This is a genomic window from Pseudonocardia sp. ICBG1293 (assembly GCF_020131355.1).
Classification (GTDB): domain Bacteria; phylum Actinomycetota; class Actinomycetes; order Mycobacteriales; family Pseudonocardiaceae; genus Pseudonocardia.
On record NZ_JAHLEL010000038.1, the window covers coordinates 566692 to 622119 of the forward strand.

General features: G+C 74.3%; 61 protein-coding genes, 2 tRNA genes and 3 pseudogenes (2 of these 66 cut by a window edge). 33 read left to right on the top strand and 33 right to left on the bottom strand.

All coding sequences use genetic code 11. The features are described 5' to 3' along the window. On the top strand, nt 1–406 hold the 3' portion of the coding sequence (locus KPF47_RS16435) for a DUF2017 domain-containing protein (protein WP_224389639.1). It extends 146 nt beyond the left edge of the window; the window shows 406 of its 552 coding nt (coding positions 147–552); the start codon falls outside the window, past its left edge; it ends in the stop codon at nt 404–406. A 21-nt stretch (nt 407–427) separates the two neighbouring features. Here the strand turns inward: KPF47_RS16435 and KPF47_RS40980 are convergent. Beyond that, a pseudogene (locus KPF47_RS40980) lies at nt 428–2122 on the bottom strand (bifunctional UDP-sugar hydrolase/5'-nucleotidase). Between the two features lie 133 nt (nt 2123–2255). Between KPF47_RS40980 and KPF47_RS40160 the strand changes: the two are divergent. The 10 genes from KPF47_RS40160 to KPF47_RS16495 all read left to right on the top strand — a co-directional run bounded on the left by KPF47_RS40160 (nt 2256) and on the right by KPF47_RS16495 (nt 8787). Then, nucleotides 2256–2750 carry a Mov34/MPN/PAD-1 family protein gene (locus KPF47_RS40160; protein WP_224389642.1) on the top strand — a complete coding sequence of 165 codons (495 nt, stop codon included), beginning with the start codon at nt 2256–2258 and terminating at the stop codon, nt 2748–2750. Between the two features lie 113 nt (nt 2751–2863). Then, entirely contained in the window at nt 2864–3139 is a 276-nt protein-coding gene (locus KPF47_RS16455; protein ID WP_224389939.1) for a MoaD/ThiS family protein, read from the top strand. Nucleotides 3140–3201: 62 nt separating this feature from the next. Next, complete coding sequence (locus tag KPF47_RS16460) at nt 3202–4149, top strand: PLP-dependent cysteine synthase family protein (protein WP_224389643.1); 948 nt, start codon at nt 3202–3204, stop codon at nt 4147–4149. Between the two features lie 48 nt (nt 4150–4197). Further along, on the top strand, nt 4198–4794 hold the full coding sequence (locus KPF47_RS16465) for a rhomboid family intramembrane serine protease (protein WP_224389644.1): 597 nt from the start codon (nt 4198–4200) through the stop codon (nt 4792–4794). Nucleotides 4795–4797: 3 nt separating this feature from the next. Beyond that, nucleotides 4798–5628: a glutamate racemase gene (gene murI, locus KPF47_RS16470; protein WP_224389645.1), complete on the top strand. Its 831-nt coding sequence runs from the start codon at nt 4798–4800 to the stop codon at nt 5626–5628. Nucleotides 5629–5748: 120 nt separating this feature from the next. After that, the gene (locus tag KPF47_RS16475) at nt 5749–6123 is read left to right on the top strand and encodes a hypothetical protein (RefSeq protein WP_224389646.1); all 375 of its coding nucleotides are present in this window, start codon (nt 5749–5751) and stop codon (nt 6121–6123) included. After that, a complete protein-coding gene (locus KPF47_RS16480) occupies nt 6116–6532 on the top strand; it encodes a hypothetical protein (protein WP_224389647.1) in 417 nt (138 codons plus the stop codon). The genes KPF47_RS16475 and KPF47_RS16480 overlap by 8 nt, the downstream gene beginning before the upstream one ends. A gap of 8 nt (nt 6533–6540) precedes the next feature. Then, entirely contained in the window at nt 6541–7326 is a 786-nt protein-coding gene (locus KPF47_RS16485) for an MBL fold metallo-hydrolase (protein WP_224389648.1), read from the top strand. Between the two features lie 22 nt (nt 7327–7348). Further along, on the top strand, nt 7349–8146 hold the full coding sequence (gene rph / locus KPF47_RS16490; RefSeq protein WP_224389649.1) for a ribonuclease PH: 798 nt from the start codon (nt 7349–7351) through the stop codon (nt 8144–8146). After that, a complete protein-coding gene (locus KPF47_RS16495; RefSeq protein WP_224389650.1) occupies nt 8143–8787 on the top strand; it encodes a non-canonical purine NTP pyrophosphatase in 645 nt (214 codons plus the stop codon). Before rph ends, KPF47_RS16495 begins: the two co-directional genes overlap by 4 nt. 4 nt (nt 8788–8791) lie before the next feature. Here KPF47_RS16495 and KPF47_RS16500 read toward each other — a convergent pair whose 3' ends face one another. Further along, nucleotides 8792–9190 (bottom strand): carboxymuconolactone decarboxylase family protein, encoded by a 399-nt coding sequence (locus KPF47_RS16500; RefSeq protein ID WP_224389651.1) that lies wholly within the window; start codon nt 9188–9190, stop codon nt 8792–8794. A gap of 75 nt (nt 9191–9265) precedes the next feature. Between KPF47_RS16500 and KPF47_RS16505 the strand changes: the two genes are divergently transcribed. Further along, nucleotides 9266–9973 carry a TVP38/TMEM64 family protein gene (locus KPF47_RS16505; protein ID WP_224389652.1) on the top strand — a complete coding sequence of 236 codons (708 nt, stop codon included), beginning with the start codon at nt 9266–9268 and terminating at the stop codon, nt 9971–9973. Between the two features lie 18 nt (nt 9974–9991). On the opposite strand, the gene KPF47_RS16510 is transcribed toward KPF47_RS16505, so the two are convergent. The 5 genes from KPF47_RS16510 to KPF47_RS16530 form a co-directional block, all read right to left on the bottom strand. Beyond that, nucleotides 9992–10064, bottom strand: a tRNA-Leu gene (locus tag KPF47_RS16510). Next, nucleotides 10055–10705, bottom strand: a complete 651-nt coding sequence (locus KPF47_RS16515; RefSeq protein WP_224389653.1) for an HNH endonuclease — start codon at nt 10703–10705, stop codon at nt 10055–10057. Before KPF47_RS16515 ends, KPF47_RS16510 begins: the two co-directional genes overlap by 10 nt. 35 nt (nt 10706–10740) lie before the next feature. Next, nucleotides 10741–11208, bottom strand: coding sequence for a thioredoxin-dependent thiol peroxidase (bcp, locus tag KPF47_RS16520; protein WP_224389654.1), 468 nt, complete (start codon nt 11206–11208; stop codon nt 10741–10743). 87 nt (nt 11209–11295) lie between these two features. After that, nucleotides 11296–11688: an HNH endonuclease gene (locus KPF47_RS16525; protein WP_224389655.1), complete on the bottom strand. Its 393-nt coding sequence runs from the start codon at nt 11686–11688 to the stop codon at nt 11296–11298. Between the two features lie 7 nt (nt 11689–11695). Next, nucleotides 11696–12760, bottom strand: coding sequence for a spore photoproduct lyase family protein (locus tag KPF47_RS16530; protein ID WP_224389656.1), 1065 nt, complete (start codon nt 12758–12760; stop codon nt 11696–11698). 188 nt (nt 12761–12948) lie between these two features. On the opposite strand from KPF47_RS16530, the gene KPF47_RS16535 reads away from it, so the two are divergent. Beyond that, the gene (locus KPF47_RS16535; protein ID WP_374108853.1) at nt 12949–13203 is read left to right on the top strand and encodes a DUF3618 domain-containing protein; all 255 of its coding nucleotides are present in this window, start codon (nt 12949–12951) and stop codon (nt 13201–13203) included. A gap of 64 nt (nt 13204–13267) precedes the next feature. Here the strand turns inward: KPF47_RS16535 and KPF47_RS16540 are convergent, their stop codons facing one another. The 6 genes and pseudogenes from KPF47_RS16540 to KPF47_RS38815 all read right to left on the bottom strand — a co-directional run bounded on the left by KPF47_RS16540 (nt 13268) and on the right by KPF47_RS38815 (nt 17090). Then, nucleotides 13268–14488 carry an NAD(P)/FAD-dependent oxidoreductase gene (locus KPF47_RS16540; RefSeq protein WP_224389657.1) on the bottom strand — a complete coding sequence of 407 codons (1221 nt, stop codon included), beginning with the start codon at nt 14486–14488 and terminating at the stop codon, nt 13268–13270. Between the two features lie 88 nt (nt 14489–14576). Continuing rightward, nucleotides 14577–15353, bottom strand: a complete 777-nt coding sequence (locus KPF47_RS16545; protein ID WP_224389658.1) for a SigB/SigF/SigG family RNA polymerase sigma factor — start codon at nt 15351–15353, stop codon at nt 14577–14579. A gap of 1 nt (nt 15354) precedes the next feature. Next, nucleotides 15355–15786 carry an ATP-binding protein gene (locus KPF47_RS16550; protein ID WP_224389659.1) on the bottom strand — a complete coding sequence of 144 codons (432 nt, stop codon included), beginning with the start codon at nt 15784–15786 and terminating at the stop codon, nt 15355–15357. Between the two features lie 81 nt (nt 15787–15867). Further along, complete coding sequence (locus KPF47_RS16555; protein WP_224389660.1) at nt 15868–16296, bottom strand: STAS domain-containing protein; 429 nt, start codon at nt 16294–16296, stop codon at nt 15868–15870. A gap of 228 nt (nt 16297–16524) precedes the next feature. Then, nucleotides 16525–17016, bottom strand: a pseudogene (locus tag KPF47_RS16560) (transposase); the annotation flags it as partial. After that, nucleotides 16965–17090 (bottom strand): hypothetical protein, encoded by a 126-nt coding sequence (locus KPF47_RS38815; RefSeq protein WP_255659675.1) that lies wholly within the window; start codon nt 17088–17090, stop codon nt 16965–16967. The gene KPF47_RS38815 and the pseudogene KPF47_RS16560, both read right to left, overlap by 52 nt. A gap of 238 nt (nt 17091–17328) precedes the next feature. On the opposite strand from KPF47_RS38815, the gene KPF47_RS16565 reads away from it, so the two are divergent. Together KPF47_RS16565 and KPF47_RS16570 are read left to right on the top strand one after the other, a co-directional pair. Further along, a complete protein-coding gene (locus KPF47_RS16565) occupies nt 17329–18753 on the top strand; it encodes an NF041680 family putative transposase (protein ID WP_224386384.1) in 1425 nt (474 codons plus the stop codon). Nucleotides 18754–18829: 76 nt separating this feature from the next. Then, complete coding sequence (locus KPF47_RS16570; protein ID WP_224386178.1) at nt 18830–19423, top strand: plasmid pRiA4b ORF-3 family protein; 594 nt, start codon at nt 18830–18832, stop codon at nt 19421–19423. Nucleotides 19424–19454: 31 nt separating this feature from the next. Here the strand turns inward: KPF47_RS16570 and KPF47_RS16575 are convergent, their stop codons facing one another. After that, nucleotides 19455–20300 (bottom strand): IS5 family transposase, encoded by an 846-nt coding sequence (locus KPF47_RS16575; RefSeq protein WP_224386179.1) that lies wholly within the window; start codon nt 20298–20300, stop codon nt 19455–19457. Nucleotides 20301–20436: 136 nt separating this feature from the next. On the opposite strand from KPF47_RS16575, the gene KPF47_RS16580 reads away from it, so the two are divergent. The 3 genes from KPF47_RS16580 (at nt 20437) to KPF47_RS16590 (ending at nt 23978) form a co-directional block, all read left to right on the top strand. Next, nucleotides 20437–20607, top strand: a complete 171-nt coding sequence (locus KPF47_RS16580) for a hypothetical protein (protein WP_224388985.1) — start codon at nt 20437–20439, stop codon at nt 20605–20607. A gap of 80 nt (nt 20608–20687) precedes the next feature. Then, the gene (locus tag KPF47_RS16585) at nt 20688–22928 is read left to right on the top strand and encodes a SpoIIE family protein phosphatase (RefSeq protein WP_224389661.1); all 2241 of its coding nucleotides are present in this window, start codon (nt 20688–20690) and stop codon (nt 22926–22928) included. A 612-nt stretch (nt 22929–23540) separates the two neighbouring features. Further along, a complete protein-coding gene (locus tag KPF47_RS16590; protein WP_224389662.1) occupies nt 23541–23978 on the top strand; it encodes a hypothetical protein in 438 nt (145 codons plus the stop codon). A 109-nt stretch (nt 23979–24087) separates the two neighbouring features. On the opposite strand, the gene KPF47_RS16595 is transcribed toward KPF47_RS16590, so the two are convergent. The 5 genes from KPF47_RS16595 to KPF47_RS16615 all read right to left on the bottom strand — a co-directional run bounded on the left by KPF47_RS16595 (nt 24088) and on the right by KPF47_RS16615 (nt 29229). Continuing rightward, nucleotides 24088–24414 carry a WhiB family transcriptional regulator gene (locus KPF47_RS16595; protein ID WP_224389663.1) on the bottom strand — a complete coding sequence of 109 codons (327 nt, stop codon included), beginning with the start codon at nt 24412–24414 and terminating at the stop codon, nt 24088–24090. Between the two features lie 259 nt (nt 24415–24673). Beyond that, complete coding sequence (locus tag KPF47_RS16600) at nt 24674–25087, bottom strand: STAS domain-containing protein (RefSeq protein ID WP_224389664.1); 414 nt, start codon at nt 25085–25087, stop codon at nt 24674–24676. A gap of 48 nt (nt 25088–25135) precedes the next feature. Beyond that, entirely contained in the window at nt 25136–26956 is a 1821-nt protein-coding gene (locus KPF47_RS16605) for a selenocysteine-specific translation elongation factor (protein ID WP_224389665.1), read from the bottom strand. Between the two features lie 3 nt (nt 26957–26959). Further along, entirely contained in the window at nt 26960–28291 is a 1332-nt protein-coding gene (gene selA / locus KPF47_RS16610; protein WP_224389666.1) for an L-seryl-tRNA(Sec) selenium transferase, read from the bottom strand. A 62-nt stretch (nt 28292–28353) separates the two neighbouring features. Continuing rightward, nucleotides 28354–29229 (bottom strand): hypothetical protein, encoded by an 876-nt coding sequence (locus KPF47_RS16615; RefSeq protein WP_224389667.1) that lies wholly within the window; start codon nt 29227–29229, stop codon nt 28354–28356. 172 nt (nt 29230–29401) lie between these two features. Between KPF47_RS16615 and selD the strand changes: the two genes are divergently transcribed. Beyond that, nucleotides 29402–30436 (top strand): selenide, water dikinase SelD, encoded by a 1035-nt coding sequence (selD, locus tag KPF47_RS16620; protein WP_224389668.1) that lies wholly within the window; start codon nt 29402–29404, stop codon nt 30434–30436. Between the two features lie 75 nt (nt 30437–30511). Continuing rightward, nucleotides 30512–31558 carry a PLP-dependent cysteine synthase family protein gene (locus KPF47_RS16625; RefSeq protein ID WP_224389941.1) on the top strand — a complete coding sequence of 349 codons (1047 nt, stop codon included), beginning with the start codon at nt 30512–30514 and terminating at the stop codon, nt 31556–31558. Nucleotides 31559–31575: 17 nt separating this feature from the next. Here the strand turns inward: KPF47_RS16625 and KPF47_RS16630 are convergent, their stop codons facing one another. The 3 genes from KPF47_RS16630 to KPF47_RS16640 all read right to left on the bottom strand — a co-directional run bounded on the left by KPF47_RS16630 (nt 31576) and on the right by KPF47_RS16640 (nt 33364). Beyond that, nucleotides 31576–32829 carry an amidase family protein gene (locus KPF47_RS16630; RefSeq protein ID WP_224389669.1) on the bottom strand — a complete coding sequence of 418 codons (1254 nt, stop codon included), beginning with the start codon at nt 32827–32829 and terminating at the stop codon, nt 31576–31578. A gap of 43 nt (nt 32830–32872) precedes the next feature. Further along, nucleotides 32873–32965: transfer RNA gene (locus tag KPF47_RS16635), tRNA-Sec, on the bottom strand. 6 nt (nt 32966–32971) lie between these two features. Next, entirely contained in the window at nt 32972–33364 is a 393-nt protein-coding gene (locus KPF47_RS16640; protein WP_224389670.1) for an STAS domain-containing protein, read from the bottom strand. A gap of 254 nt (nt 33365–33618) precedes the next feature. Between KPF47_RS16640 and KPF47_RS16645 the strand changes: the two genes are divergently transcribed. Continuing rightward, complete coding sequence (locus tag KPF47_RS16645; protein WP_224389671.1) at nt 33619–34095, top strand: thioesterase family protein; 477 nt, start codon at nt 33619–33621, stop codon at nt 34093–34095. 24 nt (nt 34096–34119) lie between these two features. Here KPF47_RS16645 and KPF47_RS16650 read toward each other — a convergent pair whose 3' ends face one another. Continuing rightward, nucleotides 34120–35523, bottom strand: coding sequence for a glycosyltransferase family 2 protein (locus KPF47_RS16650; RefSeq protein ID WP_224389672.1), 1404 nt, complete (start codon nt 35521–35523; stop codon nt 34120–34122). Nucleotides 35524–35930: 407 nt separating this feature from the next. On the opposite strand from KPF47_RS16650, the gene KPF47_RS16655 reads away from it, so the two are divergent. Beyond that, nucleotides 35931–37223 (top strand): competence/damage-inducible protein A, encoded by a 1293-nt coding sequence (locus KPF47_RS16655; protein ID WP_224389673.1) that lies wholly within the window; start codon nt 35931–35933, stop codon nt 37221–37223. A 51-nt stretch (nt 37224–37274) separates the two neighbouring features. Here the strand turns inward: KPF47_RS16655 and KPF47_RS16660 are convergent, their stop codons facing one another. The 3 genes from KPF47_RS16660 to sodN all read right to left on the bottom strand — a co-directional run bounded on the left by KPF47_RS16660 (nt 37275) and on the right by sodN (nt 39300). Next, complete coding sequence (locus KPF47_RS16660; RefSeq protein ID WP_224389674.1) at nt 37275–37874, bottom strand: superoxide dismutase; 600 nt, start codon at nt 37872–37874, stop codon at nt 37275–37277. Nucleotides 37875–38146: 272 nt separating this feature from the next. Further along, a complete protein-coding gene (locus KPF47_RS16665) occupies nt 38147–38701 on the bottom strand; it encodes a DUF1697 domain-containing protein (RefSeq protein ID WP_224389675.1) in 555 nt (184 codons plus the stop codon). 191 nt (nt 38702–38892) lie between these two features. Next, nucleotides 38893–39300 carry a superoxide dismutase, Ni gene (gene sodN, locus KPF47_RS16670; protein WP_224389676.1) on the bottom strand — a complete coding sequence of 136 codons (408 nt, stop codon included), beginning with the start codon at nt 39298–39300 and terminating at the stop codon, nt 38893–38895. On the opposite strand from sodN, the gene KPF47_RS16675 reads away from it, so the two are divergent. Next, a complete protein-coding gene (locus tag KPF47_RS16675; RefSeq protein WP_224389677.1) occupies nt 39253–39720 on the top strand; it encodes a S26 family signal peptidase in 468 nt (155 codons plus the stop codon). The two genes, sodN and KPF47_RS16675, sit on opposite strands and share 48 nt — an antisense overlap. A gap of 50 nt (nt 39721–39770) precedes the next feature. Next, complete coding sequence (locus KPF47_RS16680; protein WP_224389678.1) at nt 39771–41000, top strand: FIST N-terminal domain-containing protein; 1230 nt, start codon at nt 39771–39773, stop codon at nt 40998–41000. Nucleotides 41001–41005: 5 nt separating this feature from the next. Here the strand turns inward: KPF47_RS16680 and KPF47_RS16685 are convergent, their stop codons facing one another. Both KPF47_RS16685 and KPF47_RS16690 read right to left on the bottom strand, forming a co-directional pair. Next, on the bottom strand, nt 41006–42133 hold the full coding sequence (locus KPF47_RS16685) for an epoxide hydrolase family protein (protein ID WP_224389679.1): 1128 nt from the start codon (nt 42131–42133) through the stop codon (nt 41006–41008). 56 nt (nt 42134–42189) lie between these two features. Then, nucleotides 42190–42948 (bottom strand): IclR family transcriptional regulator, encoded by a 759-nt coding sequence (locus tag KPF47_RS16690; protein ID WP_224389680.1) that lies wholly within the window; start codon nt 42946–42948, stop codon nt 42190–42192. Nucleotides 42949–43017: 69 nt separating this feature from the next. On the opposite strand from KPF47_RS16690, the gene KPF47_RS16695 reads away from it, so the two are divergent. Together KPF47_RS16695 and KPF47_RS16700 are read left to right on the top strand one after the other, a co-directional pair. Beyond that, nucleotides 43018–44241 carry a 4-hydroxybenzoate 3-monooxygenase gene (locus tag KPF47_RS16695; protein ID WP_224389681.1) on the top strand — a complete coding sequence of 408 codons (1224 nt, stop codon included), beginning with the start codon at nt 43018–43020 and terminating at the stop codon, nt 44239–44241. Nucleotides 44242–44288: 47 nt separating this feature from the next. Beyond that, nucleotides 44289–45228 (top strand): annotated as a pseudogene (locus tag KPF47_RS16700) (IS5 family transposase). Nucleotides 45229–45319: 91 nt separating this feature from the next. Here KPF47_RS16700 and KPF47_RS16705 read toward each other — a convergent pair. Then, a complete protein-coding gene (locus KPF47_RS16705; RefSeq protein ID WP_224386276.1) occupies nt 45320–46162 on the bottom strand; it encodes an IS5 family transposase in 843 nt (280 codons plus the stop codon). Nucleotides 46163–46322: 160 nt separating this feature from the next. On the opposite strand from KPF47_RS16705, the gene pcaH reads away from it, so the two are divergent. The 4 genes from pcaH to KPF47_RS16725 all read left to right on the top strand — a co-directional run bounded on the left by pcaH (nt 46323) and on the right by KPF47_RS16725 (nt 49480). Further along, nucleotides 46323–47021: a protocatechuate 3,4-dioxygenase subunit beta gene (gene pcaH / locus KPF47_RS16710; RefSeq protein WP_224389682.1), complete on the top strand. Its 699-nt coding sequence runs from the start codon at nt 46323–46325 to the stop codon at nt 47019–47021. Then, a complete protein-coding gene (gene pcaG, locus KPF47_RS16715) occupies nt 47018–47572 on the top strand; it encodes a protocatechuate 3,4-dioxygenase subunit alpha (RefSeq protein WP_224389683.1) in 555 nt (184 codons plus the stop codon). Before pcaH ends, pcaG begins: the two co-directional genes overlap by 4 nt. A 130-nt stretch (nt 47573–47702) precedes the next feature. Then, the gene (locus tag KPF47_RS16720) at nt 47703–48281 is read left to right on the top strand and encodes a GtrA family protein (RefSeq protein ID WP_224389684.1); all 579 of its coding nucleotides are present in this window, start codon (nt 47703–47705) and stop codon (nt 48279–48281) included. Then, the gene (locus KPF47_RS16725; RefSeq protein ID WP_224389685.1) at nt 48245–49480 is read left to right on the top strand and encodes an alpha/beta fold hydrolase; all 1236 of its coding nucleotides are present in this window, start codon (nt 48245–48247) and stop codon (nt 49478–49480) included. The genes KPF47_RS16720 and KPF47_RS16725 overlap by 37 nt, the downstream gene beginning before the upstream one ends. Nucleotides 49481–49494: 14 nt before the next feature. Here KPF47_RS16725 and KPF47_RS40165 read toward each other — a convergent pair whose 3' ends face one another. The 3 genes from KPF47_RS40165 to KPF47_RS16735 all read right to left on the bottom strand — a co-directional run bounded on the left by KPF47_RS40165 (nt 49495) and on the right by KPF47_RS16735 (nt 52069). After that, nucleotides 49495–50331, bottom strand: a complete 837-nt coding sequence (locus tag KPF47_RS40165) for a methyltransferase domain-containing protein (RefSeq protein WP_308015408.1) — start codon at nt 50329–50331, stop codon at nt 49495–49497. Then, nucleotides 50328–51179, bottom strand: a complete 852-nt coding sequence (locus KPF47_RS40170) for a class I SAM-dependent methyltransferase (protein ID WP_308015409.1) — start codon at nt 51177–51179, stop codon at nt 50328–50330. Before KPF47_RS40170 ends, KPF47_RS40165 begins: the two co-directional genes overlap by 4 nt. Before the next feature lie 341 nt (nt 51180–51520). Further along, nucleotides 51521–52069, bottom strand: a complete 549-nt coding sequence (locus KPF47_RS16735) for an acetyl-CoA hydrolase/transferase C-terminal domain-containing protein (protein WP_224389686.1) — start codon at nt 52067–52069, stop codon at nt 51521–51523. Nucleotides 52070–52284: 215 nt separating this feature from the next. On the opposite strand from KPF47_RS16735, the gene KPF47_RS16740 reads away from it, so the two are divergent. The 3 genes from KPF47_RS16740 (at nt 52285) to KPF47_RS16750 (ending at nt 55040) form a co-directional block, all read left to right on the top strand. Then, on the top strand, nt 52285–52638 hold the full coding sequence (locus KPF47_RS16740; protein WP_224389687.1) for a hypothetical protein: 354 nt from the start codon (nt 52285–52287) through the stop codon (nt 52636–52638). A 123-nt stretch (nt 52639–52761) separates the two neighbouring features. Continuing rightward, complete coding sequence (locus tag KPF47_RS16745; RefSeq protein WP_224389688.1) at nt 52762–53751, top strand: glutathione S-transferase family protein; 990 nt, start codon at nt 52762–52764, stop codon at nt 53749–53751. 101 nt (nt 53752–53852) lie between these two features. Beyond that, nucleotides 53853–55040 carry a glycoside hydrolase family 3 N-terminal domain-containing protein gene (locus KPF47_RS16750; RefSeq protein ID WP_374108861.1) on the top strand — a complete coding sequence of 396 codons (1188 nt, stop codon included), beginning with the start codon at nt 53853–53855 and terminating at the stop codon, nt 55038–55040. A 7-nt stretch (nt 55041–55047) separates the two neighbouring features. On the opposite strand, the gene KPF47_RS16755 is transcribed toward KPF47_RS16750, so the two are convergent. Next, nucleotides 55048–55428, bottom strand: the 3' end of a protein-coding gene (locus tag KPF47_RS16755) for an epoxide hydrolase family protein (protein WP_224389690.1). Its footprint extends 729 nt past the window's final position; only the last 381 of its 1110 coding nucleotides appear in the window; its start codon lies beyond the right edge, outside the window; the stop codon is at nt 55048–55050.

The following is a 55428-nucleotide window of genomic DNA, read 5'->3' on the forward strand; positions in this document are numbered from 1 at the left end:
GCTCGCCGAGCTCACCGGCATCCGCACCGGCCCGACGTCGCGGCCCACCGACCGGGTCCTGGCCCGGCTGCTGCCGGACTTCACGACCGAGGACTCGGACCTCGCAGGCGGGATGCGCTCGCTGCACGAGCCGGCACTGATCGAGGCCAAGGACACCGCGGCGGCGACCGTGCTGGACGCCCTGCCCGAGGCGGGCGGGCGGCTCGAGCTCACCGAGGCCCAGGTCGACGCCTGGCTGACCGCCCTGAACGACGTACGGCTGGCCCTCGGGACCGCCCTCGACGTCGACGAGCAGATGCCCGAGCAGCTCCCCGACGACGACCCGCGGGCCCAGCACCTGGGCGTCTACCACTGGCTGACCTACGTGCAGGACTCCCTGGTCCGGGTCCGCGTCCGGGGGCTCTGACCCGCCCGGCCGCCGATCCGGTCAGCGCCGCACGACGCGGTCGGTCGACGGCGGGGCCAGGCCCGGGTTCGCTCCCAGGTAGGCCACGAACGCGTCCAGGTCCACCGGGCCGCCGACCAGCTCGGTCCCCGCGGTGAAGGTGTCGAACCCGTCGCCGCCGGCGGCCAGGAAGTTGTTCGTGGCGACCCGGTAGCGGCCGTCGTCGACGACCGGGGCACCGCCGACGGAGATGTCGCCGACCCGGTTCCCGGCCACCGTGTAGCGCAGGTTCGAGGAGCTCTGGAGCACCGTCGGACCGTCGTCGACGGTGAACTGCTGGTCGAGCACCGCACGCAGCTGGGCACCGGTGAGCGTCATGGTCTGCAGGATGTTGCCGAACGGCTGCACGGTGTAGGCCTGCCCGTAGGTGACCCGCCCGTCCGCGTCCGGCACCAGGTCGGCGCGCACCCCGCCGGGGTTGGTCAGCGCGAGCTGGGCGCCGTCGCCGCGCGAGGCCGCCAGCTGGGCGTCGGCGATCACCGTGCCGAGCGGGGACAGGCCCGACGGCGCGGGTGCGCGCAGCAGCGGGCCGGCCAGGGTGCCGACCGGGCGCTCGGCCAGCGGTCGCGACTGCGCGACCGCGCGGTCCACGATCGGTGCGACCGCCGGGTCGGGGGCGACGTCGCGGGTGACCACGACGTTGCGGGCGGTGCCGGTCGCGGCGCGGTCCACGTCGCCGTCGCCGGTCAGGGCGAGGTCGACCACCGACAGCAGCCTGCCGAACGACAGGCCCTGCACGAACGGCCGCGGGTTCCCGGCCGGGTCGGTCGCCGAGCACGAGTACTGCTGGTGGGTGTGCGCGGAGAACACCGCGTCGACGTCGGCGGACACCGCGGCCGCGATCCGTGACCCCGGCCCGCCCGGCTCCACCGCGCAGGCGTCGGGTCCGCCGTCGCCTGTCGCCTCGTCCCCCTGGTGCAGCAGCAGCAGCAGCACCTGCGCCCGCACGCCCTATGCGGTCAGCTCCCGCGACGCCGCGTCGACCGCGGCGACCTCGTCACCGATCTCCAGGCCGCGGATGCCGTCGGGGGAGACCACGTCGGCCAGCTCGGACAGGGTCGCCCCGATGACGCCGATCCGGGCGCCACCGGCCTCGACGACCGTCGACGCCGCGAGCGCAGGCCGCCCGGAGCCGTCGGTCACGTTCGCGGACAGGAACGGGAAGGCGGCCCCGTCGTAGGCCGGGGTGAAGCCGCACCCGTCGACCGGGTGGCAGCCGCCGTCCTGCAGCCGTCGCAGCTCGGCGATGCCCTCGTCGAACTCGTGGTTGCCGGCGGCGGACGCGGCGACGCCGATCCGCTCCAGCACCTCGACGGTCGGCTCGTCGTGGAACAGCGCCGACGCCAGCGGGGAGGCGCCGACGTTGTCTCCGGTGGAGAGCACCACGCTCGCCGGGGCCTGCGCCCGCAGCGCCGCGACGTGCGCGGCCAGGAACTCGACGCCGCCGGCCTCGACCTCGGCACCGGCGTCGTCGGTCACCCGGCCCGAGGAGCCCGTGGGCGGCTCCAGGTTGCCGTGCAGGTCGTTGAGGGCGATGAGCCGCACCGTGCCGGCGCCGGGCGCGCCCGGGTCCGGGCGGGCCGCGAGCGTCACCGCCTCGACGGTGACCCCCACCGCCAGGACGACGACGAGCACGGCGGCGAGGACGAACCCGACACGGCGACCGGAGGAGGGCACGGGGGCAGTATGGCCGCAGCCGTGCCCGGACGCCCGTGGCCGGGGTCACAGACCGGGGTGTCGGCCGTGTGAACCTCGGGGTACGCCCCGGCGGGTGTTCGGCCCCGCGGGCGGGGCCGCGTATCCTCGCGGCGTGCTCGCCCTCCGGTCCGACCTCGTCGATGCAGTCGTCGCGCATGCCCGCCGGGACTTCCCGGTCGAGTCGTGCGGGCAGCTCGTCGGCCCCGAGGCCGGTGAGCACCCCGAGCGCTACGTGCCGATGACGAACGCCGACGAGGTGGCCAGCGACTTCGCCTTCTCCCCGGCCGAGGACATCCGCCTGGAGCGCGAGCTCGACGTGGCCGGTGAGCGCCGCATGCTCGTCGTCCACTCGCACACCCGGCTGCCGCGCCGGCCGGTGGCGCACACCGGCCTGCCCGAGGCCTACCCGTCGCCCAAGGACGTCGCCCAGATGGAGTGGACCCCCGACCAGCACTGGCTGATCGTGGGTCTCGCCGCGGCCGACGCCGAGCCCGAGGTGCGCTCCTACCACCTCGTCGACGGCGAGGTCGTGGAGGACGAGCTGGCGGTCGTGGAGTCCTACATGTTCTCCCACACCGGCTCCGACGACGTGCCCGACCGGGCCTGAACGACCCTCTCGCGCACCCGCGCCGGAGGTCGCGCGGGAATGTCGCCGTACTCCGGCTGCGTTGCCGCGTGCAGGATCCACGCCAGAGCGACCCACCAGGAGTGATCAACGAGATGGCCGTCTCCGTCTCCATCCCCACCATCCTTCGCACGCACACCGGCGGTGAGAAGACCGTCGAGGCGAAGGGCGACACCGTCTCGGCGGTCATCGACGACCTGGAGTCGCGGCACAGCGGCATCAAGGACCGTCTGATCACCGACGGCAAGCTGCACCGCTTCGTCAACATCTACGTCGACGACGAGGACATCCGCTTCGCCGGTGGCCTGGAGGCCCCCGTCAAGGAGTCCTCCACGTTCACGATCCTCCCGGCCGTGGCCGGCGGTCGCTGAGCCCCACCGGACCTCGGCACCGGGCGGCGTCCCCGCCCGGTGCCGTCGTGTGAGGAGAACGCGTGCGTTACGACTCGTTGCTCGACGCCGTCGGCGACACCCCGCTGGTCGGGCTCCCGTCCCTGTCGCCGTCGGAGGACGTGCGGCTCTGGGCGAAGCTGGAGGACCGCAACCCCACCGGCTCGATCAAGGACCGGCCAGCGCTGGCCATGATCACCGACGCCGAGAAGCAGGGGCTGCTGACGCCCGGCTGCACGATCCTGGAGCCCACCTCGGGCAACACCGGGATCTCGCTGGCGATGGCCGCGAGGCTCAAGGGCTACGAGATCATCTGTGTGATGCCGGAGAACACCTCCGAGGAGCGTCGCCAGCTGCTGGCGATGTACGGGGCGCAGATCATCTCCTCGCCGGCGGCCGGCGGGTCGAACCAGGCCGTCGCCGTCGCCAAGCAGCTCGCGTCCGAGCACCCGGACTGGGTGATGCTCTACCAGTACGGCAACCCGGCCAACACCGACGCGCACTACCGCGGCACCGGCCCGGAGATCCTGCGGGACCTGCCGTCGATCACCCACTTCGTCGCCGGGCTCGGCACCACCGGCACCCTCGTCGGCGCCGGGCGCTACCTGCGCGAGCAGAAGCCGGACGTGCAGGTCGTCGCCGCCGAGCCCCGCTACGGCGAGCTCGTCTACGGCCTGCGCAACCTGTCCGAGGGCTTCGTCCCCGAGCTCTACGACGAGACCGTGCTGACCGGCCGGTTCTCGGTCGGCTCCTACGACGCGCTGCGCCGCACCCGCCAGCTGGTCGAGCAGGAGGGCATCTTCGCCGGGATCTCCTCCGGCGCCATCCTGCACGCCGCGCTCGGCGTCGCGAACAAGGCGCTGGAGGCCGGGCAGCGCGCCGACGTCGTGATGATCGTCTGCGACGGCGGCTGGAAGTACCTGTCCACCGGGGCCTACTCCGGTGACCTGGGCAGCGCCGCGCAGGGCATCGACGGGCACCTCTGGGCCTGACCGGGCGAACCGGGCATAACGGGCGGCCGTGCCGGTACCGTGGGTGACATGACCGCACTCCCGGACGGCCGTCCCGCCCGTGTGCTGCCGCCGGCGCCGGTGCGCGCCGCGGTGATCATGCTGGCGTTCACCGCCGCGCTCTACGTGATCGAGGCGATCGACCAGGCCTCGGGCGGGATGGTCGACGCCGCCGCGGCGATCTACCCCCGGCAGACCGACGGGCTGTCCGGGATCCTCGCCGCCCCGTTGCTGCACGGCGACTACGCCCACCTCGCCGCGAACAGCGTGCCGTTCCTGGTCTTCGGGTTCCTCGCGATGTCCGGCGGCCCGGTCCAGTGGTTCGCGGTCACCGCCACGATCTGGCTGGTCAGCGGTTTCGGTGTGTGGCTCACCTCGCCGGCCCCGGTCCTCGGCGCCTCCGGCATCGTGTTCGGCTGGTTCCTGTTCCTGCTCACCCGCGGCTTCTACGCCCGCAACGGCAGGCAGATCCTGCTCGCGCTCGTGCTGTTCCTGTTCTACGGCTCGATCCTCTGGGGCGTGCTGCCCTCCGACCCGAGCGTGTCCTGGCAGGGCCACCTGTTCGGCGCGATCGGCGGCGTCGTCGCCGCCTACTGGGTGGCGAAGGCCGACCGCCTACCCTCCTAGGGTGTGAGCGACGCACCCGGGATCGACGCCCCGATCGGCCTCTTCGACTCCGGGGTCGGCGGGCTCACCGTCGCCCGCTCGGTGATCGACCTGCTGCCCGCCGAGCAGATCGTCTACGTCGGTGACACCGCGCACAGCCCCTACGGGCCGCGCTCGCTGGCCGACATCCGGCGCCTGGCACTCGGCATCGGCGACGAGCTCGTCGACTCGGGGGTCAAGGCGCTGGTCATCGCCTGCAACTCCGCCTCGGCCGCCTGCCTCGCCGACTTCCGCGAGCGCTACCCGGTGCCCGTCGTCGAGGTCGTCCGCCCGGCCGTGCGCCGTGCCGTCGCCACCACCCGCAACGGCCGGATCGGCGTCATCGGCACCGCCGCCACGATCGCCTCGGGCGCCTACGCCGACGCCTTCGACGCCGCCCCCGACACCGAGATCACCTCCGTGGCCTGCCCCCGGTTCGTCGACTTCGTCGAGCGTGGCACCACCAGCGGCCGGCAGGTCCTCGGCGTCGCCCAGGGGTACCTGGAGCCGCTGCAGCGGGCCGGGGTCGACACCGTCGTCCTCGGCTGTACCCACTACCCCCTGCTGTCCGGGGTGCTGGAGATCGTCCTCGGCCCGGACGTGACGCTGGTGTCCTCCGCCGACGAGACCGCCCGCACCCTGGTCCGGACCCTGCACGCGCACGAGCTGCTGCGCGACGCCACCGCCCCACCCGCACCGCACCGCTTCCTCGCCACCGGGGACCCGGAGCCCTTCGCCCGCCTGGGCCGCCGATTCCTGGGCCCCGAGATCGGCTCGGTCGTGGGCCGCGCGGGCGCCGCGCTCCCGTCCGCCTGACCGTCACACCCCTCTCCCCGGACCCACACCCGCCGCGGCAGGTGTGGGTACCGGCGGACAGGTGTGGTGGCGAGCCGGGTCCCCGCGGCGTGCGGGGGCGGCGGGGGTAGCGTTCCCGGTGTGATCGGAACGCTCGTCCTGGTGATCACCGTGGCGCTCTCGGCCACCGCGCTGTTCGGGCTGGTCACGACCGCGCTGAACCGGCCCCCGAGCCGGGTGCACACCGTCGCCGTCGGGATCTGTGTGGCACTCGTCGCCGTGCAGGCGGCGATCGCCGCCTACCAGGTGGTGCTCGGCGGGGTCACCCTCCCCGAGCAGACGACCTTCCTCATCTACCTGGCCGTCGCGATCTGCGTCCCGGTCATCGCGCTGCAGTTCGCCACCGCCGAACCGAGCCGCTGGGGCGGCGCCGTGATCGCCGTCGGTGCGATCGGGACGCTCGTCGCCGTGCTGCGGCTGCAGGGGCTGTGGATCCCGGGGGTGCCCGGTGCCTGAGCCGCACACCCCCGGGTCCCGCGCCACCGCGACCGGCCCCGGCCGCATCCTCATCGCCGTCTACGGGGTCTTCGCGCTCTCGGCGTCGGCGCGGGCGGGTGTGCAGATCGCCGAACGTTTCGGCGAGGCCCCGCTGGCGTACTCGCTGTCCGCGCTCGCCGGCTTCGTCTACATCCTCGCCACCGTCGGCCTGGCGGGCACCGGCCCCGGCTTCCGGCGCCTCGCCCTGTCCGCGGTGGTGTTCGAGCTCGTCGGTGTGCTCGCCGTCGGCGCGTTCACCACGTTCGTCCCCGCCGACTTCCCGCGGGAGACGGTCTGGTCGCACTTCGGCGCCGGTTACGGCTTCGTGCCGCTCGTGCTGCCGTTCGTCGGGCTCTGGTGGCTGCGGCGTACCTCACGAACGGGTTAGGGTCGCGCATGCGGCTGATCGTTCTCGGGTGCTCCGGCAGCGGACCCGGACCCGAGTCCCCGGCGTCGGGCTACCTGGTCGAGGCCGGCGCGACCCGGTTCACCCTCGATCTCGGCAACGGCACCCTCGGCGCCCTGCAACGCCACGCCGACCCGTTCGCCCTCGACGCCGCGGTGTTCAGCCACCTGCATCCCGACCACTGCTCGGACTTCCCGTCGCTGGTGGTGCACCGGCGCTACCACCCCCGGCCCCCGTTCGACGCGACCGCGCGCAAGCTCGCCGTGCACGCCCCGGCCGGCGCACACACCCGCTTCGCCCGCGCCGACGCCGTCACCGAGGACGACTACGCCCGCACCGACCTCACCGACGTCTTCTCCTTCCACGACCTCGTGGCAGGAGAGCCGTTCACCGTCGGCACCGGGGACGACGCCGTCACCGTCACCGCCCACGAGGTCGTGCACGTCTGCCCCGCCTACGCACTGCGCGTCGAGCACCGCGGCCGGGTCCTGACCTACTCCGGGGACACGGCTGCCTGCCCGGGGCTCGTCGAGGCCGCCCGCGACGCCGACCTGCTGCTCTGCGAGGCCAGCTGGCCGCACGCCGAGGCCGGACCGCCCGGGGTGCACCTGTCCGGGCGGGAGGCGGGCGAGCACGCCGCGGCCGCCGGCGCGCGACGCCTGGTCGTCACCCACGTCCCGGCCTGGTTCGACCGCGAGTCCGTGGGCGCCGAGGCGAAGGCGGCCTTCGGGGGCACCGTCGAGCTCGCCCGGCCCGACGCGGTGTTCGAGGTCTGAACCGGCTTCCTACGATGGCCGGGTGACACGAACAGAGGGCAGGGCCGACGGCCGGACCGACGACGAGATGCGGCCGGTGACCATCACCCGGGGCTTCCAGAAGCACCCCGCGGGATCGGTGCTGGTGGAGTTCGGTGACACGAAGGTGCTGTGCGCCGCCAGCGTCACCGACGGGGTACCGCGCTGGCGCAAGGGATCCGGCCTCGGCTGGGTCACCGCCGAGTACGCGATGCTGCCCTCGGCCACCGACACCCGGTCCTCGCGGGAGTCGGTGAAGGGCAGGATCGGCGGCCGTACCCACGAGATCTCCCGGCTGATCGGCCGGTCCCTGCGCGCCTGCATCGACCTGCGTGCGCTCGGCGAGAACACCATCGCGATCGACTGCGACGTGCTGCAGGCCGACGGCGGCACCCGCACCGCGGCCATCACCGGCGCCTACGTCGCCCTGTGCGACGCGGTCACCTGGCTCGGCGAGCAGGGGAAGCTGTCGGACCCGAAGCCGATCTCCTGCCAGGTCGCCGCGGTGTCGGTCGGTGTCGTGGACGGCCGGGTCCGGCTCGACCTGCCCTACGAGGAGGACTCGCGGGCCGAGGTCGACACGAACGTCGTCGCCACCGAGACCGGCACCCTGATCGAGGTCCAGGGCACCGGCGAGGGCGCCACCTTCTCCCGCTCCACCCTCGACGCCATGCTCGACTCCGCACTCGCCGGGATCGCCGAGCTGGCCCGGCTCCAGGTCGAGGTGCTCGCCGCACCGCACCCGAAGATCGCCGCGCAGGCCGCCGAGGCCTCGGACACCGCGGGGGAGGGCGGCGCGTGAGGATCCTGCTCGCCACCCGCAACGCCAAGAAGCTCGTCGAGCTGCGCCGCATCACCGAGGCGGCGGGCCTGTCCGGTGTCGAGATCGTCGGCCTCGCCGACGTCCCCGGGTTCCCGGAGGCCCCGGAGGTCGGCGCGACGTTCGCGGCGAACGCACTGGCCAAGGCCCGCGACGCGGCCGCCGCGACCGGGCTGCCCGCGGTCGCCGACGACTCCGGCATCACCGTCGACGCCCTCAACGGCATGCCGGGCATCTTCTCCGCCCGCTGGTCCGGCCGCCACGGCGACGACGAGGCGAACCTGCAGCTGCTGCTCGGGCAGACCGCCGACGTCCCCGACGAACGCCGCGGCGCCGCGTTCGTCTGCGCCGCCGCGCTCGTCACCCCGGACGCGGCCGCCGCCCCCGGGTTCGACGCCGAGGGCGAGCTGCCCGGGCGCACCGTCGTGCACGGCACCTGGCGCGGCACCCTGCTGCGCGCCCCCCGCGGCGGGAACGGCTTCGGCTACGACCCGATCTTCGCCCCGGAGGGCGACACCCGGTCCTCGGCCGAGCTGTCGGCAGCGGAGAAGGACGCCGCCTCGCACCGCGGGATCGCGCTGCGGGCACTCGTCGGGCACCTGCAGGCGCTCGCGGGCGCCTGAGGGCCTACTCGGGGGCGGGCTCGGCCAGGACGCGCTGCGCGATCCGGAACGCCGAGTTCGCCGCCGGGACCCCGCAGTAGATCGCGGTCTGCAGCACGATCTCGACGATCTCGCCGTCGGTCACGCCGTTGCGCCGTGCCGCCCGCACGTGCATCTCGAACTCCTCCCAGTGCCCGTGCGCGATCAGCGCCGTCAGCGTCACCGCCGAACGCATCCGCCGCTCCAGCCCGGGCCGGGTCCAGATCTCGTTCCACGCGTAGCGGGTGATCAGCTTCTGGAAGTCCGCGGTGGTGCCGTCGACGCGCGCCAGCGCCGCGGCGACGTAGTCCTCGCCGAGCACCTCACGGCGCACGGCCAGACCGTCGGCGTCCAGCTCGGCGGGGTCGATACCCGAATCGCTCATGACCGGCAGCCTCCCACGCCGACCGGCGGGCGCGGGGCGGCCCACCGGGTGGGCGGGCTGGGGCCCGGTGCCGTCGTGGACCTCGGTACCGTGATCCACGTGCGGTGGTGGCGGTTTCTGCTGGGCTGCCTCGGGCTGGTGCTCGCGGCCGCCGTCGTCGTACTCGTGGCCCGGTCGCTCGGCCTGTCCGCGGTCCCCCGCTTCGGCGAGCTGCGCCGTGCCGTGGAGTCCGCCGGGCTGTGGGGACCGGTCGTGTTCGTGTTGCTCCAGGTCGCGCTGAACGTCCCGCCGTTCCCGCGCACCGTGTTCACCGTCTCCGCCGGGGTGCTGTTCGGCGCCGTCGGCGGGGCGGCGCTCACCCTGTTCGCGACGGCACTCTCCGCGGTCGTCGCGTTCGCGCTCGTGCGAGCCACCGGCGGCAGCCTCGTGGCCCGCTACGCCGGGCACCCCCGCGCGGTGTGGGTACGGCGGCGCCTCGACCACCACGGCGTGCTCGCCGTGACCTCGTTGCGGCTCATCCCGATGGTGCCGTTCGCGGTGCTCAACTACCTGTCCGGGCTGTCCCAGGTGCGGTTCTGGCCCTACCTGGTCGGGACGGTGATCGGCTCGGCGCCCAGCACGATCGCCGTCGTCGCCCTCGGCGACGCGGTCACCGGGCACGTGCCGCCGGCACTGCTGCTCGTCTCCGCGGTGTGCGCGGTGGTGGGGCTGGGCGGAGTGCTCCTGGCCGCACGCAGGCCGCTGCCGGACGAGCCGGGGAGCACCGCGCCGCCCACCGGATGAGGCGGGCGGCGCGCCACGTGCCGGCGGCGGGATTCGAACCCGCACTTGCGGCCACCTAAAGACCGTGCCTCTGCCGTTGGGCTACGCCGGCCGTTCCTTGCGGACACACCACGTGGAGGTCTGAGCGTGGCAGTTCGGGCACAGGATACGGAGGTTCTCCAGCCGGTTGTCGGTGTGGTCACCGTTGACGTGGTCCAGATGCAACGGCAGCGGCTGCGCCCGCCAGTCGTGGATGCCGCAGATCTCGCACCGGGCCTGCTTCAGCCCGGCGGCGATCAGGCGCTTGCGCAGGTGGCCCGTACTGCGCATCGGTGAGTCGCGGACCAGTACCTCGGCCAGCGGCCGCGGCGACCGGGTCGCCTCCGCCCGCCCGCGGGACCACCCCTGCCCGCGGAAATGACCGGTGTCCAGACCCAGACGCCGGATGTGGCCGTTCACCAGCCGGTGCATGCCACCGCTCGGCGCGTAGCCCAGCCGCCGCAGCACGGCCGCGACCGACTCCGACGTGCGTACCGCCGCGGCCAGCTCGTCGTCGGTCCAGTGCCGGCGCCGCCGCGAGGCGTCCGGGCCGGGCAGGTGAGCGCCGTGCGCCCCGACCCGCGCGATGTGCGCGCGCAACCAGTCGTAGCGTCCGGGACGCAGGCCGAGCGCCCGGCACACCTCGGCCAGGGTGCGCGCCGCCGCCACCGCCTCGACCAGCTGCTCGTCGGTCCACCGGCGGGCGCGGGGCACGGCCGCTCACCCCGCGCCCACCGGCCGGAGTCGCATCAGACCTTCCAGTCCTTGCGCAGCTTCGCCACGTGCCCGGTCGCCCGCACGTTGTACTGCGCGTCCAGGATCGTGCCGTCCTCGCCGACCAGGAACGTCGAACGGATCACCCCGGTGACGGTCTTGCCGTACATCTTCTTCTCCCCGAACGCGCCCCACGCGGTCAGCACCTCGCGGTCCGGGTCGGACAGCAGCGGGAAGGTGAGGCCCTCCGCGTCGCGGAACGTCGCGAGCTTCGCGGGCTTGTCCGGGGAGATGCCGAGCACGTCGATGCCCTGGCCGTTCAGCTCGGCCAGGTTGTCGCGGAAGTCGCAGGCCTCCTTCGTGCAGCCCGGGGTGCTCGCGGCCGGGTAGAAGTAGACGACGACCTTGCGGCCGCGGTGGTCGGCCAGCGAGACCGGGTTGCCGTCGGCGTCGTCGAGGGTGAAGTCCGGGGCGGGGTCGCCCGCCTGCAGTCGGGTGCTCATGACGATGAGCGTGCCACCCGCCGGCCCGCCGCCGACGCCGAGTCCGCGGCCTGTGGACGGACGACCCGGTCGTGGACGGATCCCGGGTCAGGGCTCGCGGGCGAGACGCTCCAGCCGGCGCAGCTGCCCGTCGAGGTAGGGCCGGGCGCGCCGCCGTCCGCCGCGCTCGGCGATCGTCGCGGCCAGCGAGCGCAGGGTGCCCAGCACCGCGGGCAGGTCGGGGTCCCAGCCTCGCCTGCGGCACTCGGCGAGCCAGTCGGCGGGGCTCGCGTGCCCGCGGGCGCGGTTGCAGCGCCCGCAGGCGACGACCTCGTTCTCCAGCCACGACGGCCCGCCCTTCACCTTCGGGACGAGGTGGTCGGTGGTGGCGCGGACCGGCCCGGTGCAGTCGCGCCGGCACCACACGCAGTGCCCGCCGTCGCGGAGCGCGGCCTGCTCCAGGCGTCGGGCACGCCCGGGCTGGGCGGGGGAGGGGGCCACGACGCGCTCAGAACGCGTAGCGGATGCGCAGCCAGGGCGCGTGCCGCTCGACGAGCCCGCGCAGCTCCCGCACCCCGCGGGCCTTGACCGCGTCGCGGTACCGGACGTTCCACATGCCGTTGCCGCTGCGCTTGCCCTGCTGCAGCGCGGGCCGCCACAGCACCTCCTCGGCGCGCGGGTGCCAGCCGAGGTTCACCTCGTGCAGCCCCTCGTTGTGGGTCAGCAGGATCACCTCGGCCGCGGCCTGCGCACGGAACGCGGGGCCGGTGACGTCGCCGATCCGGGTCAGGAGCTCGGCCCAGTCGGCCTGCCAGCCCTCGCGCAGCACCACCGGGGACAGGTTGAGGTGCACCTCGTAGCCGGCGGCCACGAAGTCGTCGATCGCGGCGATCCGCCGGGCGACGGGTGTCGTGCGCACGTCGAGCAGCCTGCTGTCGCGTTCGGGCATCAGGGAGAACCGGATGCGGGTGCCGCCGCGCGGGTCGAGACCGAGCAGGTCCCGGTTGACGTACTTCGTCGCGAAGCTGGCCCGCGCGCCGGGCAGGTCCCGGAAGCAGCCGACCAGGTCGGCGACGTTGTCCGAGAGCAGCGCGTCGACCGCGACGTCGGAGTTCTCCCCGATGTCGTAGACCCAGTCGGTCGGGTGCACCTGGTTCGGCTCGGGCTTGGGTCCCTGGCGCCGTACGTGCCCGCGCAGGTAGCGGACGATCCGGTCGATGTTGGTGAACACGGTGACCGGGTTCGCGTAGCCCTTCTGCCGGGGCACGTAGCAGTAGGCGCAGGCCAGTGCGCATCCGTTCGCCGTGGAGGGCGCGATGAAGTCCGCGGAGCGGCCGTTCGGGCGGGCCGAGAGCGACTTCTTCTCGCCGAGCACGAGGTTCTCGGTCTTCACCCGGACCCAGCGGTCGACGTTGCCCGCGTTGCCGTGCAGCGCCTCGATGTTCCAGTGCGAGGCGACCTCGACGATCTCGGCGTCGGGGAAGGACAGTGCCACCTGCTGTCCGCGTGGCGAGGCCAGCGCGTCCGGTTCGGCCCAGATCCGGCGGATGTCGAACAACCGTTCCGCACTCACCGGCCCAGCCTCGCAGGATCGCGGGGGTAGCGCCCGTCGACCACTCGCCGCACCCCGATCCGGCGGCGCGCCGTGGGCGGGCGCGCGGAGCGGGCCGTCCGGTGGCTACGGTGTGTGCCACGTCGTTCGCGGTACCCGGACATCGGCGTCCGGGCCCCTCGGGCGCGAGCAACAGGAGTCCCGGGCGCGTGCGCGTACCGGCCGAGTCGGAGGTGGACGTGGTGGCCCGCGACCCCGAGAACATCCAGCGTGAGATCGAGAAGACCCGGGACGCGCTGGCCGAGAGTCTGGACGCCCTGGCGGACCGGGCGAACCCGAAGAACCTGATCGAGGGAGGCAAGGAGCAGCTCGCGGAGCGGCTCGCCGACCCCAAGATCAAGTACTCGCTGATCGCGGTGGGCGCGCTTGTCGGGCTGGTCCTGGTCCGCTCGATCTTCCGCTAGGTCCGTACCCGTCGGGCCCGGCCGGTGTCGCCACCGTCCGGGCCCGACGTCGGTCCGGGGCCGTTCAGGCCAGCTCGTCGCGCAGCGCCAGCGCCGCCGCGCGGTCGGCGCCCTCGGCCAGCGGGCGGCGGTAGCGGGCGACGAGCCGGGCGGCACCGAACCCGGCGACGGCGACGAGCTCGTCGCCGCGCAGGTACCCGAGCACCGTGCCCTTCACCGGGCCGCCGTCGAGACCCGCGCCGTGCAGCGGCAACAGCGCGTCCGCGCGGTCCGGCCGTCCGACGAGCTGGATCTTCATCCCGAACTGGTCGGACCAGAAGAACGGCACGGCGGCCGGGGGCGGCTCGGTGCCGGTGATGTCCGCGGCGACCACGGCGGCCTGGTCGCTCGCCGAGGTCCAGTGCTCCAGCCGGGTGCGTCCGCCGGTGCCGGGGTCGGTCCAGGCGGCGGCGTCACCGGCCGCCCACACCCCGGGCAGCCCGTCGACCCGGCCGCGGTGGTCGCAGGGGATGCCGTCGGAGACGTCGACGCCGGTGGCCTCCAGCCAGCCCAGGTCCAGCATCCCGCCGACGCCGACGACGATCTCGTCGGCGGTCACCGTCGACCCGTCGGAGAGGGTGGCGCCCGCGTCGGTCAGCTCCGACACCGAGACCCCGGTGCGCAGGTCCACTCCGGCCCCGGTCATCAGGGTGGCCACCACCGCGCCGGCCCGCTCGCCGAGCAGCCGGGCCATCGGCACGGAGCCGGTCTCGACCACGGTCACCGCGAGGCCCCGCTCGCGGGCGGTGCTCGCGACCTCGGCCCCGATGAACCCGGCACCCACCACGAGCAGCGACGACGCCGACGCGAGCGCGTCGCGCAGCTGCTCGGACTCGTCGACGGCGCGGAGCAGGTGGGCGGACCCGGGCTGGTCGTCGAGCATCCGGGAGGTGACCCCCACGGCGAGGACGACGGCGTCGGCGTGCAGCACGGTGCCGTCGTCGAGCTCGACCTCGGAGCCGTCGGCCGGGTCGTCGCCGCCGCGCCGCAGGGCGACCGCGGAGCGCCCGAGATGGGTCCGCACGCCCAGCTCGTCGAGGTCCTCGGCGGTACAGAGATCCACCTTCGTGCGCTCCCACTGCCCGGCCAGGAACTGCTTGGACAGCGGCGGACGGTCGTAGGGGAGGTGCTCCTCGGCCCCCACCAGGCTGATCCGGCCCTCGTAACCGTCCCGGCGCAGGTTCTCCACCGTGCGCAGCCCGGCCAGTCCGGCGCCGACCACCAGCACGTGTTCCGGCACGCTCATCTCCTACCTCCCCGCTCCGGGCCCGGGCGGTGCGCCGGTCCCGGCCCCGATCTTCGCGGACGGGCGACGACGCCGCGCGGCCCGGGCGTCAGAAGGTGCGGTCCTCCGGGTCGAGCCGGTTGCGCAGCCGCGACAGCGTCTGGGCGAGCAGCCGGGAGACGTGCATCTGGGAGATGCCGACCTCCTGGGCGATCTGGGTCTGGGTGCGGTTGCCGAAGAACCGCAGCATGACGATCGTCCGCTCGCGGGGCGCGAGCTCGGCGAGCAGCGGACGCAGCGACTCGCGGTAGTCGACGCGGTCGAGCTCGGCGTCGGCGTCGCCGACCAGCTCGCCCACGGTGGCGCTGCCGTCCTCCGAGGACAGCATCTCGTCGAGCGAGGAGCTGCGGTAGGCCTCGGCGGCCTCCAGCCCCTCCAGGACCTCGCCGACGGGCAGGTCGAGGTGCTCGGCGAGCTCGGACGGACGGGGCGCGCGGCCCAGGGTCTGGGACAGCTCGGACACCGCGCCGTTGATCGACACGTGCATGTCCTTGAGCCGCCGCGGCACCCGCATCGACCAGCTCTGGTCCCGGAAGTGCCGGCGCACCTCACCGGAGATGGTGGGCACCGCGAAGGAGAAGAACTCGCCGCCCTTCTCCGGGTCGAACCGGTCGATGGCGTTGATCAGGCCGACCGTCGCGACCTGGACCAGGTCGTCGAGCGGCTCGCCGCGGTGGTTGAACCGGCGGGCGATGTGCTGGGCGACGGGCAGGTAGCCGGTGACCAGCTGCTCGCGCAGCCGCTCGCGTCGGGGGTCGCCGTCGCCGAGGGCTGCGTACTGCTCGAGCAGCGGGGTGAGGTGGGCGTACTGGGGGTCCACCGTCACGTCACAGTCCGTGACCTGCGCGCTTGTGCAGCCGGATGGTGAGGGCCGGGCGGCCGCCGTCCTCCTCACCGGTCTCGACGGCGACGTGGTCGGCCAGCGTCTGCAGGACGCGCCAGCCGAAGCTGTCGGTGGGCAGCTGGGTACCCGCGGCGGTCTCGACCAGGGCGGCGACCTCGATCCGCTCGTCGGAGACGGCGAAGGTGCACCGCAGCGGCGACCCGGGGGCGGCCACCGCGACCAGGGTCGCGCACGCCTCGTCGACGGCCATCCGCAGGTCGGAGACCGCGTCCAGGTCGAAGTCCGCGCGTGCGGCGAGGTCGGAGGCCACCGCACGGACCGTGGGGATCAGTGCGGGGCGCGCCGCGACCCTGATCTCGACGGTGTTGTCGGTGCCGGCGTCCTGCGCCGTGCCTGCCACGTCCTCCTGGGCCACGCTGACGAGTCCTTTCGTGCGACGGGGTGTCGGGCCGGATCATGTCGCCTCCGGCCGGGGTGTGCAGGACCGGGTGCCCGCTCAGGCGCCGGGAATGCCGTCCTGGTCGGGGAGGACGGTGAACAGCTGGGCAGAGCCGGTGACCTCGAGCGGCCGGAGCACGGCCCGGTTGGTGGCGACGACGAACAGCCGCCGTCCGTCCCGGGCCGCCCGCCGGGCGGTGTGGATGAGGACGCCGAGCCCGCTGGAGGCGAGGAACGACACCCCCTCCAGGTCGACGGCGAGGTCACGACCGTCACCGTCGGCGTCGAGACCCAGCAGCTCGTCGAGGGCCGTCTCGAGGCGCGGTGCGGTCAGGGTGTCGACCTCGCCGCGCACGGTGAGCACGGTGAGGCCGGTGCGGGGTGAGGAGAAGCCGACGCCGAGGTGGGCGGAGTCGGTGCCGTCCAGCTCGGCGTCCCCGTCCCCCCGGGACGGTTGTGCCGGCGCGGATCCGGGCAGGGTGATCACCTCCGTGTCGGGCGCCGGGCGGCGCGGAAGCGGTGTGGAGCACCGCCGGGCTCTCGACGGGGCAGGTGCCTTCTCACGCCGCACGACGCACCGGTGTCGCGGCGGGGCCGTCCTGGCCCGCGCCGGTCCGGTCCACCTACGACAGGAGACCGGGCCCGACGATACCGGCCGGGCTCGGCGGGCCGGGCACGGCGCCTGCCCTTAGAGGTCGCGCGGATTGGTTGGTGATCATGGACGTCGTGCAGGTCGGGCGTTCCAGCGGTGTGTGGTCCAGGCCTGCCGAATCAAGCTACGGAGTGTGACGATCGTGTCGGCGAGGTCGAAGAACGCGTCGACGACGATTTCTCGTCGTTCGTAGCAGCGCTGCAGCCGGTTGAAGCTGTTGTGCCAAGCGTTGGTCCGCTCGACGTGCCAGCGGCGGGTGGCCTGGATCGGCGCTTTCTCACCCTTGTGCGCGATCTCGCCGTGCAGGCCTCGTTCGGCCAGCGTGTCGCGGGTCTTGCCGGAGTCATAGCCGGCGTCGAGGTGCACGGTGATGTCGTCGGGCAGCGGGCCGAGAGCATCGAGGCGGTCGAGGGTGGGGCCCAGTAGCGGGGAGTCGTGCCGGTTGGCTCCGGCCAGGACTCGGCCCAGCGGGATGCCGTATCCCTCGACGAGCACCGAACGTTTCATACCCTGTTTGCGCCGGTCCACCGGCGACGGACCGGCGACCTCGCCGCCGCCGGCACCACCTCGGTCAGGACGATCTCCAACTCGAAAATCTTCGTCTTCTCAGACACACGAGGCGCGACCATCAGCCGATGCTGCCAGCCCCGCCGTCACCGGCAGAACCGGGCCCACCACTTCTGAAACGACGTCTTAGCTTGATCTTTAACCTTCCGGAGCTGCTGCTGGGAGGTTGATGTAGTTCGGGCGGCGTGTCGGCGGGACATGGGTACGGCCACCGCTTGATCATCTTCGGGTTCCTTCCACAGAACATCGAAGACGAAAGCGGTGGCCGTGGTGGTCAGTGTGGCTTCTGCCGGGCCAGTGGTGCTCGGTGACACTCCGGTCGGGCGGGGTGATCTTGCCGGGTTTCGGCAGGAGTTCTACGCGTCGTTGACTGCGCGAGCGGATGCGCTGTTCGAGCTCACCGACGCCGTGTTGTGCGCGGACGGCCCGGTTCGCTCGCTACCGGAGCTGACCTTGGTGGCTGAGCACCGTCGCGGGCACGGCGCGATGTACGACGCGTTGGCCTGTGGCAGGATCTCCGCCCGGAGGCTGCGCCGGGTGCTGGCCGGTCTCCCGTTGCCCCGTGCCGTCGACGGTCGGATCGTGCTCGCCGTGGATGTCAGCCCGTGGCTGCGCCCGGACGCTACGACCAGCGATCAGCGGCTGTTCTGCCATGTCTACGGACGCGGAAAGGGCAACGCGCAGCTGATCCCGGGCTGGCCATACTCGTTCGTCGCCGCCCTGGAGACGGGCCGGACGTCGTGGACGGCGGTCCTGGACGCGGTTCGACTCGGCCCGGCCGACGACGCCACCGCGGTGACCGCCACCCAGCTACGCGCGGTCATCGAGCGACTGACCAGCGCCGGGCACTGGCGCCCCGGGGACCCGGACATCGTGATCGTCACCGACACCGGATACGACATCACCCGCCTCGCCTACGTACTGGCCGATCTGCCCGTCGAGCTGGTCGGACGACTGCGCTCGGACCGGGTCCTGCGCCTGCCCAAGCCGCCACGGCTGCCCGGCACGACCGGGCGCCCACCCAAGCACGGCCCGGAGATCGCCTTGAACCGGCCCGCCACCTGGATCGAACCGGTGCACACCACGACGACCAAGACCACCCGCTACGGCACTGCCGTCGCGACCAGCTGGGACCGGGTCCACCCCCGGCTGACCCGGCGCACGTGCTGGATCGACCACGCCGGCGAACTGCCGATCATCGAGGGCACCCTGCTCCGGCTGCAGGTCGACCACCTACCCGGCGACCGCGACCCGAAGCCCGTGTGGCTATGGAGCTCCGCCACCGACGCGAGCGCCGCCGACGTGGACCGCTGGTGGCAGGCGTTCCTCCGCAGATTCGATCTCGAGCACACATTCCGCCTGCTCAAGCAGACCCTCGGCTGGACAACCCCGAAGCTGCGCACCCCCGAAGCCGCCGACCGCTGGACCTGGCTGATCATCGCCTCCCACACCCAACTCCGCCTGGCCCGACCACTGGCCGCCGACCTACGCCGCCCCTGGGAACGACCCGCCGCCCCCACCCGGCTCACCCCGGCCCGGGTTCGCCGCGCCTTTCGGAACATCCGCGCGCGGACCGTCCTCCCGGCCAGTGCACCGAAACCCAGCCGACCCGGTCCCGGCCGCCCACCCGGCTCCCGCAACCGGCACACCCCGACCAGCCACGACGTCGGGAAAACGGTCAAACGCGACCGCACCATCACCGCGCGACGACAACACACAGGTTAAAAACCAAGCTTAGACGTCGTTTCAGAAGTGGTGGGCCCGGTTCTGCCGGTGACGGCGGGGCTGGCAGCATCGGCTGATGGTCGCGCCTCGTGTGTCTGAGAAGACGAAGATTTTCGAGTTGGAGATCGTCCTGACCGAGGTGGTGCCGGCGGTCCGGCGTCGGGTGCAGGTGCCGGGCGAGGTCGACTTGGCGGTGTTACACGAGGTGGTGCAGTCAGTGATGGGCTGGACGAACTCTCATTTGCACGAGTTCGAGATCGTCGGGCGCCGCTACGGGATCCCAGACCCGGACTGGCCCGGACAGGATGTCGCCGACGAGACGAAAGAGAAGCTGTTTCGGCTGGTCAAGGCTGGTGACCGGTTCGGTTACGTCTACGACTTCGGTGACAACTGGGCCCACGAGATCACCGTCGAGGCGGTCGCGGCCGTCGAGCCGGGAGTGTGCTATCCGCGATGCGTCGCCGGGCAGGGGGCGTGCCCGCCCGAGGACGTCGGCGGGATCGGGGGGTATGAGGACTTCCAGGCCGTGCTCGCCGACCCTGACCATCCCGACCGCGCCGAGCGCCTGGAGTGGGCGGGCGGGCCGTTCGACCCGCACCGCTTCGACCCTGACGAGGCCGACCGGGCCTTGGAGTGGCTGGCCTGGCGGCCGCTGGCCCCGACCTCGTAGGCGAGTGCCTCAGCGAGGGCTGGGTCGACCATCACTTCGGCTTCGGCTTCGGCTTGGTGAGGCGGCGGTGGCAGATCAGGGCGCAGGCCAGCGATAACAGCGCGGTGATCGTGGATTCGGCGCGGTCGTAGCGCAGCGCGAGGCGGCGGAAGTCCAGCAGCCAGGACATGGTGCGCTCGACGACCCAGCGGACCCGCCCGAGCCGGGTGGAGTCCTCGATCCCGCGCCGGGCGATCCGCACCCCGATCCCACGCCCACTCAGGTAGCGGCGGCAGCGGGGATAGTCGTAGCCCTTGTCGGCGTGCACCTTGTCCGGCCGACGTCGCGGACGCCCCGGCTGTCCCGCCCGTTCGCGGACGCCGGGGTTGGTGTCCAGCAGCGGGGCGAGCATCCGACTGTCGTGGGTGTTCGCCCCGGTGACCAGCGCATGCAGCGGGAGCCCGCCTCGGTCGCAGAGCACGTGGTACTTGCTGCCCGCCTTCCCGCGATCGGTCGGCGAGGGCCCGGTGGCCTCGCCGCGGCGCTTGGCCCGCACGCTCACGCTGTCCACCGCCGCCCGCGACCAGTCCAGCAGGCCCTGCTGGGCGAGGCGGTCGAGCATCACCCGGTGCAGCTGGGCCCAGACCCCGGCCTGCTGCCACTGCCGTAGCCGCCGCCAGCAGGTCACTCCGGACCCACAGCCGAGCTCGGCGGGCAGCGCGTTCCAGCTGATCCCGGTCTTGAGCACGAACACGATCCCGGCCAGAGCGGCCCGATCCGGCACCCGCGGACGGCCTGTCCGTCCCCGCTTGTGCTTGCGCGGCTTGGGCAGCAGCGGCTCCACCAGCGCCCACAGCTCGTCGCTCACCAATCGCTCGACACAAGATCGCCGCGCCACGACCGGACATGATCAGCTACCAGCGCCGATCCACACAGGACCGACACGCCGACTTCTGAAACGACCTCTAAGAGGTCATTTCAGAACGAGGTCGACGTGTCTGTTGTAGACGACAAGCGGCTATCTGACCTGCCGTTTGATCTGTCGTCGAGGGGTCAATGGAAACTCGACAAGTCGTTCTGAAACGACCTCTAAGAGGTCATTTCAGAACGAGGTCGACGTGTCTGTTGTAGACGACAAGCGGCTATCTGACCTGCCGTTTGATCTGTCGTCGAGGGGTCAATGGAAACTCGACAAGTCGTTCTGAAACGACCTCTTAGGCTCGCGCGGGCGACGCGGTATTCCGATCCCGGCCCCGACGCCCCGGCCGGCCCGCCCGGCGACGCGGTGGACCGGGCCGTCGACCAGGCGGTCGCGACCTCGGTGGAGTCCTTCGGCGAGCAGCCGAGCACCCCCGCGATGCCGCACGTGCGGGGCGACGCCCAGGTGGCCGTGCTCATGATCGACATCGCCGAGCGCCGGATCGTCTACGCCAACACCACCGCGTTGGAGCTGCCCGGTGACCACCCGCTGCAGCTGCCGATCGGGGTCCGCGAGTGGAGCGACGCCGCGCGCCTGACCGACCTCGACGGCCGGCCCTACAGCGACGAGGGGTCGCCACTGGCCCGGATCGCCTCCGGGGAGGCGGTGTCCGGCGAGCCGGTGGCGCTGCACGGGCCGGGCCTGATGCCCGACCGCGACGGCGTGCCGGTACCGGGGGAGGGCGCGACGGCCAGCAGCACGCTGGTCTGGGTCACCGGGTTCGCGCTGGCCGACCCGGCCGCCCAGGGGCGGGGCACCTTCGCCCAGGCCTCGACCACCGGCCCCGGCCGGGCGCTGGCCGTGCTGCTGCCGCTCTCGGACTCCGAGGCGGGCCACGGCGGGGACCGCGACCGGATGGGGTTCCTGCGCGATCGCGCCGTGCTGGCCACCGAGATGTCGTTCACGATCTCCGACCCCCAGCTCGAGGACGACCCGCTGGCCTGGGTGAACCCCTCGTTCGAACGGCTGACCGGGTACCCGCTGGACGAGGTCGTCGGCCGGAACTGCAGGTTCCTGCAGGGCCCCAACACCGACCGGTCGTCGGTCCGCCGGGTGCGCGAGGCGCTGCGGGAACGGCGGGCGATCACCGAGGTGCTGCTCAACTACCGCCGCGACGGCACCGCGTTCTGGAACCAGGTGTCCATCTCGCCGGTGCACGACGGCGACGGCGAGCTCGTCAACTTCGTCGGCGTGCAGAGCGACGTGACCGAGCGGGTCGTCGTCGAGCAGGAACGGCGGGCGGCACTGGCCGACGCCGAGGCGGCCCGGGCTCAGCTGCGGCTGCTCGCCGAGGCGACCACCCAGATGACCTCGGCGCTCGACGTCGCCGACGCCTGCCGCCGCTTCTCCCGGATCGTGGTCCCGGAGCTGGCCGACCTGTGCACGGTGGACCTGCTCGACGCCCCCGACGGGGCCACCCGCGAGCGGATGGCCGTCGCCGCCCGGGACGCCGACGACGAGGCGCTGCTGTCCCGGTCCGGTCCGCTCGGCACGAGCCCGATCGAGCAGCAGGCCGAGACCGCGGTCCGGACCGGGAAGCCCTACCTGGTGCAGGAGCTGCCCGACGACGGTCGTGAGGTGCACCCGGACGACCCGGAGGCGGCCGACGCCTACGAGCGGCTGCGGCTGCGCTCGGCCATGGTCGTCCCGCTGCTCGGCCGCGGGCGGGTGCTCGGCCTGGTCACCCTGTCCACCCAGTTCCCCTACGGCCGTCGCTGGACCCAGCGCGACGTGCACCTGGCCTCGGACCTGGCGGGCCGGGCCGGGCTGGCCGTCGACAACGCCCGGCTCTACGAGGTCGAGCGGGCCGCGGCGGCGACGCTGCAGCACAGCCTGCTCCCGGCGCTGCCGCAGGTGTCGGGGATGCGGGTCGCGGCCCGCTACCTGGTCGGCGCAGACGGCAACCAGGTGGGCGGGGACTGGTACGACGTGCTGCCGATGCCGGACGGCTCGGTCGGTGCCGCGGTGGGTGACGTCGTGGGGCACGACCTGTCCGCGGCGGCCGCGATGGGACAGCTGCGCGGCGTGCTGCGCTCCTACGCCTGGGGTGGTGACGCGCCCGGCCCGGTGCTCGACCGCTGCGACCAGCTGGTGCAGGGCCTGGACATCGCCGCGATGGCGACCGCGGTCTACGCCCGGTTCGGGTCGGCGGGCCCCGACGGCGCACGCGAGCTCACCTACGCCAACGCCGGGCACCCGGCGCCGCTGCTGCGCGACCCGCAGGGCAGGCTGCACCGGCTCGACGCGCACCACTCACCGATGCTCGGAGCGGTCCCGGAGTTCGGGCGGGCCGCCGGGGCGCATCGCGACGGCGCCACCGTGGCGTGCGCGGCGGGGTCGCTGCTGGTCTTCTACACCGACGGCCTGACCGACATCGTCGGCGAGGACGCCGACGCCCGGACCGAGCTCATCGAGCGGACGGTGGAGGAGCTGCCCTCCGACGCCGACCCCGAGCGGGTGGTGGAGCGGGTGCTCGAGGTGTGCCTGCCCGACCGGCTCGACGACGACATCGCGCTGCTCGCGATCCGGCTGGACCGCCCGGCCTGAGGCTCCGGCTCGATCCGATCCGACCCGATCCGCCCCGACACCGGATCGGCCTGCCGCCCCGTCGGCACGGGTCCGCGGCGGTATCCGCCCCGGCCGCCGCCCGGCCGCCGCCCGGCCGCCGCCCGGCCGCCGTCCGGCCGCCGTCCGGCCGCCGTCCGGCCGCCGTCCGGCCGCCGTCCGGCCGCAGGGACGGCGCGGTCGCGCCGGACGCGGTGTTCGGCCGTTCGGGGCGGGCGGTCACCGACGGTGTATCGCCGGACGGTAGGAGGGGGCCGTCCGACCGCCCGGCCCGTCCGCGCTACCGGCGGACGGGTGAAGGTCACGGTCGGGTCGCGGCCGGAGCCGTCCGTGGACCCCGTCGGGGCCGTCATCCCCCGCTCGTGGAACGGGTGAGTCCACTCGTCCGTCCGGCCGGGTAGCCGGCCATCGAATCGGGGACTCCGGCGTTGTACTCGTCGAGGGACGAGGACGCGGATCGACGGGGGCGAGCGTGAGGCAGGGGACGACGCGACCGCGCAGGCTGGTCGCGGTGGCACTGACCGCGGCGGAGTCCGCCCGTGCGGGGGCCCGCTCGCGGCGCTGTCCGGCGAGGCGGGGGAGACCGACCTGCTGGTGGTGCGGGACGACCCGGCCCCCACGCGACGCCCGCTGACGGCGGCCGAGGCGCGGGAGCTGCTGGCGTCCGAGGACGACACCGACAGCGACAGCGACAACGACACCGGGATCGGCACCGGGGGCGTGCCGACCGGGTCGCTGCCGGCCGAGCGGGTGCGGGTGCACCGGCTGGGTCTGCGCTGGGCGGTGCAGGACGGCGACGAGGCCGACCTGGTCGCGGCGCTCTCGGAGCTGGTCGGGTTCGACCCCGACGACGACACCTGGTGCGTGGCCCCGGCGGCCAGTGGGCCGGTGGCCGACCCGGAGATCGAGGTGGTCCGCCGCGCGGTGCGCCGCGTCGCCCGGGTCTACGGGCTCCCGGTGCTGCCCTACCGGCCCGCCGGCCCGGTCCCGGAGGGTGTCACCGAGCCCGACGCGCTCCCGTCGGCGGTCTGAGGCCGTCGGCGGTCCGCCCGGTGCCCGTCCGACGGGACGTCCGGGCAGCAGAACGGCCCACCCGGCTCGCGGGTGGGCCGTGTCGGATCCCCGGTCCGGAGCAGATCCGTCACACGACGGCGGCCAGGCCCGGGCCCCCTTCGGCGACGATGCGCTCGGCGTCCCGGCGCTCGATGATGGCGCGGCGCTCGGACTCGCCGAGCCCGCCCCAGACCCCGAACGGCTCACGGCTGGCCAGCGCGAAGCGCCGGCACTGCTGGAGCACCGGACAGCCCCGGCAGACCTGCTTCGCCCGCTCGGTCCGGCGCGACCGGGAGGGGTTGCGCTCCCCGTCGGGGTGGAAGAACACGGCGCTGTCCATGCCGCGGCACGCACCCAGCCGCTGCCACTCCCACACGTCGTCCATCGGGCCGGGAAGCCGGGAAACGTCGCTCACGTGCTCACCTCGTCGCTCGGGGCCCGGGAGGACCGGGTTGGCTCCTCATCCCGTTTCCCGAGGGGCTCCGAGATCAAACCTGCGCGACGACCGGATCGGTGCTAGCGACGGTGCGCTCCGGGCTCCGGGTGCGGGCCGGGTGGCCGGACGAACCGGCGATCGGCCCTGTTCACGGCGCCGCCCCGCGTCGGCACGTACTCGGCGGGGCGTCCGGCGCGACCCGTCGGCCGTACGTCGGTGATGTGACTCAGGTCACTGATCAGGAGGCGAGTGCGGCCTGCACGTCGTCGTGGATGTCGAACAGATGGTGCAGCCCGGCGATGCCGATCGGGCGCAGGACACGCCGCTCGGTGCAGGCCAGACGCAGCTCGACGCCGTCGCGGTGCGCCTGCTCCCGCAGCTCGATCAGTGCCGCCAGACCCGAGGTGCCGAGGAAGCGGACCCCGTCGAGATCCAGTACGACCAGCGACGCCGCGGACATCTGCTCGGCCACCGAGCCCCGCAGCTCCGGCGCCGTCAGCATGTCCAGCTCACCGGCGACCGCGACGACGACGACCCCGTCGGACGGCCGGGAGGTCTCCAGGCGCAGCCCGTCGCAGGAGTCGGTGACTTCCGACGACACTCCGCCGGTGCCGTCGGTGGTGCCGGCGGCGGGTGGACGGGAGTCGGTCATGGGGCCGACGGTAGGCACCGTGGCACGGGGACGCCACTCGGAGCCGGGTCAGCGCAGACGATGGGTCCCGTCCGGCATCCGCACCGTGAGTCCCCTGCGGGCCAGCAGCTCCAGCAGCGGGACGACGACCCGGCGGCTGCTGCGCAGCGCCTCCCGGGCGGCCGAGACGGTGAACCCCCCGTCGAGACCGCCGAGCACCGCGACCGCCAGCCCGGGGGCGTCGGGACCCAGCACCACGTCCGGGGCCACCCGCAGCAGCTCCCCGGCACGGTCGAGCACCGCCAGCTCCCGCGGCCCGAGTCCCAGCTCGGCCAGCCGCGCCGCGCCCGGCGCGGCGAACGGGTCGTCGGCGAGGTCGGCGCGGAGCCGGGCAGCGGCCTCGCGCAGCGCGGCGGGCGGGCCGGTGTCCGCCGCGACCCGCACCCGTCCGTCGCGCAGGTCGAGACCGGTTCCGCCGACCGCGGACAGCACCGCGGCGACCAGCGCCGCGTCCGGGAGCCCGGCCGCCCGCCGGGCCGCGGCGAGCGACAGCCCGGGATCGAGCGGGTCCTCGGCGTCGTGCGCGGCGACGGCGGCGGCCAGCGCTGCGGCCGCGGAGGCGGCGGTGGCCGGGTGCACCAGCCGGCCCGCGGCACCCGGAACCCGGGCCGCGAGCGCGGCCACCTCGTCGGCGGGCACCCCCCACCGCACCAGGTCGTCGGCCCGGACGGTGCCGCGCCGGGCCAGCTCGGAGTCGGCGTCGGGGACGGCACCGACCCCGGCCAGCTCGGCGGCCCGGCGGCGGGCGGCACCCCGGCGGCGCAACGGTGACGGCGCCGGGTCCAGCACGGTCACCCCGGCCACGATCCGCCCCGCGCCCGGATCACGCAGCACCGCCCGGTCCCCGATCCGCAACGGCAACGGCCGTGCCGGCGCCAGCCGCACGAGCGGGTCCCCGCCCGCCGGGCCCGGGCCGAGCGGACGGACCCGTACCGGCACGGCCGCCGACCCGACGTGCAGGGTCAGCCCGACCGGCGTCGACGGCAGCGGCACCGGACCCGCGACCCCGTGCAGCCGGACGTCGGCCTCCCCGGTGACCGGCCACGCTCCCGGCCCGAGCAGGGCGTCGCCCCGGTCGACCCGGTCCCTCGGGACGCCCCGCAGGTTGAGGGCCACCCGCGCGACCGCGGTCGCGGCGCCGACCGGCTCGCCGAGCTCCTGCACCCCGCGCACGGTGACCGGGGCCCTGCCGGTCGCGCCGTCGAGCTCCAGGACGTCGCCGGGACGCACGGTGCCGCTGCCCAGCGTGCCGGTGACGACCGTCCCGGCCCCACGGACGGTGAACGCCCGGTCCACCCACAGCCGGACCGGCCCGTGCGGGTCGGGGGCGGGCAGCCGGGTGGTGAGGGCGGCCAGCGCGGTGCGCAGCACGTCCAGGCCGGCGCCGGTGCGGGCGGAGACCTCGACGCAGGGCCATCCGCCGAGCCCGCGGCGGGCGAGCTCGTCCCGGGCATCGTCCCGGGCGAGCTCGGGATCGAGCAGGTCGGAGCGGGTCACCACGAGCAGCCCGTCGGCGACGCCCGCGGCGGCGAGCGCGTCGGCGTGCTCCCCGGACTGCGGCATCCAGCCCTCGTCCGCGGCCACGACGAACAGCGCCGCCGGGACCGGACCCGCCCCGGCGAGCATCGTGCCGACGAACCGTTCGTGCCCGGGGACGTCGACGAACGCGACGGTGCCCGCCCCCGCCACCGTGGTCCAGGCGAAGCCGAGGTCGATCGTCATCCCGCGGCGTCGTTCCTCGGCGTACCGGTCGGGCTCCATCCCGGTCAGTGCCCGGACCAGCGTGGACTTGCCGTGGTCGACGTGGCCCGCGGTGCAGAGCACGTGCACGGCTCAGCCCACCGGCCGGTCCGCGACCGCCCGCACGGCCCCGGCCAGCGCCGCGTCCGACGACGACGGCAGCGCCCGCAGGTCGAGCAGACAGCGCCCGTCGGCGATCCGGCCCAGCACCGGCGGGTCGCCCGCGCGCAGCGCCGCCGCGTAGCGCTCGGGCAGCGCGACGGCCGCGCTGGGCAGCTCCACCCCGGGCGCACCGCCGCCGCCGACCCCGGCGACGGTGTCGAGGGCGGTCGCGTCGACGCCGTCGGCGGCCAGTGCCGCGGCCAGCGCGCCGGCGCGGTCGCGCAGCCCGGCCGGGTCGGCGTCGAGGAACTCCCGCACGGGTGTCGGGGGGCCGTCGACCGAGGCCTCCAGCGCGGCGAGGGTCAGCTTGTCGACGCGCACCGCCCGGGCCAGCGGGAACCGCCGCACCCGCTCGACCAGGGCGGTCCCGCGGTCCCCGCCGCCGAACAGCAGCCCGGCCTGCGGCCCGCCGAGCAGCTTGTCGCCGGAGGCGGTGACCAGGTCGGCACCGGCGGCGAGGGTGCTCGCGGCGTCGGGCTCGTCGGGCAGCAGCGGGTGCGGGGCCAACAGCCCGGATCCGATGTCCACGACGACCGGCGGCCCCAGCCCGGCCAGCTCGCGCACCCCCACGGCCGAGACGAACCCCGACACCACGAAGTTCGACGGGTGCACCACGAGCAGGAACGCGGTGTCCGGGCCGACCGCGTCGGCGTAGTCGCGCAGGTGGGTGCGGTTGGTGGTGCCGACCGGTCGGAGCCGGGCCCCGGTGGACTCGATCAGCTCCGGGATGCGGAAGCCGTCGCCGATCTCGACGAGCTGCCCGCGGGAGACGACGACCTCGCCCCCGGTACCGGCGAGCGCGGCGCACACCAGGGCCAGGGCGGCGGCGCCGTTGTTCGCGACCCAGGTCGCCCCGGCCCCCGGGACGGCGTCGCGCAGCGCGGCCAGTACGCCGCTGCCGCGGGGGCCGCGCCGTCCGGTGGCCAGGTCCAGCTCGACGTCGCAGGTGCCCGCGGCCACCCGCAGCGCGTCGACGGCGGCGGCGGACAGCGGCGCCCGGCCCAGATTGGTGTGCAGCAGGACGCCGCTGGCGTTCAGGACCGCCCGGATGCCGGTCGCGGTGGCCGGCAGCGCGGCCCGGGCGGCGGCGGCGACCTCCTCCGGCGCGATCCGGCCCTCCCGCGCGGCCTGCTGGGCCGCGACGACGGCGCGTTTGACCCGGTCCCGGCCCCACCGCGCCGTGGCCCCGTCCAGCACCGGGTCGGCCAGGACCGCGTCGGTCCGCGGCACCCGCCGGCGCGGGTCGGGCTCGGCGGTGGGCACCGGCGCACGGTACCTCCGCCACCACCGGCTGTCCCGCGTCCGCACGGGCCGGCGGCCCGCGGTCAGGACCTCCGTCGGCCGCTGCCCTCCGCCGCGTCGGCCGGGGCGCCCGGGGTCGTGCCGGCGGGCTGCTCCGGCTCCCGCTGCTCCGGCAGCACCACCACCGGGAGCGGCGCGGCCCCGTCGACGTGGGGGTCGGCGTCACCGGCGGGGAGCTCGTCGGAGGCGGGAGCGTCCCCGGTCCGCAGCGCGTGCGCCGGGCCGTCCGCCGGGCGCCGGACACGCTCACCGGGGTCGGTTCCCCGCACGGGCCGGGCGGGCGCGTCCAGCCTGCCCAGCTCGGACCCCAGCAGCTCGTGCAGCCGGGCGATCTCCGCGCGCACCGACGAGCGCACCGCGGACACGTGCGCGTGCATCGACGCCGCGGTGTCCGCGACGAGGTCGCTGTCCCGGCGTGCCGCCGCCCCGGCCGCGTGCACCCGGTCGACCTCCGCACGGGCACCGTCGACGAGCCGGACGGCCTCGTCGCGGGCGGCCTCCACCAGCTGCGCGGCCTCGGCGGCCCGCCGGCGCATCGCGGCCTCGTGCTCGGCCATCCGCAGCACCTTGTCCGCGCGCATGCCGAAGGTCTCCGCGGGGCGCGAGCGGGCCTCCTCCAGCGCTGCGGCGAGCGCCTCGGCCCGGCGCTCCGCGGCGTCGCGGGCGTGCTCGGCCGCGGCCAGGCGTCCCAGCAGGTCCTCGACGGTGTGCTCGACACTGCGGGCGCCGTCGCCGCCGCGCGGCGTGCGCAGCGGCAGCCCGGCGGCGGTCGTCCCCGCGGCCGCGGTGCCGGGGACCGGCCCGGAGCCGGGCGGCGTGCCCCCGGAACGGGTCGTCTCGTCGTCGCGCACGTCCTCGGCCGTCACCTCGGCGCCGGTATCCGTGACACCGTCGGTCACCTCGTCGATCCCCCCGTGCTGCTCCCTCGCTGGACACCCGTCCTGCTCACGGTGCGTCAGTCTCCGTGTTCGCGGCGCAGCTCGACAGCCCCCGTTCGGCGGACGGCACCGGCCCGGCGGTCGACGGTGCGTGACCTGGTGGCCCCCGGGGCGTCGCTGTCACCATGGAGGGATGTCCGACACCGGTGTCGTCCGCCGTCTCACCGAGTTCAGCCACGGGGCGGGGTGCGGCTGCAAGCTCGGGCCCGCCCAGCTGGCGGAGGTCCTCGCCGCGGTGACGCCCCCGTCGCACCCGGACCTGCTCGTCGGCACCGACACCGGGGACGACGCCGCGGTCTGGCGGCTGTCGGCGGACCGGGCACTGGTCGCCACCACCGACTTCTTCACCCCGATCGTCGACGACCCCGGTACCTGGGGGGCGATCGCCGCCACCAACGCCGTCTCCGACGTCTACGCCATGGGCGGGCGCCCGCTGTTCGCGCTGAACCTGGTCTGCTGGCCCTCGGAGGCGCTCGGACCGGACGTGCTGGCCGCCGTCCTGGAGGGCGGGGCCGCGGTGGGGCGGCGGTGCGGGTTCGCCGTCGTCGGCGGGCACACGATCGATGATCCGGAGCCGAAGTACGGCCTCGCCGTGGTGGGGGAGGTCCACCCGGACCGGGTCCTGACCAACGCCGGGCTGCGCCCGGGCGACGAGCTGGTGCTGACCAAGCCGCTCGGGATCGGCGTGACCACGACCGCGGTGAAGCGCGGGGTGCCCGCGGACGTCGACGCCGCCGTCGCCGTCATGACCACCCCGAACGACGACGCCGCCGCGGCCGCCCGGGAGGCGGGCGCCACCGGCTGCACCGACGTCACCGGCTACGGCCTGCTCGGGCACCTCACGAAGATGACCGTCGCCTCGGGGGTGGACGCGCACGTCGACGTCGCCGCGGTCCCGCTGCTCGGCGGGGTGCGGCGGCTCGTCGCCGACGGTGTCGTCCCCGGCGGCACGCTGCGCAACCGCGCCTGGATCGCCGACCGGGTCGTCGCCGGCTCGGCCGCCGAGGAGGACCTGCTGGTCCTGTCCGACGCCCAGACCTCGGGCGGACTGCTGTTCGGCGCGGCCCCCGGCCGGGGGGACGAGGCCGTGGCGTGGCTGCGCGGGCGCGGTCACGGGGCGGCCCGGATCGGCACCGTCACCGAGGGGACCGGACTGGTCCGGCTCTGAGGCCGCTCTAGGGTCACGGGGGTGCAGCCCGTCGACCGCTCCTGTGCCCGTACCCGCGCCTGGGTCGACGAGGCGATGCGCCGCGTCCAGGCCGATGCGAACCGTTCCGCCGACACGCACCTGCACGTGCTGGAGCTGCCCGCCGAGTGGGACGTGCAGGTCTACCTCAAGGACGAGTCGGTGCACCCGACGGGCAGCCTCAAGCACCGGCTGGCCCGCTCGCTGTTCCTCTACGCACTGGCGTCGGGCTGGATCACCGACGGGACCACGGTCGTCGAGGCCAGCTCCGGGTCGACCGCGGTGTCCGAGGCCTACTTCGCCCGGCTGCTCGGTCTGCCGTTCGTGGCGGTCATGCCGCGCTCGACGAGCCCGGAGAAGGTCGCGCTGATCGAGCGGGAGGGCGGGCGCTGCCACTTCGTCGAGCACGGCGGGGAGGTCTACGCCGAGGCCGAGCGGCTGGCCGCGGCCACCGGCGGGCACTACCTCGACCAGTTCACCTACGCCGAGCGCGCGACCGACTGGCGCGGCAACAACAACATCGCCGAGTCCATCCTGGCCCAGCTGGCCGAGGAGCCGCACCCGGTGCCGGAGTGGATCGTGGTCGGCGCCGGGACCGGGGGCACCTCGGCGACGATCGGCCGCTACCTGCGCTACCGGCGGCTCGCGACCCGGCTGGCCGTCGTCGACCCGGAGGGGTCGGCGTTCCTGCCCGGATGGACGGCGGGGGACCCGTCGTACGCGACCGGGGCGGGGTCGCGGATCGAGGGGATCGGGCGCCCCCGGATGGAGCCGAGCTTCGTCCCGTCGGTGATCGACCGGATGGTCCCGGTGCCCGACGCGGCCAGCGTCGCCGCCGCCCGCGACCTGCGGGAGCGCACCGGCCGCTGGGCGGGCGGGTCGACCGGCACCAACCTGTGGGGCGTCTACCAGGTCGTCGCCGAGATGCTGCGCGCCGGCTGTGCGGGCAGCGTCGTGACGCTGTTGTGCGACGGCGGCGAGCGCTACCGCCACAGCTACTACGACGACGCCTGGGTCGCGGCCCAGGGGATGGACCTGGCGCCGTACACGGCGACCCTCGATCGGTTCGTCGCCACCGGGGTCTGGTCCCCGCCCGCGGGCTGAGCCGGACCGTCGCCGGGTCAGCCCCGGGCGAGCAGGGCGGCGGTCGCGAGCAGCCGCCGCTCCGATCCGGGCCGCCCGACGAGCTGCACGCACCCGTGCTCACCGGACCGGTGCACCGGCGCGACCAGTGACGGCAGCCCGGCCAGGTTCCAGGCGGCGACGCCGGTGGAGCCGGCCCCGGACGCCCCGGGAGGTGCGGGCAGCAGCCCGGCCTCGGCGCCGGCGTCGTCGAGCCAGGCGACCATCCGCTGCCGCCACGACGCGGGCGTCGCCGGACGCAACCCGCCCAGGCGCCGGACGCGGCGGCCGCGGCGGACCAGGCTGCGGGCGCTGCGCGGCAGCTCGGCGGGATCCAGCCCGAGGTCCTCCACCCGGCGGGCGAGCCCGGCCTGACGGCGGCGGGCGGAGTGCACGACCAGGACGGCCCGGTAGGGCGGGTCGGCCGCGACCAGCCCCAGCCCGTCGTCCTGCAGCAGCCGGATGGCCGCGTGCACGGCCGACGCCGCGTCGGGCCCGGCCAGCCGGGTGCGACCCGTGCGCAGCGACGCGGCCAACGAGGAGACGGGCGCCGCCGGAGGGCGGGAGCCGGTGTCGGCGGGTGCGGCCCGCCGGATCACCGACGACGGCGCGGGCGGTCCGGCGGCGCCCCGGGAGAGCGCGTCGAGCACCGTGGTGAGGTCGTCGGGGTGCCGGGCGAGCAGGGTCGGCTCGGCGAGCCCGCACCAGCGCCGCTCGGCGGCGTCGGGTACCGGGAGCACCCGGCGGCCCGGCTTGAGGGCGGCGATCCCGTGGGCCGCGGCGGCGCAGCGCAGGGTGCCGTCGCCGTCGACCCCGATCCCGAGCGGGACGGCACCGGAGGCGACCACGGCGGCGGTGGCCCGGCCACCGGGCGTGCCGTCGAGCCCGACCTCGTGCTCGGCGGTGCGTGCCCACCCGGCGACGAGCGCGCCCGCCGCCCGCAGTCTGCGCACGACCTCGTCCCCGCGCCCGGCGACGGAGATGCCGTCCTCGACCACGACGGGGACCCCGGCGAGCGGGAGGGCGAACCGGTCGGTGCGCCGGTCGAGGGCTGCGGCCGCCGCCCGCAGCGCACCGGGATCCACCACGAGCCCGACCCCGTCCGGGACGGCGTCGTCGATCGCGGTGAGGAGCCGTTCGGCGACGGTGGCCGCGCTCAGCCGTCCCTCCCGCACCGCGGCGGCGAGGTCCGGCACACCGGACGGGCCGTCGTCCGAGGTGGAGGACGGCTCGTCCAGGTGCAGGATGCTCATCGCGGTGGGGCCCGTCGTCCCGGTCGTCGGGGGTGGTGGTCGGCGGAGGCGGACGGGAATCGAACCCGCCTGGCCGAGGTGCTCGGCCACGTCGGTGTTGAAGACCGCGGGGGCCACCAGGCACCCATACGCCTCCAGGTCGTCAGGCCGTGCGGAGCGCGTCGGTCACGCCGTCGGCCACGTCGAACAGGGACATCAGGTTGGTCGCCTCGAGTGCACGGGTCACGGCGTGCGAGCCGCAGACCAGCCGCAGCCGGCTGCCGGCGTTCTCGGCCTTCTCCTTGCCCTCGACGAGCGCCGCCAGTCCGGCCGACCCGAGGAACGTGACCCGGGTCAGGTCCACCACGAGCAGGCTCGCGGAACCGATCCGCTCGGCGAGTCGTTCGCTCAGCACGGGCGCGGTCATCGTGTCGATCTCGCCGTGCACACCGACGACGACGGCGCCGTCACCGTGCTCGGTAACCTCGAAGCGGACGACCTCGCCGACGTCGGGGCCCTGGTCTCCCCCCACCCCGGTGGGCGTCTCACTGCTCATGTGTCGTGCTCCCTCGCGAGTCGTCGCCGTCGGTGCCGTCGAGGAGCCGGTGATCCGTTCCCGGAGGCGCCATCGACTTCACCGTGAGTGACAACCGGCCGCCGTTGCTTGACGAACCGCTCGTGCTGCCTCCACGCCAGCCTAGCCAGCGCGGCCACTCACCCTACGACCGCGGTCGGCGGTGACACAAACGTCCGGCGACGCGGTCCGGCCGTCCGTCGGGGCCGTGCGGCCCGGCTGGCAGGGTGGTGCCCATGTACGTCGAGCAGTCTCGGCCGTTCGTGGTCCGGATCGGTGTCCGCAGCTACGAGATGGACGTGAACGGGCACGTCAACCACGCCGTCTACCACCAGTACGGCGAGCACGCCCGGATGGAGCACTTCCGGGCGGCGGGGCTGTCCCAGCACGCGCTCGGCACGCACGGGCTGACGATCGTGCTGCTGTCGACGACGGCGCACTTCCGGGCCGAGCTGCGTGCCGGCGACGAGCTGGAGATCGACTCGCTGATCGCGTTCACGGCCCGGAAACCGTTCACGATGCGTCACCGGATCGTCCGGGTGGCCGCGGACGGCGGCGACCGGACGGAGGACCTCGCGGCGGAGGTGGAGTGCACCCTCGGGGCCCTCGACACCACGACGCGTCGGCTGGTGGCCGGCCCGCACGCCCGGCTGGCCGCCGCCGCCTCGGACCCGGCCCTGCTGGGGCCGGGTCCGGAGGGTACGACGGCGTAGCGGCCGACGGCTGCCGCGAGCGGCTCAGCCCTGCCGGGCGGGATCCGCGCCGTAGGGGCCGCCGGTGCGGGCGGGGACCGACCGGTACCCGCCGGTGTCCTGCGGCCGGGCCGGGGTGACGGCCGGGTACCCACCGGTGCCCTGCGGCCGGGCGGGGGTCACGGCCGGGTACCCACCGGTCGACAGGATCTTGTGCGGGGCGGTCGTCCCGGCCCGGGTCGGCCCGATCAGCGGCGGCACGGCTCCGCCGGCACGCCGCACCGCGCGGCGCGACCGCAGGTAGGCCCGCGGGCCGTTCAGCAGACCCCGGTTGCGCGTCTGGTCGGCGTCGGCGGGCATCGCCACGCCGGCGCCGGCCTCGCGGTCGGAGATGTGGCGCAGTCGGGCGACGGCGGCGGGGAGTCGGCGCAGGGCGACCGAGCGTCCCTGGGGCGAGAGCGCGACCTTGGCCAGGAAGCTGCCGAGTCCGACGGCGTAGCCCTCCATCTGCTTGCGCAGGGCGGCCTGGTCGGGGCGGTGGTGGTGCCAGAGGTAGGCGCCGGGGGCGTAGCCCAGGACGTGGCCGGCGAGGATCATGCGGACGAGGAACTCGCAGTCCTCGCCGCCGTGGGTGGGGGTGCCGGGGCCCATGGCCTCGTCGAAGCCGCCGACGGCGCGGGCGGCGGCGGCGCGGACGGCGAGGTTGGCGCCGATGCCGAACAGGCCGGGGGCGAAGGGGAAGATCGGGGAGTCGGCGGGGGGTTCGGCGAGGGTGAACCGGCGGGGGGTGAAGCCCTTGTTCCAGGCCAGGGCGATGTCGGCGGCGCGTTCCTCGGGGCTGGCGAGGCGGGCGGCGAGGACGGGGCCCGAGACGCAGGCGAGTGCGGGGTCGGTGGCGAAGGCGCCGGCGATGCGGGAGGCCCAGGCGGGGTCGACCTCGGTGTCGTCGTCGGTGAAGGCGACGATCTCGGTGCGGGCCTCGGCCAGGCCGCGGTTGCGCCCGACCGACGCGCCGCGGCGCGGCTCCCGGACGTAGCGGACCCGGGGCGACCCGGCGGCGGCGACGGCGTCCCGGGTGAGCTCGTCCGTCGGGTCGTTGTCGACCACGATGACCGAGAGCGCCGGGTGGTCCGAGGCGAGGACCGCGCGCAGGCAGCGGGCCAGCGACTCGGGCCGGTTGCGGGTCGCGATCACCACCGTCACCGGGTCGGCGGCGACCGGTGCCGGAGTCACCTGCTCGGGCGACCCCAGGGTGATCAGTGCGGATCGCAGCTCCGCGACGGTCGCGCGACCGCCACGCAGCGGCACGGTCACCTGACCCTGTGGAGTGCCACCCACGGTGACGAGCAGACGGGCGGCGTGGAACGCGGGCGCGACCCGCAGCTCGCGCAGCGGGCCCAGGCGATCCAGCTCTCCCACCCAGGTCGCGGCGTCGTCCGGCGCAGACATCCCTGACATGGGACACAGTGTCGGGTATGCGTCCTGTGCTCACACTGAGAGTGCGCGGTTGCGGGTGAACGGACACCGTGCGTGTGCGCGACCGCCGAGTTCACCGGAAGTGGTGCGACGGACGGCGTCGACGCAGGTCGGAGCCGTGAGGTCCGGTCGTGCGCCGTACGGGTGACGACGCCGTCGCCGTGGGGTGGTTGCCCGCGACCCTCCGGGCGCACGACGAGCGGCGTCGGTGGAGCGACGACACGCCGAGAGGGTCCGGATCCGGGCGTGTCGTACCGGATTCGTCACCCGACCGGGTGGCGAGTCCACTGCGGACGGCGTGGCGGCGCTCCGGACCTGCACCGATGGTGACCTCCCGCGCGACCGGGGTACGGGCGGCCGGTCACGGGTAGGTTCGGATCATGAGCGAGCCCCGTCCCACCGCGTCGGTCCTGGTCACCGGGAGCGAGCTGCTGACCGGTCACGTGGCCGACGCCAACGGCCCCTTCGTCGCCCGCGCCCTCGGCGAGCTCGGCTTCGCCGTCTCCCGGGTCCTGCTGGTGGGGGACCGCCCGGAGGACCTGCGCTCCGGTCTGGAGTTCGTCGCCTCCGACGACCTCGTCGTCACCTCGGGCGGTCTCGGCCCCACGGCGGACGACCTGACCGCCGACGTCGTCGCCGAGTTCGTCGGCGCGCCGATGGAGGTCGACACCGCGCTGCAGGGCCGGATCCACGACCGCGTCGCGGGGTGGGCGAGCCGCGCCGGGTGGGCGGGGCCAGCGCTCGACGCCGCGACGGCCAAGCAGGCACGGGTGCCCCGCGGCGCAGGTGTGCTGGAGCCGGTCGGGACGGCGCCGGGGCTGGCGGTGACGCGGCCGGGCGGGCCCCTGGTGGTCGTGCTGCCGGGGCCGCCGCGCGAGCTGCAGGGCATGTGGCCGGCCGCGCTGGCGTCGGCGCCGGTGGCCGAGCTGCTCGCGCGGGTGCCCCGGGCGGAGGCGACCCTGCTGCGTTTCGCCGGGCTGCCCGAGTCCGAGATCGCCGAGACGCTGCGTGAGCTGGGGACCGAGCTGGACCTGTCCGGTGTCGAGGTGACCACCTGCCTGCGCCGCTCGGAGCTGGAGGTGGACCTGCACCCGCTCCCGGGTGCCGAGGACGTCGCGCGCGACCTCGCGGGCCGGATCGTGGAGCGGCACCGCCGCAGGCTGCTCAGCGACGACGGCCGCACCACCGACGAGCTGCTGGCCGTGGCGCTGCAGGAGAAGAGCTGGACGGTCGCGACCGGGGAGTCCTGCACCGGTGGGCTGCTCGCCGGGCGGCTCGTCGACCGGGCCGGCTCGTCCGCGTACGTCGCCGGGGGCGTGGTCGCCTACTCGAACGAGGCCAAGACCGCGCTGCTCGACGTCCCGGCCGCGATGATCGCCGAGCACGGAGCCGTGTCGCCGCAGGTCGCACGGGCACTCGCCGATGGCGCACGGGCCCGGTTCGGGGCCGACGTGGGCGTCGGCATCACCGGGGTCGCGGGGCCCGGTGGTGGTACCGAGGCCAAGCCGGTCGGCTACGTCTGCCTCTGCGTGACCACCGCCGACGGCCAGGTCGTCGCCCGGGACCCGCAGCTGCCGGGCGGGCGGGCGGACGTGCGCGAACGCTCGGTGGACCTGGCGATGCACCTGCTGCTGCGCGCCACCGGGGTGACCGGTCCCGGCGCGCACCGCTGACGCCCGGCGTCCCGGGCGGGTGGGGACCCGGGCGGGACGCCGGCGCGGGTGTCAGCCCTGCGCGGCGGCGAGGCGCTCGGCGGCGTCGGCCCAGTTGACGACGTTCCACCAGGCCTTGACGTAGTCCGGCTTCACGTTCTTGTACTGCAGGTAGAAGGCGTGCTCCCACATGTCGAGCAGGACGATCGGGGTCTGGCCCGCGGGGAGCTGGGACTGCTGGTCGTAGAGCTGGTGGACCAGGAGCCGGTCCCCGAGGGCGTCGTGGCCCAGGATGGCCCAGCCGGAGCCCTGGATGGTGGTGGCGGCGGCGGTGAAGTGGGCCCGGAACGCGTCGAAGGAGCCGAAGTCCTTCTCGATGGCGGTGGCGAGGTCGCCGGTGGGCTCGTCGCCGCCGTCGGGGGAGAGGTTGTTCCAGAAGGCGGAGTGGTTGACGTGGCCGCCGAGGTTGAACGCGAGGGTCTTCTCGAGTCCGACGATGGCGCCGAAGTCGTTCTTGTCCCGGGCCTCGGCGAGCTTGTCCAGGGTGGTGTTGAGGCCCTGGACGTAGGTGTTGTGGTGCTTGCTGTGGTGCAGCTCCATGATTTCGGGCGCGATGTGCGGCGCGAGCGCGGAGTAGTCGTAGGGCAGGTCCGGGAGCGTGTACTCGGCCATGGTCCTCTCCTGGTTCGGGGCCGCGCGACGCTGTGCCGCGCGGGATCACTTGCCACTATGTAGCAACTGCCGACTACCCGCGACCATCGCCGCGCACGCATGGACGGATCGATCCGCCACATGTAGTCTGCTGCAAGTCACTTGCAGGAATGCGGGCGACGCGGTGGGGATCGTTCTGGCAGCTCGACATCCGCCGTCGACGGCGCCGCGGCGTCGCGTCCGACCGGGCGCGGGTCGCGGCGCCGTCGCGTCCCGTGCCGTCCTCCCGCGTCTCAGTCCAGGAGCTCGGCGAGCTTCCGGACGGTCGCGAGGTTGCGCATCGTCCCGCCCTGGTCGGGCTCGGCCGTGCGGGCCGCGAGCCGGCCGGCGAGCTCGCTGCGGCCCAGCCCGTCGGGCAGGTGCAGCCACACCACCCGCCCGTCGACGACGGCATCGCCCCGGCCGCCCTTCGCGCGCTCGGCCGCCAGCGCGGCCGCGACCCGCTCGTGGCCCGCGGCGGACAGCGGCCGGGCGTGGAACGCCGCGTGGAGCTGCGTCGGCTCGGTGACCCGGGCGAACGGGTTCGCGGCCACCGCGGCGAGGTAGTCCTCGCGGCCGAGGACGACCACCGGGCGCTCCAGCGCGAACTCCTCGACGAGAGCGGCGGCGATCGTCGCCGCGACCTCCTCGTCGCCGGCGGAGCTGGTCAGGGCCACGTTGCCGGACTGGACGTGCGTGACGACGTCGTCGAGCCCGCGCTCGCCCAGTGCCCGGCGGAGCTCGGCCATCGGCACCTTCCCGTGGCCGCCGACGTTGATCCCGCGCAGCAGCGCGACATGGGTACGCACGCCGGCCATGGTGCCGTTACCGGGCGGGTGCGGGGAGGGTGGACGCCGACGCGACGTAACGACGGCGCGAGTCCGGGGGCTGTCGCGCCCGAGGAACCCGACCGGGCCGCCGCCACGCAGGCCCGGAACGCGCAACGGCACCGACCGGCAGGACACGATCCCACCGGTCGGCGCCGTTGCGGAGCCCGGGATCAGGCAGCCTGCTTGGTCTCCCAGAAGATCTTGTCGATCTGGGCGATGTAGTCGAGCAGCTCCTGGCCGGTCGCCGGGTCGTTCGAGCCCTTGGTGCCCGACGCGCCGGCGGCCTTGGTGGCCTTGTTGAACAGCACGTGCAGCTCCGGGTACTTCTCGAAGTGCGGCGGCTTGAAGTAGTCGGTCCACAGCACCCACAGGTGGTGCTTGACCAGGTCGGAGCGCTGCTCCTTGATCTCGATGGCGCGGGCCCGGAAGTCCACGTCCTCGTTGCCCTGGTACTTCTCCTGGATCGCCTTGACCGACTCGGCCTCGATCCGGGCCTGGGCCGGGTCGTACACGCCGCAGGGGAGGTCGCAGTGCGCGGTGGCCTCCAGTCGCGGACGGAGAATGCGGGACAGCCGCATGAGTGTCCTCCCTGGTGGGGTGATCGTTCTGGCATCGGCGACCCTACCCTCGCGGCGGTGGCCGGGCAGGACGACCACGTCACGGGAGATCCACTCTGGAGGGAGTCGGCGATGCGCCTGCGGCGGGTGACGGTGCGGGGGCCGTCGATGTCCCCGGCCCTGTCCGACGGCGACGTCGTCCTGGTCCGGTTCGGTGCGCCGGTCCGGCCCGGCGACGTCGTTCTCGTGACCTGGGAGTCCCGCCCCGAGCAGCTGTCGGTGAAACGGGCGGTGCATCCCGACGGCGACGGCTGGTACGTGCGGGGCGACAACCCGTTCGGCTCGACGGACTCGGCGACGCTGGGGCCCGCCCGGGTCCGCGCCGTCGTCCGTGCCCGTCTCTGGCCCCGTCCCGGGCGGGTCCCGGTGCCCCGTCGCTGAGGTCGTGCGGCACCCGGTGGGCCGCGGCGGGCTGACGTAGCGTCGGGCCCGTGGCAGCGGGCGAGGGCGTGCGGGTCGGCGACGGGCTGGCGGTCGGACCCGACCTCACCGGCGCCGCGGAGGTCGCGACGGGTCAGGCGCTGGCCGCGCTCGGCGTCGTCCCCGACCTCGTGGTGTTCTTCGTCTGCCCCGGCGCGGGCCCCGCCGCGCCGGTCGAGGAGGTCGAGGCCGCGGGGCTGCGGGTGATGGAGCTCGCCGCGCCCGCCGCGACAATCGGCACGACCGCGCACGGCGTGATGGCCGACGGCCGCGGGGTCGAGGGCGAGCCGGCGGTCGCGGTCTGGGCGGCCTCGCTGCCCGGCACCCGGATCCGGACGGTCTTCCCGGTCGCCGAGCGCCGCCCCGGCGCCGGGACCGACGGCCGGGACGCCATCGGGGTGCGCGGACTGGTCCCGCCCGCCGAGGACGACCGCGTCGCCGTCCTGTTCGCGGACCCGTTCACCTTCCCGGTCAGCGGTGTCCTGGACCGGCTCGCGTCGACCGACCCGGGGTTCCCGGTGATCGGGGGCCTGGCCGGCGGCTCCGGGGTGCCCGGGTCCGACCGGCTGTTCGCCGGGGGCACCGTGCACCACGGTGGAGCGGTCGGGGTGCTGCTCGGCGGTCCGACCGCCCCGCGCGTCGTCGTCAGCCAGGGGTGCCGCCCGATCGGGCCGCCGATGGTCGTGACCCGTGCGGAGCGGAACCGGATCGCCGAGCTGGCCGGGCGGCCCGCGGCCGAGCGGCTGCGCGAGATCGTGACCGCGCTACCGCCCGAGGACCAGCGCCACGCGCTGACCGGGCTGCACCTGGGCGTCGCCGTCGACGAGTACGCCGAGTCCCACGACCGGGGCGACTTCCTGGTCCGCGCCGTGCGGGCCGTCGACGTCGGCGACGGCGCCGTCATCGCCGGTGACGTCGTGGAGGTCGGCACCACCGTGCGCTTCCAGGTCCGTGACGCCGCGGGCGCCGCCCAGGACCTGCACGAGCTGCTCGCCCCGGTGCGCCGCGCCGCGCCGGTGGCGGGCGCGCTGCTGTTCTCCTGCAACGGACGCGGGGCCGCCATGTTCGGCGACGCCGACCACGACGTGCGCGCCGTGCGTGCCGGCCTCGACCCGCACGCCACCGGATCCGGTGCCGGGGGCGGTCCCCGGGTGGCCGGGTTCTTCGCCGCCGGGGAGATCGGCCCGGTCGGGCCGGGCAACCACCTGCACGCGTTCACCGCGGCCGTGCTGGTGCTCTGAGCAGATCAGCGCAGGGTCCGGAAGAAACCCCGCACCTCGTCGACGAAGGACTCGGGCTGTTCCAGCGACGGGAAGTGCCCGCCGATGTCGGGGCGGGAGAACCAGCGCAGGTCGGTGTAGCGGCGCTCCAGCCAGGACCGGGGGAGCTTGACCATCTCGTGCGGGAACTGGGCGACGCCGGTGGGGACCTCGACGTCGTCGAGGCGGCGGCGGGCGAAGCTCTCCCAGTAGATCCGCGCCGACGACGCGCCCGCCGCGCCCAGCCAGTACTGCATGACGTTGTCCAGCAGCCGGTCCCGGCTGATCACGTTCTCCGGGTGCCCCGCGCAGTCGGTCCAGTCCCAGAACTTCTCCACGATCCACGTGCACTGCGCGGCGGGGGAGTCGACCAGGCCGTAGCCGACGGTCTGCGGGCGGGTGGACTGCTCGGCGGAGTAGCCGGAGCCGTAGCGGGAGAACTCCTTGGAGAAGCGGATGTCGGCCTTCTCCTGGTCGGTGAGGCCCGCCGCGTCGTCGGGCCGGGGGGCCAGCGCCATCGTGAGGTGGATGCCGTACAGCAGCTCCGGGGCGGCCGTCCCCAGCGCCGAGGTGATCATCGATCCCCAGTCGCCGCCCTGCGCGGCGAACCGCTCGTAGCCCAGCCGGTCCATCAGCTGCGCCCAGGCGACGGCGATCCGCTCGACCCCCCAGCCCGCCGCCGTCGGCTTGCCGGAGAACCCGAAGCCGGGCAGCGTCGGCACGACGACGTGGAAGGCGTCGGCCGGGTCCTCGGGGTCGGTCAGCGCGGGCAGCACGCCGAGGAACTCGACGAGCGAGCCCGGCCAGCCGTGGGTGAGCAGCAGCGGCATCGCGTCCGGGTGCCGCGAGCGGGCGTGCAGCACGTGGACCTCGACGGAGTCGTCACCGCCGCCGTCGAGGCCGGTGCGGAACTGCGGCCACGCGTTGATCTCGGCCTCGACGCGGCGCCAGTCGTAGCCGGTGCGCCAGTACTCGCAGAGCTCGCGGGCGTAGTCGAGCGGGACGCCCTGGGTCCAGCCCCCGACCGTCGCCGGGTCCGGCCAGCGGGTCCGGGCGAGCCGCTCACGCAGGTCGTCCAGCTCGGCGTCGGGGATCTCGATCCGGAAGTCGCGCACGTGTCACGGTGACACGGAACGCCGGGGCGGGCGTACCGGCGACGGCATCGGAACGATCACGATGCGGCGAGGGCCCGGCTGATGCCGCGGGCCGCCGCGCGGACCGCCGGTACCAGGGTGTGCGGGTTCGTCGCGGCCGGCACGACGATCGACAGCCCCGCGACGACCGGCCCGTCCCCGGTGCGCACCGGGGCGGCCACCGACATCGACACCTCCTCGATCTGCCGGTCGGACACCACGAACCCGCCGGTGCGGGCCTGGGCGAGCAGCGTCCGGACGCCGTCGGGCCGGCACACCGTCCACGGGGTGAACCGGCGGATCGGCCGGGCCAGCACCGACTCGACCGCGGCCGGGTCGGCGTGCGCGAGGAGCACGAGCCCGACCCCGGTCGCCGTCGAGGGCAGCCGCGACCTGGTGCGGGTGACGATCGAGACGGCGTCGTGGCTGGACAGGCGCTCCACGTAGACCACCTCGCCCGGGTCGTCGGGGTCGAGCACGGCGAGCTGCACGTTGTGCCGGGTGACCTCGTGCAGGTCCTCCAGGAACGGCATCGCCGACTCCCGCAGACCGTGGCTGGCCGGGGCCAGGTGGGCGATCTCCCAGAGCCGCAGCCCGATCCGGTAGCGGCCGTCGTCGCCGCGGTCCAGCGCGCCGCCCGCGGCCAGCTCTCCGACGATCCGGTGCACCGTGGTCAGCGGGAGCCCGGTGCGCCGGGCGATGTCGCTCAGCCCGAGCACGGGCGCCTGCACGCTGAACGCACCGAGCACGTCCAGCACCCGTGCGGTGACCCCGGAGCGGACCGGACGCGTCGTCATGACCGGGCAGTCTTCCGCAGAACGGAAGCGGGGTCGAACGCCCGCGCCCGGGAACGGGACAGTGACCCCATGACGCAGCGGCGCGAGTCCCGGACCCAGGTCGGCATCGTCGGAGCCGGCCCCGCCGGGCTCGTGCTGGCGAAGCTGCTCGACCTGGCGGGCGTCGAGGCGGTCGTGCTGGAGGCCCGGGACCGCGGCTACGTCGAGGCCCGGGTCCGGGCCGGGGTGCTCGAGGCCCCCACGGTCGAGCTGCTGCGGGAGATGGGCGTCGCCGGACGGCTGGAGCGGGAGGGCATGCCGCACACCGGGATCTCCCTGCGGTTCGCCGAGGCCCCGGGCGCCCCCGCGCAGGACCACCGGATCGACTTCGCCGACCTCGTCGGCACCGGCATCACCGTGTACGGCCAGCAGGAGGTCGTGAAGGACCTGCTCGCCGACCGGGTCGACGACGCCGGGCTGCCCGTCGAGTTCGGGGTGGCGGACCTGGCCCTGCACGACGTCGACTCCGACGCCCCGTCGATCACCTGGACCGACGCCGACGGCGCGGACCGGGTGCTGCACTGCGACGTGATCGCCGGCTGCGACGGCTTCCACGGCGTCTCCCGGCCGCTGGTCGCCCCGGACATCGCCGAGCGGGTCTACCCGTTCTCCTGGCTCGGCGTGCTCGCGAAGGCCGCGCCGACCACCGACGAGCTCGTCTACGCCCACCACGACGACGGCTTCGCGCTCTACTCGATGCGCAGCCCCGAGGTGACCCGGCTCTACGTCCAGGTCCCGAACGACACCGACCCGTCCGACTGGTCCGACGCCCGCATCTGGGACGCCCTGCACACCCGCCTGGCCTGCGACGGGTTCACCATCAACGAGGGCGAGTTCATCGAGAAGCCCTCGGTCACCCCGATGCGCAGCATGGTCGCCTCGCCGATGCGCCGCGGACGGCTGTTCCTCGCCGGCGACGCCGCGCACATCGTCCCGCCCACCGGCGCCAAGGGCATGAACCTCGCCATCGCCGACGTCCGGGTGCTGGCCGACGCGGTCGTCCGCGCGCTGCGCGAGGGCGACGACGCGGGTCTGGCGGCCTACTCCGACACCTGCCTGCGCCGGGTCTGGCGGGCCGAGCACTTCTCCTGGTTCATGACCTCGATGCTGCACCGCTTCGACCCCGCCACCGAGGGCGGCGACGCGTTCGGCGTCGGCCTGCAGCGCTCCCAGCTGCGGTACACAGTGACCTCCCGCGCCGCTGCGACGAGCCTCGCCGAGAACTACGTCGGCCTCCCGCACGGCGCCGTCTAGGGCGCGTCTCCTAACCCGGCTGGTCGGGCCTGCGCGATGATCAGTAGGTGTCGCGCCGTGCCGTCCTGACCGATGCCCAGTGGGACCGACTCGAGCCGTTACTGCCCTCGTCGGACGGGATGCCAGGGCGCCCGTTCGCCGATCACCGCAGAGTGATCGAGGGGATCATCTACCGGTTCCGCTGCGGGCGGGCCTGGCGTGATGTCCCGGTCGAGTTCGGGCTGTGGCAGACCCTATGGAAACGCCACCGCCGCTACTGCGGTGACGGCACCTGGGACCAGGTTCTCGCAGCTCTGCTCGCCGATGCCGACTCCGCCGGTCTCGTGGACTGGGCCGTGTCGGTCGACTCGACGATCATCCGCGCTCACCAACACGCCGCGACCCTGCAGCGGGACACAGGGGGCCGGATCGAACTACAAGAATCTGCTGATCGAGCCGCCCGATCACGCGTTGGGCCGCTCCCGCGGAGGGCTCGGCACGGAGATCCACCAGCTCGTTGACGGACACGGCCGCCCGCTGGTCGTACTGGTCGGCCCTGGCCAGGCCGGTGACGCCCCGATGTTCGCGCACCTGATGTCACATCTGAGCGTCGGACGGGTCGGTCCGGGCCGACCGCGGACCCGGCCCGAGCGGGTCCGCGCAGATAAGGCCTACTCCTCACGCGCCATCCGCGCCCACCTGCGCAGACGACGGATCGTCGCGGTCATCCCGGAGCCGGCTGACCAGCAGGGACACCGGAAACGACGCGGCACACGCGGCGGTCGACCACCGGCGTTCGACCGGGTCGACTACCGCGGCCGCAACGTCGTCGAACGCGGGTTCTGCGAGGTCAAGCAGTGGCGCGGCCTCGCGACCCGCTACGACAAACTCGCCCTGACCTACCGCGGCGGAGTTGCACTGAAGGCCATCGTCACCTGGTTGCGCACTTTAGAGGTCATTTCAGAACGAGGTCGACGTGTCTGTTGTAGACGACAAGCGGCTATCTGACCTGCCGTTTGATCTGTCGTCGAGGGGTCAATGGAAACTCGACAAGTCGTTCTGAAACGACCTCTTAGAGGTCGCGCGGATTGGTTGGTGATCATGGACGTCGTGCAGGTCGGGCGTTCCAGCGGTGTGTGGTCCAGGCCTGCCGAATCAAGCTACGGAGTGTGACGATCGTGTCGGCGAGGTCGAAGAACGCGTCGACGACGATTTCTCGTCGTTCGTAGCAGCGCTGCAGCCGGTTGAAGCTGTTGTGCCAAGCGTTGGTCCGCTCGACGTGCCAGCGGCGGGTGGCCTGGATCGGCGCTTTCTCACCCTTGTGCGCGATCTCGCCGTGCAGGCCTCGTTCGGCCAGCGTGTCGCGGGTCTTGCCGGAGTCATAGCCGGCGTCGAGGTGCACGGTGATGTCGTCGGGCAGCGGGCCGAGAGCATCGAGGCGGTCGAGGGTGGGGCCCAGTAGCGGGGAGTCGTGCCGGTTGGCTCCGGCCAGGACTCGGCCCAGCGGGATGCCGTATCCCTCGACGAGCACCGAACGTTTCATACCCTGTTTGCGCCGGTCCACCGGCGACGGACCGGCGACCTCGCCGCCGCCGGGGGCCTTGGTGATGGCGCCATCGACGGCGATGTCGTGCAGCAGCAGACCGACGATGCGGTCGTAGGCGTCCAGGACGATCCGACGCAGCTGGGCGAAGACCCCGAGCCTGATCCACTCGTCACGACGATCGCGGATGGTGGTCGCCGAGCAGGTGCTGTCAGCGATGCCCTCATACGAGCAGCCGAACCGCAGTACCTGCAGGAGCTTGTCGAACACGATCCGATCCGCGATCCGGCGGCGATGGCAGCCCAGCGGATGGGTGGGATCGAACTCGTCTCGATGAGGCAGCAGCGCGGTGAACTGGTCCCACAACGGCTCGGTCAGCCATGATGGCAGGGTGGGCACGCGGCCTCCAGACGATCACGAAGCGTAGATAACTTCATGATCGGCAGGCCCGTACCCGCCCTCGCCCCCAGACACTCGACCGCGGCCAAGCTGTGACCAATCCGCGCGACCTCTTAGGAGACACGCCCTAGACCCCACCCACCACGAGGAAGGACCGCCGATGCAGGGCTACGCCCCCGTCCCGGCCGGGACCCACGCCCCGCTGCTCTCGCCGGAGTACCGCAGCACCGCGCTGCGGGCGCCGTCCGAGCAGCCGGTGATCCTGCCCCAGCGGCTCACCGAGATCACCGGCCCGCTGCTCACCGGCCCGGTCCGCCCCGGCGACGACGACCTCACCGTCGGCGCGCACGGCGAGGCCCAGGGCCAGCGGATCGTCGTGTCCGGCCGGGTGCTGGACTCCGACGGGCGACCCGTCCCGGACACCCTGGTCGAGGTGTGGCAGGCCAACGCCGCGGGCCGCTACGCCCACCGCTGGGACAACTGGCCCGCCCCGCTCGACCCGAACTTCACCGGTGGCGGTCGCGTCCTCACCGACTCGTCGGGTCACTACTCGTTCACCACGATCAAGCCCGGCGCCTACCCGTGGGGCAACCACCACAACGCGTGGCGACCCGCCCACATCCACTTCTCGCTGTTCGGGCGCGCGTTCACCCAGCGGCTGGTGACCCAGATGTACTTCCCGGACGACCCGCTGTTCGGCCAGGACCCGATCTACAACGCGACGCCCGAGGCGGCCCGCGAGCGGCTGGTGTCCACCTTCGACCTGGACGCGACCCGCCCCGAGTGGGCGCTGGCGTTCCGGTTCGACATCGTGCTGCGCGGCCACGGCGCCACCCCGTTCGAGGAGCCCCACGCATGAGCCTGCCGCTGACCCCCAGCCAGACCGTGGGCCCCTACCTGTCGCTGGGGCTGCCCTGGCCGGACGGGCCGGACGTCGTGCCCGACGGAACCCCCGGCGCCGTGCTCGTCGGCGGGACCGTCCACGACGGCACCGGTGCGCTCGTGCCCGACGCGCTCGTCGAGACGTGGCAGGCCGATCCGGACGGCCGCTTCGACCACCCCGACGACCCGCGCGGCGCGGCGAAGTCCACCGTCGAGGGCTTCCGCGGCTTCGGCCGCTGCCCCACCGACGACGAGGGCCGCTGGCAGATCCGCACGGTGCTGCCCGGCGCCCTCCCCGACGAGGCACCCCACATCGACGTCTCGGTGTTCGCCCGCGGCCTGCTCGACCGCGTGGTCACCCGCATCTACTTCCCCGAGCACGCCGACGCCCACGCGTCCGACCCGCTGCTCACCGCGGTCCCGGCCGGGCGCCGGCACACGCTCCTCGCCGTCGCGGACGGACCGGGCCGCTACCGGTTCGACATCCGGCTGCGCGGCGAGGGGGAGACGGTGTTCCTGGCGCTGTGAGCGTCCGGGCCGCGGCGGACACCGGGCCCGGTGGCACGCCGGGGTGAGGAGTGTGACGCGTCCGGTTGATTCCCGGTGATCCGTCGCGGGTACTCCTGCGAAGATCTACCCAGCAGGGGCGGGAGGACCGGTGGACGCAGCACACTCGTCGGCACACGGGTCGTTCGTGGACCCGGTCCCGTCCGCGGCCCGGGTGCACGGGCGCGTGGCGGCCGTGGTCGCGGACCTGTCGCGGCGGTACCCGCTGGCCGTGCAGCTCGCCCGCTACGCCGCCGTCGGCGGCGGGGCGACGGCGTTGAACGCCGCGCTGTTCCTGCTGTTCCGGCCGGTGCTCCCGGCCGTCCCGGCGAACCTGCTCGCGCTGGTCCTCACCACCGCGGTCAGTACCGAGGCCAGCCGTCGTCTCGCCTTCGACGGTGCTCCCGCGCACCGGCTCCGCGAGTGGGTGCAGGACGCGGGCACCGTCGCGTTCTACGCGACCTACACCTCCGCGGTGCTGCTCGCGCTGCACCAGCTCGCCGGCGCCACCACACCGGGTGAGGAGGCGGCGGTCGTCGCGGTCGCCAGCCTCGCCGGTGGCCTGCTGCGGTTCGCGGTGCTGCGGTTCTGGGTGTTCGATGTGGCACGGCCGGCCGCCGCCGGCGCGCTGCCCGACCAGGGAGGACGGCACCCGTGCCCGGAACAGTCGAGTTCGACCCCTTCGACCTGACCGTCGGCCCGCCGGAGGAGCGGGTCGTCGTGCACGGGGTGCGCGGGGGCGAGGTCCCGCCGGTGCTCCTGCTGCACGGGTTCCCGCAGACCCACGCGATGTGGGGGCCGCTCGCGGCGGACCTGGCCCGCGACCACACCGTCGTCGCCACGGACCTGCGCGGCTACGGGGAGTCCGGCCGCCCCGCCGACGGCGAGAACCACGCGGGGTACTCGTTCCGGGCGATGGCCGCCGACCAGGTCGACGTCATGGCGCGTCTCGGGTTCGACACCTTCGCCGTCGTCGGCCACGACCGTGGCGCCCGGGTCACCCACCGGATGTTGCTCGACCATCCCGAGCGCGTCGCACAGGCCGCGTTGCTCGACATCCTCCCCACCGGCTACGTCTACTCCCACACCGACCGGGCGCTGGCGACGGCGTACTACCACTGGTTCCTGTTCATCCAGCCCGCCGACCTGCCCGAGCGGCTGATCGCCGGGGACCCGGTCGGGTACCTGCACTCGCTGCTCGGCGGCTGGGGGTCCGGGCTGGACGCGCACCCGCCCGAGGCGCTGGCCTCCTACGAGCGCGCGTTCGCCGACCCGGCCGCCCGGCACGCGATGATGGAGGACTACCGCGCCGGCGCGTCGATCGACCTCGAGCACGACGCCGCCTCCGCCGCCGCGCACGAGCGGATCGCCGCACCCACGCTCGTGCTGTGGGGGCGAGCGCGGTGTCGTCGGCGCCAACGCGGAGAGCCCGCTCGAGGTGTGGCGGCGCGCGGCCGCCGACCCCGCACTGGTCACCGGCGACGCGGTCGCCGGCGCCGGGCACTTCCTCGTCGACGAGCAGCCCGCCGCGACGACCGCGGCGGTACGGGCCTTCCTCGGCGGCTGACCGGAGGATCCGGGAGACTCGCCCGTATGCGACGAACCACCCCCATCCGGGCACTGCTCGGCACGCTGGCAGCGCTCGCGCTCGTCCTCACCACCGCCGCGTCGTGCGGCGGCGCGCCCGCGACGCCCGCTCCGGCACCCGCACCCCCGCAGCAACAGCAGCAGGACGGTGACGACCGGGACGGTGACGACCAGGACGGCGACGACGACCGGGACGGCGACGACGGGAACGACACCGACAGCGGGAACGACGCCGACGGGAGCGACGACGGGGACGACACCGGCGGGAACGACACCGGCGGGAACGACACCGACGACGGCTGAGCCGCCGGCGGGCCTCAGCCGCGCACGGCGTGCACGATCCCCCAGGTGAGCTTCCCGGCCCGCCCGCCGTCCACCCAGTGCTGCAGGCCCGCCTTCATCGCGGTCAGGTAGGGCCCCGAGATCGAGGACGACAGCTCCTCCTCGTGGGCCACCAGCTCCTCGCGCACCCGGCGGTAGTGGGTCGGCAGGTGCTCGGCGTGGTCGTGGAACCCGACGTCGGTGAACCCCCGCCGCTCCAGCCCCTCGGTGTAGAACCCGGGCGTGGCCATCGACGACAGCGCGATGCGGTCGAGGATCGGCTGGATCGAGGACTGGTCGAGGTCGTCGACGGCCATCGGGTCGGTGAAGACCACCTGTCCTCCCGGACGCAGCACCCGGGCGATCTCGTCCAGCACGGTGTCGCGCGATCCGGAGTGCAGGAACGCGTCCTGGGACCAGACCAGGTCGACCGAGGCGGTCTCGACCGGCACGTCCTCGTAGCTCCCGGTGGTGACCTCCACCTGCCCGGACAGTCCCTGCTCGCGGGTCATCCGCTCGTTGCGGGCGTTCTCCACGGGGGACAGGTTGAGGCAGTGCACCGTGGCCCCGTGCGCGGACGCCAGCCGGCGGGCGGCACCGCCGTAGCCCGCCCCGAGGTCCAGCACCCTGGTGCCGGGCCCGACCCCGGCGACCTCGGCCATCCGGGTCACCGTGCGTGCGCTGGCCACGGAGATGAGCTCGTCCGGTGTCGCGTAGACGCCGACGTGGATGTCCTCCCCGCCCCAGACCCGGGAGTAGAAGGTGTCGGCGTCGTCGGAGTCGTAGTACGAGCGGGCGGTGTGCTCGGCGGTGTCGTGGGGCGTCCGTGTCACTCGGCGTCCTCCTGGTCGAGGTAGGCCTTCTCGGCGATGTGCACGAAGAAGTCGGGCTCGTCGTCGGCGTAGGTCGACTGGAAGTCGCCGAAGGTCTCGACCCGCTGGAACCCGACCTCGTGCATGAGACGACGGGTGTAGTCCTTGCGCAGCGGGAACATGTTCAGGTGGTACTGGGACCCGTCGGGGAACCGGTAGCGGAACCGGGCGAGGCCGTCGTCGACGTACTCCGGCTCGGCGACGATGTCGTCGCCGCAGTAGTAGTAGCGGTGCTTCGAGGTGAAGCCGTTGTCCAGGATCGCGTCGTAGTTGCGCTGGTCCAGGATCAGCACGCCGTCGTGGGAGAGCATCGCGTAGAACTCGGCGAGCGCCTTGCGGCGGTCACGCTCGGAGAACAGGTGGGTGAACGAGTTGCCGAGGCAGATGATCGCGTCGTACTCGCCGTGCACGTCCCGGTTGAGCCAGCGCCAGTCGGCCTGCACGACGCGCAGCACGTGCCCGCCGAACTTCATCCCGTTGTCGAAGGCCTTCGCCAGCATCTCGGCGCTGCCGTCGGCGGACACGACGGTCTCGAAGCCCTCCTCCAGCAGCCGCACGGAGTGGAAGCCGGTGCCGGTCGCCACGTCGAGCACGCTGGTGACCCCGCGCCTGCGGAGCTGGTCCACGAAGAACCGCCCCTCGCTGGCGTAGCGGGCCCGCCAGTCGATCAGCTCGTCCCACTTGTCGACGAAGGTCTGCACGTACTCGTGCTTGTAGTGGGTGGACTCGCGGACCTCGGTGGGCGTGTCGCCGAACTCCTGCACGGTGCTGGCGGGCCCCCGGAGCCCGCTGCGGTGGTCTGCCGTCATGGGCGCGCCTCCTCGGCGCTCGGGTGCGGGACGGCCCTGACGGTAGGTGCCCCCGCGGCCCCTGTCCGCTCACCGAGGGTGAGCCTGGAACGGCCGCCGGAGTTGTGCTATGCGCAACTCACCCGGTCATCCGGTGTCTTTCCGGGCAGCGACGACACAGGTCGCCACGGGGGTGGACGGCGCGCGGGCCCACCAGTGACGTCACGTGGTCGTCACACGCCGTCGGTCCGGAATGGACGCCGCGTCACGGCCGTGCGGCCGGTCCCGGCTCGCGCCCGGGACGCCGGTGATCCGTTCACCCCGGGTGATCTGTGGTTCCGGTCACAGTACGGGATCGGAGTTCACTCGTCCGGGGTAACGGCGTCGCCCCACAGGGAGCCCAGCGCGCGTCGCCGCTCGGTGCGTCCGAGCCCCCGCAGGTCCGCCGTACCCCGGTCGGTGACGACCACGTCGACGTCGTGCGACGGTGTCGTCACCGGCCCGCCGAGCCGCTCGACCAGCGTGGGGCGGCCGCGGTGGGCCGACGGCAGCGCGATCACCGAGAGCCCCGGCCCGCGGGCGGCGGCCGCCGCGAAGTCCGGGTGCCCCCCGATCATCCCGGCCGCCGACCCGGCGACGCCCTCGACGTTGACCTGGCCGTCGAGATCGATCTCCAGGGCGGTGTTCAGCGCGACCAGCGGGCCCGGGTCGGTGCTGAGCCGGGACACGTCGTGGGTGTACCCGACCGGCCGGACGGTCCCGTGCCCGGCGCGGCCGAGCCGGTCGGCCCAGTCGTGGAGCCGGGGGCCGCCGTAGAGCGCCGTCGAGGACGGCGTGGCACGCAGCAGCCCGCGGGCGTCCAGGTCGACGACCGCGTCGGCGAGCAGGCCGGAGTCCACCGCGACCGGCACGTCCAGGGCGTCGACGAGCGCGGCGGCCAGCCGACCCGGCCCGAACTGGATCCGGGCCCCGGCGGGGACGAGGCGGGCGACCGCGGCGGGCGACCGCCCGGTCGGCGTCGGTCGGGGTCGGGCCCGCGACGGCGAACGGGGCCCCGGCCGGCCCGTCGACCTCGCCGAGCACGCTCACCCCGGTCAGCGGGGGGCCGACATCGGCGTGCGGGGCGGTGGCGGACACGACCGCGGCGACCGGCACCCCGGCGTCGTACAGCGCGCGCATCCAGGACACCTCCGCGCCGAACCGCAGCTCGCCCCGGTCGTCGCGGACGACGGTGGCCAGCAGCAGGTCCGGGCGCAGCGGCCCGGTCAGCACCGCGGGCGTCGCCGAGAGCCGGGCCGGGACCCGGTGCGCGTGCCCGGACTCGACCAGCGCGCGCACCCCCGGCCCGCCCACGACCGTGCGGATGTCGGCGAACGCAGCCGGGTCGATGTCCGGGGCGGGGCCGGGCACCCAGCCCAGCACCAGCCGTACGCCCCCGACCCGCCCCGCGACCTCCGACAGCGGGCGGGCGAGCGCGTAGGGGAGCCCGCAGCCGTCGGCCACCGCCACCCGGCAACCCGGTGCGACCAGCTCGGACAGACCGCGTGCGAGGTCACCGTCGACGCCCATGCGTCCATCCGACCACAGCGCTAGCGTTCCGGGCATGGGGACCGACCAGGACAGCGGTGAGTTCGTGCGGGACGCGCTCGGGGTGGCCGAGCGGATCACGGCCGACGGGTCGTCACCGTGGCCGGTCGAGGCGGGCCGCTACCGCCTGGTCGGCGCGCGGGCCTGCCCGTGGGCGAACCGGGTCATCATCACCCGGCGGCTGCTCGGGCTGGAGGGCGCCATCTCGATGGGTGTCGCCGGCCCGCTGCACGACGAGCGGAGCTGGCGCTTCCACCTCGACCCCGGCGACGTGGACCCGGTGCTGGGCATCGAGTACCTGCGCGAGGCCTACGAGAAGGCCGTCCCCGGCTACGACGAGGGCGTCACCGTCCCGGCGATGGTCGAGATCTCCTCGGGCAAGGTCGTCACCAACGAGTACGCGTTGCTGGAGCGCGACCTGTCCGGCCAGTGGCGGGAGTTCCACCGCGAGGGCGCCCCGGACCTGTGGACCGACGAGGACGCGATCGAGCGGATCGGGAAGGGGATCTTCCACGACGTCAACAACGGCGTCTACAAGTGCGGGTTCGCCTCGTCCCAGCGGGCCTACGACCGTGCCTACGACGCCCTGTGGTCCCGGATGGACGAGCTGTCCGAGCACCTGTCGACGCGCCGCTACCTGGTCGGCGACTCCATCACCCAGGCCGACATCCGGCTGTGGGTGACCCTGGTCCGCTTCGCCGCCGCCTACCACGGCCACTTCAAGGCCAACCGGCACAAGCTGACCGAGCTGCCGGTGCTCTGGGCCTACGCCCGGGACCTGTTCCAGACCCCCGGCTTCGGCGACACGATCGACTTCGAGCAGGTCAAACAGCACTACTACGGCGTGCACACGTCGGTGAACCCGACCGGGATCGTCCCGAAGGGGCCGGACTCGGCGAACTGGCTCACCGCGCACGGCCGCGAGGAGCTGGGCGGGCGCCCGTTCGGCGACGGGACCCCGCCCGGCCCGCCGCCGGAGTCCGAGCGGGTCCCCCCGCTCACCTGACCCGGGGAGCGGCCGCCCGTCGCGGCGCGGCGGGGGAGCCGGGACCGGGCGGGCCTGTCACGATGGTCGCGATGCGACTGCCCCGACGACTCCACCCCGTGATCCGGCAGCGACGCCGTCGCAGCACCGGACTGCTCACCGCCGCCGTCGTGGGCGCGCTGACGGCGGGCCTCGTCGCCGTCGCCGGGCCGCAGCTCACCGCGAACAGCACCGACGCCGCCCAACCGGGCGCCCGGCCGCAGGCGGCGCCGGCGGCACAGCCGGCGCCGGACCCGGACACCTGCGCCCCGATGGTGGCGGCACTGTCCCCGCGCGACCGGCTCGCCCAGCGCCTCATGGTCGGGGTGGACGCCGCCGACCCGGCCGGGGCGACCGCGATCGTCCGGGCCTCGCAGGTCGGCGGGGTGTTCCTCGGCGGCAACGACACCGCGCTGCTGCAGCAGGACCGGCTCGCGGCGCTGCAGACGGCGTCCCGCACGCCGCTCGCCGTCGCCGTGGACGAGGAGGGCGGCCGGGTCCAGCGCATCGACGAGCTCGACGGTGACGTCCCCAGCGCCCGGCAGATGGCCGCGTCCGAGAGCCCCGAGCAGGTCACCGAGATCGCCCGGGAGCGCGCCGGACAGCTGAGGGCCCGCGGCGTCACCTGGAACCTCGCGCCGTCGGTGGACGTCTCCGACCAGCCGCGCACCGCCGTCATCGGGGACCGGTCGTTCTCCGACGACCCGGCCACCGTCACCCGCTACGCCGCGGCCTGGGCCGAGGGGCAGCAGGCCGGCGGAGTGTTCGGGGTCCTCAAGCACTTCCCCGGTCACGGGCACAGCTCCGGCGACTCGCACAAGGGATCGGTGAGCACCCCGCCGCTGGAGCAGCTGCGCGGGAACGACCTGCGGCCCTACGCCGACCTCGTCGGGCCGGGGAAGCCGCTCGACGGGCGGGTCGGGGTCATGCTCGGCCACCTCGACGTACCCGGTCTGACCTCCGACGTGCCCACCAGCATCGACGCGGCCACCTACCGCCTGCTGCGAGCCGACTACCGGTTCGACGGTCTGGCCATGACCGACGACCTCGGCGCGATGAAGGCGATCACCGACCGGTTCGGGCTCGCCGAGGCCGCCACCCGGGCACTGAGCGCCGGTGCGGACATGGCGCTGTTCTCCAACGTCACCCCGGTCGCGCCGCTGCTCGACGCCGCGGAGAAGGCACTGGCCGACGGGCGGATCACGGCGCAGGACAACGACACCGCCGTCGCCCGGGTGCTGGCGGCCAAAGGGCTCTGCACCCGGGGCTGACGCGGGCTCAGCCGGCGAAGAACGCCCGGATGTCGGCGGCCAGCTCGGCGGGCCGCTCCAGGGCGGCGAAGTGTCCGCCCTCCTCGTGGGTGCTCCAGTGCTCGATCTGGGTGTTGTCCCGCTCGGCGAACACCCGGACCGTGCGGAAGTCCGAGGCGAACACCGCGACCCCGGTCCGCGCGTGGTTCACCCGCGGCTCCGCGCCGGCGCGTGCGTCCTCGAAGTAGATCCGGGCCGAGGTCGCCGCGGTGTTGGTCAGCCAGTACAGCGACACCTGGGTCAGCAGCTGGTCACGGCTCACCAGCGCGGTGCCGTTGCCGAAGGACGCGAACAGCTCGGAGTAGGCCAGCTGCCCGACCGGTGAGTCGGCCAGCGCCGCGCCGATCGT

Bases quoted from the DNA above. Each gene is read 5' to 3' on its own strand.
- KPF47_RS16600 (WP_224389664.1), bottom strand. From the start codon at position 25,087: ATGACCGACTCCCGTCCACCCGCCGCCGGCACCACCGACGGCACCGGC.
- KPF47_RS16485 (WP_224389648.1), top strand. From the start codon at position 6,541: ATGCGGCTGATCGTTCTCGGGTGCTCCGGCAGCGGACCCGGACCCGAG.
- KPF47_RS16570 (WP_224386178.1), top strand. From the start codon at position 18,830: ATGGTCGCGCCTCGTGTGTCTGAGAAGACGAAGATTTTCGAGTTGGAG.
- KPF47_RS16630 (WP_224389669.1), bottom strand. From the start codon at position 32,829: ATGAGCATCCTGCACCTGGACGAGCCGTCCTCCACCTCGGACGACGGC.
- KPF47_RS16640 (WP_224389670.1), bottom strand. From the start codon at position 33,364: ATGAGCAGTGAGACGCCCACCGGGGTGGGGGGAGACCAGGGCCCCGAC.
- KPF47_RS16695 (WP_224389681.1), top strand. From the start codon at position 43,018: ATGACGCAGCGGCGCGAGTCCCGGACCCAGGTCGGCATCGTCGGAGCC.
- KPF47_RS16690 (WP_224389680.1), bottom strand. From the start codon at position 42,948: ATGACGACGCGTCCGGTCCGCTCCGGGGTCACCGCACGGGTGCTGGAC.
- selD (WP_224389668.1), top strand. From the start codon at position 29,402: ATGTCCGACACCGGTGTCGTCCGCCGTCTCACCGAGTTCAGCCACGGG.
- pcaG (WP_224389683.1), top strand. From the start codon at position 47,018: ATGAGCCTGCCGCTGACCCCCAGCCAGACCGTGGGCCCCTACCTGTCG.
- KPF47_RS16625 (WP_224389941.1), top strand. From the start codon at position 30,512: ATGCGCCGCGTCCAGGCCGATGCGAACCGTTCCGCCGACACGCACCTG.
- KPF47_RS16465 (WP_224389644.1), top strand. From the start codon at position 4,198: ATGACCGCACTCCCGGACGGCCGTCCCGCCCGTGTGCTGCCGCCGGCG.
- bcp (WP_224389654.1), bottom strand. From the start codon at position 11,208: ATGAGCACCCGACTGCAGGCGGGCGACCCCGCCCCGGACTTCACCCTC.
- KPF47_RS40170 (WP_308015409.1), bottom strand. From the start codon at position 51,179: ATGACGGCAGACCACCGCAGCGGGCTCCGGGGGCCCGCCAGCACCGTG.
- KPF47_RS16650 (WP_224389672.1), bottom strand. From the start codon at position 35,523: ATGTCTGCGCCGGACGACGCCGCGACCTGGGTGGGAGAGCTGGATCGC.
- KPF47_RS16655 (WP_224389673.1), top strand. From the start codon at position 35,931: ATGAGCGAGCCCCGTCCCACCGCGTCGGTCCTGGTCACCGGGAGCGAG.
- KPF47_RS16500 (WP_224389651.1), bottom strand. From the start codon at position 9,190: ATGAGCGATTCGGGTATCGACCCCGCCGAGCTGGACGCCGACGGTCTG.
- KPF47_RS38815 (WP_255659675.1), bottom strand. From the start codon at position 17,090: ATGGTCGCGCCTCGTGTGTCTGAGAAGACGAAGATTTTCGAGTTGGAG.
- KPF47_RS16645 (WP_224389671.1), top strand. From the start codon at position 33,619: ATGTACGTCGAGCAGTCTCGGCCGTTCGTGGTCCGGATCGGTGTCCGC.
- KPF47_RS16660 (WP_224389674.1), bottom strand. From the start codon at position 37,874: ATGGCCGAGTACACGCTCCCGGACCTGCCCTACGACTACTCCGCGCTC.
- pcaH (WP_224389682.1), top strand. From the start codon at position 46,323: ATGCAGGGCTACGCCCCCGTCCCGGCCGGGACCCACGCCCCGCTGCTC.
- sodN (WP_224389676.1), bottom strand. From the start codon at position 39,300: ATGCGGCTGTCCCGCATTCTCCGTCCGCGACTGGAGGCCACCGCGCAC.
- KPF47_RS16745 (WP_224389688.1), top strand. From the start codon at position 52,762: ATGGGGACCGACCAGGACAGCGGTGAGTTCGTGCGGGACGCGCTCGGG.
- KPF47_RS16540 (WP_224389657.1), bottom strand. From the start codon at position 14,488: ATGAGCGTGCCGGAACACGTGCTGGTGGTCGGCGCCGGACTGGCCGGG.
- KPF47_RS16455 (WP_224389939.1), top strand. From the start codon at position 2,864: ATGGCCGTCTCCGTCTCCATCCCCACCATCCTTCGCACGCACACCGGC.